Source organism: Desulfopila inferna (assembly GCF_016919005.1).
Taxonomy (GTDB): domain Bacteria; phylum Desulfobacterota; class Desulfobulbia; order Desulfobulbales; family Desulfocapsaceae; genus Desulfopila_A; species Desulfopila_A inferna.
In genome coordinates, this window is record NZ_JAFFQE010000011.1 from 1 (window position 1) to 57671 (window position 57671).

The window sequence follows — 57671 nt, forward strand, 5'->3', positions numbered from 1 at the left end:
TTCCAAACCAGCTGGAAGTCAAATACAAAAATGCAGCACGGGAACTGGTATGGCAGTGGTTTTTTCCGGCAAAACAACTCACAGTTGTTGAAAATAACAATGAACTAAGGCGCTACCATGTACACGAATCACTTTTGCAAAAAGCTCTAAGGACTGCCGTAAAGAAAGCCAGGATTCCCAAGCGGTTCACTTCACACACTTTTCGCCATTCCTTCGAAGGTCTCACTTTATTCGCTATCTGCCAGTCACCTTCTGCAGGCAAATTATGATATTCGAACCATTCAGGAGTTGATGGGCCACTCAGATGTAAGGACAACCATGATTTACACTCATACGGTGAAAAGTATGACGAAGAAGGAAGCAAGGAGCCCACTTGATTTTTAATATATTTACAGGCAATATTATTGTAAAAATAATTGCGCCATGCAAAGGCTCCTACTGTATCTAAAAAAATGTGTTTTTCCAATCCGCAGTCACCTTAGTGGTGACTTTTTTAAAAGACGGCTTAACGAGAATAGGTTGCCGGATATTTATATTGATGGATAAAGGAAAGAAACTCCCAGTAAATTCAGGACAGCCTTACGAAGCGATCACCTTAATTTCTTTTCTTTTTTTTCCCCGCTTTGCGGATATTCTTTTTTTTCTTTTTCATATCTGATATTTTCGACTGACGCCGCTCCGCCAGACCTATAAGCACATCATGTACGGTCTGTTCTTTATCGCTGGTGGGTTGTCGCTGGGTATAACGACCATCCGCATCCATCTCCCAGCCGCTTCTGGTGTTTTCAAGCTGGGCGTTAAGCATCTCGCGCAGCTGAGCCTGAAGATCGGCATCCTCGATGGGGGTGACGACCTCCACTCTCGCCTCCAGGTTGCGTTTCATCAGATCCGCGGAACCTATATAATATTCTTCCTTGCCGCCGTTTCTGAAGTAATACACTCTGGCATGCTCCAGAAACCGCCCCACTATCGAGATTACCGAGATATTTTCCGATAAACCGGCAATCCCCGGCCGCAGCCTGCACGAATCACGCAAAATCAGCTGGATGCGCACCCCGGCCTGAGAGGCGCGGTAAAGAGCGCTGGTGATCTCCTTGTCCTCCAGGGCATTGCACTTAAACTGGATGAGGCCGCCGCCGGAGGTTTGATGTAATTCCATCTCCCGGGTGATTTTTTGCAGGAGAGCGCGCTTCAGCATATTGGGACAGGGCAGAATTTTTTTATATTTCCGTACCGGTGCATATCCCGTGGTCAGGTAGTTGAACAATTCCGTGAGGTCTTTTCCCAGCACGGGATCGCAGCTAAGCAGTCCGATATCGCTGTATTGCCTGGCGGTTCCGGCATGATAATTCCCTGTACCGATGTGCATATACCTTTTCAAGCCGTTATAATCCCTGCGGACTACAAAGATTACCTTGCTGTGGGTTTTCAGACCGACCACGCCGAAGGTTACATGAATCCCGGCCTCTTCAAGCTCCTCCGCCCAACTGATATTGGCGGACTCGTCAAATCGTGCCATGAGTTCGACAACGACAGCCACCTGCTTGCCGTTATAGGCGGCATCGACAAGATACTGTATGATTCTCGATTGTGAACTGGTCCTGTAGAGCGTCATCTTGATCGCCAGGACCTTGGGGTCCCGGCTCGCCTCTCTTAAAAACCGCTCGATGGAGGTTTCAAAGGACTCGTAGGGATGCTGCAGCAGTATATTCTGTTTTTCCCTGATAATATGAAATATGCTCGATATCTCCATCTGCAGTGCGGGATGGTCACAGGGCTGGTGCGGAGGAAAATGCAGATCGGTTTTATTGATATTCCACATCTCGATAAGATCCTTTTTGGCCAGGAGTCCATTCACCTCGTAAACGTCATTCCCCTCGTCGATATCCAGCTCCGCGGCAAGCCTGCCCCGCAGGCGCCGGTCCATGGATTCCTCGACCTCCAGCCGTACTATCTGGGCGAACTTTCTATCCCGCAGCGCTGTTTCAATCACGACCAGGAGATCATTAGCCTGCTCAGCATGACGTTCAGTTATAGCGTTTCTGGTTACCCGGAAAAGCCATGAGCCCTTGATGAGCATGCCGGGAAAAAGAAGAGGCAGGTTATTCGCCACCAGATCTTCAAAAGTAATATAGATATGCTGATGCTCCCTGCCGCACTGAATGAAGCGGGGTACCCCTATTTCCGGCGGCACCTTGATACGATTCAGGTATTCATGATCATCTTCATCTTCGCTGGTGACCACAAGAAGGTTGAGCGAGAGATTCGAGATAAAAGGAAAAGGATGGGCCGGATCAATTCCCTGGGGGGTCAAAAGCGGGAAAATGTTTTCTGAAAAATAGCTATCCATCCTCGCTTTTTCAGAATCCTCGAGATCCCGATATTTTTTAAACTCGATCCCCTCATTGCGCAGAAGAGTAAATAGCTCCTTCTCAAGCATCTGCCGTTGCTTGAGTATGTGGCGCACACTGACGACGCAGGCTTCAATCTGCTCGTCGGGAAGCATGCCGTCGACGCTGGTTTTTTTGACACCGGCGCCAACCTGCTGTTTCAGGCCGCCGATACGCTTCATGAAAAATTCATCGAGATTGGAGCTGACCACGGAGAGGAAGAAGACACGCTCCAGCAGGGGATTGCGCTCATCCATCGCTTCATGCAATACGCGTTTGTTGAATTCCAGCCAGGTCAATTCCCGGTTGAGATACCAGCGGGGATCGTCGAGATCAAATTCCTGGCCTGCAGAAACGGCTGCTTTGCCTGCTTCATCTTCTTTCATTGACAACCCTGATAGACTGAAAATTTTTACTTCATCTTGATGATCTCTTAAAAAGTCATGGAAGTTGGCGAGAGCCACTCATCCATTGAACTACCTTAGTATATCCCAGGAAACGATGACTGTAAAATAGGTCTCAATTAGGTCAAAGCGAAGTGTGTCCGAATGCCTGCCGGTGCCTCCTTTTCAGTTGCCGGGTCCATGAATTTCATGGTAAGGAGGTGCCGCAACCTCTTTTTCGTGAGAATCTTTTATCGTAACTATTCAGCAGCACACCATCCGGAGTCTACGCTTACCTGTCCACGATCAGGGCGTCCAGCACACCCAATGTATAGCTAACCGCCCTGCTTATGGACATATGGCGCACTGCTAAATAGTTAAAAACAAGTGGTCGGCCAAATAATGCAGATCAACCTGAATAGTTACCTTTAATCATGCATTTTGTTACCATTCTGGGAATAGCGGTGGCCCTTGCCATGGATGCCTTCGCGGTGGCCGTGGCCACCGGTGTCAGCCTGAGAAATGTCAGCTTCAGGCAGACCTTCAGGCTGTCCTGGCACTTCGGGCTGTTCCAGGCTTTAATGCCGCTGCTCGGCTGGTATTGCGGCACTTCTGTTCAGGAGTATGTCAAGGCCTACGATCACTGGATCGCCTTTATCCTGCTCTTTCTGGTTGGGGGCAATATGCTCAGAGAAGCTTTCGGGCAGGAAAAAGAGGAACAGCCGGGCAGAAAGGATGCCACCAAGGGTTTAACCCTGGTGGTTCTCTCCGTGGCGACTTCGATAGACGCCCTGGCCGTGGGGTTAAGCATGTCCTTACTGCAGATATCCATAGTGTATCCCGCCATCATCATCGGCATCGTCGCCGGTCTCTTTACCATAGCAGGACTTCATCTGGGGAAGAAGGCCGCAAATCTCCAGAAATTAAGTCCTGTTGCCGAAGTTCTTGGCGGAGCCGTGCTCTGGCTGATTGGCCTTAATATTCTAAGGGAACACGGAGTCCTCAACTTCCTGAACTAGCGCCTGTCCATAGTCCTGGACGGAGACGAATTGATATCTGAAAAATGAGCAGCTAATCGACACTAGGAACGCTACAACGACTTCTGCCGTCCGGCCAGCTGTTGCTCAAATGCATAAAATGTGGTCATGATGCCGAAATCGGGATCATCGAGCAAAATATATTTCAATTCTGAAAAATACTCCTGCAATGACTGCCGCAGAAAAGGACGGTTTTCCTTCTCCGTTGCCTTGTGGTCCCAGACATCCCAGACAAGGACACCAAACCCGGCAATAGCTCCAAAGAATTTTCCCCCTATCTTGGCGGCGACCTTTCCTCCTGTTTTGGCTGCCATGGCCGAAGCCATTTTGCCCGACGAGGTGGTGGCCATTTTTGTGCCGATGCCGGAAATCATGGTTTTGATATGGCCGGCAAGCAAGGCCGTACCTCCAACCCCTGAAACCGTCAGAGCTTTGAGGGTCAGGGGAGTCTGTCTGCTGCCGTCCGAGGATGTGGCAGTCAGGGCCATATCCTCGAGATATTCCTGCCAGGCAACCCTGCCGATGTCGTAGGTTGCAGGAATTTCGTCGAGATCCCTGCGCAGGATCTCAACATAACGAGCCACTGTTTCGTTTATGATTCTTTCCATGAATTTCTGGGCGATCTGCGGACGCAGGACCCGCTGGGAAAACTCTGCCTGGATCTCCTCGGTCAGTTTTTCCGAAGCATCGGGCTGGTTTTCCAGGACATAGTTAACGCCGTATTGATAGAGCCCTTTTAAACCGAGGACCTGCTGGGTCCAGTAGCTGAAATACCACTCCAGAAAAGAATCGTCGACCCTCTCCATCATCCCCGCGATCCAGACATCCAACTCATCCTCCGCATACAACCGTACCTCCTGCCGTGCCTTCTGCAGGGTTGCGGCAACGGCGGCATCGACCTCGTGCCAGGCGATGACGGGGGGAGCGGGCTTAATCACTCGGGCGGGGGCATCATCCTTTCCCACCCTGCTTCCTGACATCTGCGCTTGCATCAAAAACCATCCCAGGGCGGCGAGTATGATAAGGATGATGGCTATCCAGATGGTGTTGACCAGAATTCGTCTGGTAAATTCCAGATTTTCAGCGGTCCTTCGCAGCCTTTCTTTTACCATCCTCTTTCCTTCATCAGAACGCCTCGATCTGCCTTTTAATTCTAAAGTGATTACTGAAGGCAGCCTGCAAAACAGCGACATAATTATATTGTGCCCTGGAAAGATTGGCAACGGCATCCAGCAGATCGGATTCTCGCTGCAGCCCTTCATTATATTTCAATCGTGTAATTCTGAGGTTTTCTTCCGCCTGCTCTATACTGCTCAGCGCCACCTCGATATTTCTCATGCTGACGGCGAAATCTACATGCAGATTACGTAATTCGGTGGTCAGTGAATCCCTAAGCTCCTGCAGGTCATACTGCAGCCCCAGAGTCTCAAGACGGGCTCTGGCCAAGGATGCCGCTTTGGCTCCTCCCCGATACAGGTTTAAGGACAAATTCAGCTGGGCCCGGAATTCATCATCGCCGATATCGCCTCTCTGGTTGATGATATCGTTATCATAATTGCGATAACTGCCGACCAGATCCACTTTTGGATAATAGTCGCTCCGCTCCACATTCTCCTGCTTTTGCGAAGCGGCGGCAAGTTTTTCAAGAGCAAGCAGCTCGCTTTTCTCCGCCAGCATGACAGCCATATTGCGCTCCAGCTCCTTTTGGGGAGGTTTCTCGGCAAATTCGGTAAAAGCTAATTGATCAAACGCGACCGGCCTTCCTATAATACGACTCAGCAGGTTAAGGCTTTTCACCACTCCGGCCCTCGCTGCTTCAACTGTTAAATCCGAATTATCAAGATCTACTTTGAATCTGAGCAGCTCATTCCTGTCGATCAGGCCGACATCAAGACGATTTTGGGCATCCTGATAAATTTTTTCAAGAGTCTCGAAATTTTTCTCTGCGACTTTAAGATTTGCCTGCCTTTCATAGACATTGAGATAACTGAGCGCCACATCGACTTGAATATCCTGCTTCAGCCCCTGGAGCTGCAGTTCTTCGAAATCGGTTAACAGCTCAGCCGACTCAATCTGGTACTTATCCCTGAATCCATTGAACAAATTCCAGGATATCGCGCCATAGGCAGTCGAATTTTCTCTGCTTTCCGTAAGCGATTCTTCATCAAGCATATTTACCTGATAGGAAAGATCAGCCGAAGGCAGATAGCCTGACCGGGCAATGCGCACATCTTTTTGGCTTTGCTCCTTATTGATCATATATCGTTTTACTATCTCCCTGTTGGAGAGGGCGATTTCCTGCATTTCATTCAAATCCAGTGCGAATGCAGGTACCGCTGCTAACAGCGAACAAAGCACCAAGCTAAACATTCTCATGCGTTCTACTCCTTTCAAATCTGATAACAAAGGCAAGTAATGCCGGGATAACAAAAAGTGTGAACAGTGTCGAAAGCGCGATCCCACCAAGAAGGATGGATCCCAATCCTCTATACAGCTCACTGCCGGAGCCGGTGGAGACAACCAGCGGGGTCATGGCGAGGAGACTGGTTATCGCGCTCATAAAAATCGGTCGAATTCGGGTCTTGACGGATTCGGAAATGGCTTCGATTCCGGCGATCCCATTATAACGTACATTATTTAGGGACTGATGAACAATAAGAATAGCATTATTTACGACGGTACCGATGAGAATGATAAAACCGAGCATGGCGAGCACGTCAAAACCCTGCGGCGCAATAATCCGGTTCACCAGCTCAAGACCGACAAAACCACCCGCTGCCGCCAGCGGCACGGTAAACAGAATAATAAAAGGATAGAAGAAATTCTCAAACAGGGCCGCCAGCAGCAGATAGGTGATAAGCAGGGCAAGCAGAAGATTCCACTGCAAGGCTTCGCCTGTAGCTTCCAGTTTATCGGCATTGCCGCCGATAGTGACCTCCAGTCCTTTGAGCTTGCCGGCGGCATAGAGGGGGCCGACAATTTCATTTTCGATGATTTCCATGGCCTGTTGCAGCGGCAAGTCCTTTGATGGGGTAATCTGCAAGGTGATATTACGCCTGCGCTCCAGATGACGTATCTGCGGCATGCTTTCACTATAGACCAGATCAGCTACATCGCCGACCTTGATAAGATCTCCGTGGCCATTTACGATAGTGGCCTTGAGAATATTCTCGGGGGTATCAAAACTCTCGGCGTCGCCCATGAGGACAAGATCGACCTGTTTGGTGCCTTCCGGCCGGAACTCGTCAATCTTTCTGCCGTCCATAAGAATATCGATATAGACGCCGAGATCCCGTTCAGTCAGGCCGCTCGATGCAAGTCTTTCCTTGTTGGGGATGACCTGAATCTCCGGATAACTTGTCTCCAGTGATGGAATCGGTCTGATCTGGGCATCCGGTATTTTTCCGCCAATGGCACCATACAGCATTCGCGCACCCGCAACTATCGTATCGATTTTATCTCCTGAAACATTCACCTCGACCGTCCGCCCTTCACCTATTCCGCTCTCAAAGATACCGGCCTGGATGCTGACCCCGTAAAAACCGGGGATGGAATTCATTATCCTGGTGAACAGGGGCATCATCTCGGCGGCGCGGGTTTCATGAGCACTAATGCCCCCGAAGATGGTGATGCGATCCGCTCCGACAAAGAACATCTGTTCAATCTTCGGTATACCGTCCTTGCCATCTTCCTTAAAGTAGGGTTCGCTCTCATCGTAGATGTATTTTCCTATTTCCTCCATCTTCTCGACGGAGTATCCCGGAGGTGGAATGAGAATATTAAGGATCAGGTTTCTATTGCCCTGGGGCAGATATTCGGCGCTTGGTCTGAGCCAGAGAACAAGAGCTGCAGAGAGTGAAGTGAATAGAATAACGGTAATGATTCTGGTGTATGTGTTTTTCAGGCAAAAGCCGGAAATCACCATGATACTCCGGGCCAGGATCGGCCCGACATAGCTTCTCTGCAGGAAATTTTTCTTTTTCCTGGTGGATTTCCGATAGAGAATATGAATAAGAGTCGGAATCACCGAAACGGAAACCAGGAGGCTGAGGATAATGGCAAAAGTGATAGCGATAGCGATATCTCGAAAGAGCTGTCCCGCCTCTTCCTGGATAAAGATAACGGGCAGGAACACCGCGACTGTGGTGGCGGTCGAGGCGAAAACCGCCCCCCATACCTCTTTTGCACCATCGAGGGCTGCCTGATAGGCACTTTTACCGAGCTTGAGATGGCGGTCGATATTCTCCAGGACGACAATGGAGTTGTCGACCAGCATCCCCACGGCAAAGGAGATGCCGGCAAGACTGACCACGTTCAGACTTCTTCCCGATATCCACAGAAAGATGAAGGTTCCTACGACCGATATCGGTATGGCGATGGCCGTCGTCAGGGTCGAGCGTACGCTGCGCAAAAAGGTGAGCAAGACGCCGACCGCCAGAAGGCCGCCCAGCAGAACATTGGTTTTCACCAGACCGATGGCCGTGTTGATGTAAGGGCGCTGGTCATAAACCATATCGATATAGAGATTTTCCTCGGCCAGAATACCGCGGTTGAGCTCCGCGACCGCGTCCTCCACCCTGTCGGTCATGTCCAGGACATTGGTGCCCGGCTCTTTGCGGACGGCTACCACGATTACCTCGGAACCATTATTCAGGACCGAGACATCCTTCTTGTCGAAGCCATTCTCAACCGTGACCACATCCTGGAGATAGACCCTTTTGATGCCGTCATCATAGACTACTACATCAAGAGCATCTGCAGGCTGCTGAAACTGGCCGATTGTGCGGATGCGGTAATTTTTCCGGCCCATTCCCAAAACACCCGCGGAGGTGGTTATGTTGGCGCTCCTGATGGCTTCGATTATCTGATTGATGGTGACGTTATTCTGGGCCATCAGGGCGGTATCAAGAGTTATATGCAGTTCATTCTCGGTCCCCCCGAAGACGAAAAGTGAACCGACTCCCGGCACCCTCTCCAGATGCTGCCTGATGTTGTTTTCGAAATAGGTTCTGAATTGGCTGATATGGTGCTGGTTTTGCTCATTGGTCTTGAGCATCATCCAGATAACGGGGGACGAGTTGGCTCCTGCTGATTCAATAACCGGCCTGTCGGCATTCTCCGGATAGTCGGACACCTCGTTAAGCTTGTTGGAAACCCTGAGCAGGGCATCGTCCAGATCCGTCTCCAGCTGAAACGATAAGGTAATTTCGCTGAAGCTGTTATAGGCAGAGCTCTCCATTTCGGTGAGGCCGCGCAATCCTTTAAGAGCCTCTTCCTGGCGCTCTATTATTTCCTTTTCTATCTCGAAGGGAGTTGCCCCGCCCCAGGTGGTCTGCACGGTTATCTGCGGAGTCTCCACATCCGGAGTCAGCTGGACGGGCAGACTGTTTAAACCGATCAGGCCGAAGGTGACCACCAGGATGACGGCAACCGCAACGGTAACCGGTTTATCGAGAGAATATCGTACGATATCCATGCTATTCTCCAGCAACGGTAACCGGCTGGTCCGGCCGCAAACGCTCATTGCCTTCAATAACCACTTCCATTCCCGCTACAATATAATCGTTGTCAACCCCCACTTCTTCTCCAAGATAGGCAACAACATTTACCGGCAGAATCGAAGCCTTGCCTTCCTTGACGGTATAGACAAAATCTTTGCCCTGATTCTTGACCAGGGCCGCCCGGCTCAGAATACTCAATTTATGTTGAGGACCGGAAGAGACATGGACGGTGGCCGACATATTCTCGGCCACCAGAGGCTGGTGCGGAATATTAATTTTGAGAAAAACGTTCTTGGTTTTGACATCGGCTACGGGGTCGATATTGACAAGCGTCCCCTGCACCTCTCTTTCAAAGGCGTTGATAACTACAGGGACGGCGCCGCCGATGCGCACGAACTGCAGCAGATTCTCTGCAACGGGAGCCCTGACATAAAGATCGGCACTGGAACCGATAGTGAGAAGCTGACTGCCCTGCGATACCCAGCCGCCGGTATCGGTATCCTTGGTCAGAACAACGCCGTCAAAGGGTGCTCGAATCACGGAGCGCTCTTTCTGAATGAGCAGCTTCTCAAGCGTATCCTCCCTGGCCTGCTTCTCCTTTATCGCATCCCTGTAAGTATACAAAGCATCATCATAGATTTTTTCACTTACACCTGCCTCTTCGAATATTTTTTCCAGCCGCCGGTAATCCTTTTCGGCATTTTCTATGCGAAGTTCGCTCTGTTCGATACGGGTGCGGGTCAATGATATCTCCCTCTCCAGGATTTCCGTATTGAGACGAACCAGAACATCTCCCTTTTTAACTCTTTCACCCTCTACAATATTAACCGATTCAACCAGCCCTCCGACCTCTGTGGAAATTTCGGATTTGCGTTCATAATACAGCACTCCTATAACGGACTGGGTACTGGATACCTCCCTGACCGTAACCTTGTCGACAACCACCTTTGCCGGCGGTGGGCCTTGGGCAAAAACGGTTGAACAACCAACTGTTATGAAAAATACAAGTAGAGACAGGTTTCGCACAAAACACCTCATTTATTCTTTTTCCCGATCAATCTCGTTCACCATTTTTATTACATTTTCATCTATTTTCTCAAGCACTCTTCTGAAGATGCCTTCCTCTTCGTTGTTTATCCCTTCCATTAGGCAATGGGAGTAAGATTCGAATTTGCTTGAGACCTCATCTATGACCCTCTTCCCTTCATCTGTCAGAACTACCAGAGAGGAGCGCCTGTCGGAAGGATTCGACTCTCGTGCAATCCATTTCTTTTTTTCCAACCGGTCAAGGATCCTGGAAATATTTGCTGGATTTTTGCCTAACTGGAGGCACAATTGATTTTGGCTGAGTCCTGCCGCCGAGGAAGCACTCTTTAACAGATGCAGCTGCTCGACTGTCAGATCATAGGGACTCAGCATTTTCTCCGCGAAATTACGCAGGCTAAGCGAAGTTTTATAGATCAGCCGGCCCATTGATTCATTGGCACATGACGTCATTACTTGTCTCCTCAATATTTGACTAGACAAATATCACATACGATCTGCACCCTGTCAAGTATCTATGATCATGAACTGGTAAAAAGCCAGCAGTTGCCGAGATCAATTCAGCGATAAGCGCAGATTTCGAGAAATCCTGATATACCAGGCGTAGTCTCTGGGGTTATGTCGATTTTTTTCAGATCCATTAAATATTATTTATCCAAGGAATCAGATGAGGTTCTCTGGGGTAGTTCCTTGCGGCCCGTCATACTTTCATGATAGGTTGTGAATGCTATAGCTGAAACAGATGGCTGATAATCTTCACAGATAACGCAGAATAATAAGAAGGAGCAGGTAATGCGCCGATTCACCCTTCTGATGATACTTTGGCCTCTTTTTCTCGGGGGATGCGGCTACAATACTCTGCAGATTAAGGAGGAACATGTCTTTCAGGCCTGGTACGCCATCGAGGAAGCCCTGCAGCGGCGCACCAGCCTCATTCCCAGTCTGGTCGAGACAGTCAGGGCCCATACCTCTCAGGAAAGAGAGACATTGCAGAACATAATAGAAAGGCGTTCCAGAACAACATCCATTGATATCGCTCCCGGAGATTTAAGCGATGCCCAAGCAATGAACAGGATGCAGACAGCGCAGGACGATCTTGCTTCAGCTCTTTCTCGACTGCTGCTGGTTGTCGAACGCTATCCCGGCCTCAAGGAAAATAAGAACTTTGCGGATCTGCAAAATCAGCTTAAAAATACTGAAAACAGGATCAGCATCACCAGGCAGAGATATAACCAGGCGGTGAAAGAGTTTAACGCAGCCATTCGAAAATTCCCCTACAATATGACCAACGCCCTTCTTCTCAATCTAGAGAGGAAAGAATATCTTAAAGCGACGGCAGAGGTTAGAGAAGCACGTCAAATGTGAAATGCAGAGCAAGAGGCCATCAAAAGCTTTTTGAGGCTATATGCCACCCGGCAGGTCAATGAAAAAAAGTGTGATCTTTATCCGCTGCCTGTCCCAGACCAGGCACCACACAGGCACTACCTGTGTGCGGTAAAAAAAGCTGCATACGATTCCGGGCCGGTGTTGATGGCAACCGAGGGACCGAATCTGGATATGTAGATTTTTTTGCAGTCAAATGTAGTTTCAAAAACATCTCGGAGATTCTGTACCAGATTGCTGTTGCCTGAGTAGATGATTGACAGGGTGATCGATCTGCCGCCGACATCTTCCTTGATTTTATCCATCATGGCCAGGATCATGTTCTTCTGGTCGCCGAACAGCTTCGATTTAATCACCATCTTGCCCTGGCTCATCTCAAGAACCGGCTTAACCCCCATGGCGGATCCGAAAAGAGCTTTCATTCCACCTATTTTCTTATTCTTTTTGAGATACTTCAAGGTCGGAATGGCCATATAAGAGCGCATCTGCGCGCGTGTCTTGTTGGCAATGGAGATTATGCGGCCGAAGCTCATATCCTGCTCCATTGCCTCGGCCGCGGCGAGAACGATCATTCCCAGGCCCATACTGCATTGCCCGGAATCAATGACCTCGACTCTGCAGGAGCCGTCACCTTTAAAATCCTGCATCACCTTTATTGCGGTGTCATAGGTTGCAGAAAGATGCCTGCTGCAGTGAATAATGATGATCTCGTCGTATTCCTGCACCATCTGCAGAAACTCCAGACCATAATCTTCGTACCTGACAGCCTCGGATCTCATCTCTTTATACCGGTCAAAGGAATTATAGAAGCTTTCCCGGCTGATATCCTTGCCGTCACTGTATGATTTACCCTCAAGTATAAGGTTCACCGGCAACACCTTTATTCCGTATTGTGAGACGAGATCTTCAGGAATATCAGCAGTACTATCGGTTACGATTAATCTCTTCATGTCCTTTCCCCTGAAATAAATACTTAACCTCCAACACCGGTACCTTACTTATTCAATAGAAATACAGAGCATTAACGTAAAAGTCAATTTTAATTTCATCGCATACAATCTATCATTTATTTTTATCTCTCGGCTGGTAGCTGGCCTGAATCTCATAATACCTCAACGACTCGGAAAGAGTCGGCAGAGAGAAATTTTTCCAGGCATTTGAGCATCACACCTGCTCTAATCCAACCTTTTCTTTTCTCAGCTGAGAATTGTCTCCCAAAAGACTTTCTTTGGAAAAAAAGTTTGATTCCAATAGCTTTTGCACATATAATTACTCTGTCTTGTAAGTGTATGATAATTAAGGCCCTAGCTGGTGTCTGTCGGAGGAGCCCCATTAGGTTCTGGTTGGCGTAAGTCTTGAGGTGATATGGTGTGGCGATCAGCACCTGTACGGGCATAAACTCCGACTTAGAAAAAGCCCGTCTCCCGTTGCAGGTTTACCAAGATTCTTATCCAGGCCACAGAGTGTCGAGATACTTGACGAGACTGTTGCCGGCAGAAACAGGAGGAAAAATTACACGATATTCCGAGGCCGCAGGCTGCGGAGTCCGGCTATCCGGCAAGAGCCCACCATAATGAGAGGTTCTTTGCCCTTCTTTTTCCAACCATCGATTTTTTATAGGGAAAAGACCTGATAATCATTATCCTAAAGGATCTTTTCAGTTAACATGAAACGAATTGTGCTTACCAAGGGACTCGACGTCCCGATATCAGGGGAACCTCAGCAAATCATCGAAACATCCGGTCCGGTGACCAATGTTGCACTGACAGGTGATGACTATATCGGCATGAAGCCGACCATGGAAGTAGCGGAAGGAGACCGGGTCAAGACCGGACAGCTGCTTTTCATGGACAAGAAGAACGAAGGCGTGAAATATACTTCTCCCGCAACCGGCAAGGTCATCGGGGTTAATCGCGGAGCCAAAAGAAAATTTGAAACAGTGGTTATCGAGAGAGAGGAAGATGACTATGTCAGCTTTCTTGATCCCCGGGAAAAATCGGCAGAAGAGTGCACTGACCGGGAGATACGTTCAATTCTGCAGGAATCGGGGATGTGGTGTGCATTCCGGACCCGGCCTTTCGGCAAAGTTCCACGGTTAGACTCCTCTCCCGCCTCACTCTTCATTACGGCGATGGATACCAGACCGCTTGCCGCGAATCCGGCGGTTGTCATCGGCGCCGACCGGGAAAATTTTGCCCTTGGACTGAAAATTGTTGCGGGACTGGCGGATGTTCCCACATACCTCTGCCTGAAGGACAGCAGTGCCATCGATGTGACACCGCCGGAAACCATCGAAACAGTCGAGTTTTCAGGTCCCCATCCCGCGGGCCTGCCCTCCACCCATATACATATGCTTGATCATGCCATGGAGTCCCGAATTATCTGGCATATCGATTACCAGGATATCATCGGCATCGGTCATCTTTTCAGCACAGGCTTTATACCCACGGAAAAGATCGTGTCTCTTGCCGGGCCGGCGGTAAAAAAACCGCGACTTATCAGAATTCCTATCGGCGCCGATATGCACGAGGTCTGCGCCGGAGAAATTGTCTCCACGCCGACCAGAATCATTTCCGGGTCGATTCTCGATGGTCGGGAGATCAATGAGTTTCATCATTTTGTCGGCCGCTACCATAATCAGATCTCCGCCCTTCATGAGGGCAGCGCCAGGAGCTTCTTCGGTTGGGCACGTTTGGGCTCTGATCGATATTCCACCAAACCCGCCTTCATTTCAGCCATGGACAGAACCAGGAAGTTTGCCATGAAAACTGCACTTTGGGGTGGAAGGAGGGCAATTTTCCCCCAGGGCAACTACGACAAGGTGATGCCACTGGATATCATCCCCATCGCTCTGCTCAAAGCCATAGCAGTAGGCGACACCGAAAAATCCCGAAACCTCGGAGCCCTTGAGCTTATTGAAGATGACCTGGCACTCTGCTCCTTTGTCTGTCCGGGAAAAAATGATTTTGAGCCGATGCTGCGCCGGGTTCTCAGCGAAATAGAGCTGGAAGGCTGATTTTCATACAATTTCAAAAATGCAAAACAATAAGATGGCGGACGCATGAAAAACCTTGATGAATTTTTCCAGAAACTGGAGCCTCATTTTCTCGAAGGCGGAAAATTCCAGAAACTGTATCCACTTTACGAGGCCACGGATACCATCCTCTTTGGCTCCAGCAGCACGACCACAACTGCCCCGCATGTTCGTGACGCCATTGATTATAAACGCATAATGACCATGGTCATTGTCGCCTTGATCCCCTGCACCCTGATGGCCATGTGGAACACCGGATATCAGGCGAACCTGGTTATTCAATCCATGGGCATCGAGGTGCCGCCGGGTTGGCGTGGAGAGATAATGTCCGTTATCGGTTTTTCGCCGGACAGCTTTTTCTCCAATTTTCTCCACGGGGCTCTCTATTTCCTGCCCGTCTATCTGGTCACAGTGGTTGTTGGTGGATTCTGGGAAGTGGTTTTCAACATTATCCGCCGCCATGAAATATCCGAGGCATTCCTGGTAACAAGCTTGCTCTTTCCTTTGACTCTTCCAGCCACAATCCCGCTGTGGCAGGTGGCTATCGGGATCAGTTTCGGCGTGATCCTGGCAAAAGAGGCCTTTGGCGGCGTGGGCAGAAACTTCATGAATCCGGCTCTGGCCTCCCGGGCATTTCTCTATTTTGCCTATCCGGCCCAGTCGACCGGCAACAACGTCTGGGTTCCGGTGGATGGGGTCAGTGTTGCCACGCCGATGGCTCAGGCTACCGATGCCACAGCCGTTGGAAGTCAGGTCATGCAGAGCCTCGATATAACCTGGAGCCAGGCCTTTCTGGGAACCATCCCCGGCTCCATGGGCGAAACCTCTGCGCTGGCCTGCCTCCTGGGCGCCGCTCTGCTGCTGATTACCGGCATTGCTTCCTGGCGCATCATGCTTTCAACGCTTATCGGCGGAGTTGTCGCCAGCCTGTATTTCTATGTTGCGGCCAATCCGGCCTATCCGATGGCGGCCGTTCCACCTCACTGGCATATTGTCCTGGGCGGTTTCGCCTTCGGCCTGGTCTTCATGGCCACCGACCCGGTCTCGGCTGCCCATACTCCGGCGGGACAATGGATGTTCGGCATATTGGTGGGAGCCCTCAGCATACTCATCAGAGTGGCCAATCCGGCATATACCGAAGGCGTTATGCTCGCCATCTTGCTCGGCAATGTTTTTGCTCCGCTGTTTGACTACTACGTCATCCAGGCAAATGTCAAAAGAAGGATGTTACGCCATGGCTGAAGAATCTCCCTATAAACCTTTTTATTCCGTCCTGGTTCTCGCCTTTTTCTGCTCTTTGCTTGTCGCAGGTGCAGCCGTGGGCCTGCGCCCGCTGCAACTGGAAAATCAGTTGGAGGACCGTAGAAAGAATATTCTTCTTGCAGCAGGTCTTTATGACAGCAGCAAATCGATCGATGAGATGTTCGCCAATATTGAAATCAGGATTATAGAACTCAGTACCGGAGAATTTGTTCCCCCCGAAGTCATATCCCCTGAAGATTACGACCAGCGTAAGGCTCCGATGACTGCCGACATGGGGGAATCCATCCCAGACCCTAACGATGAAGCGGGTCTGGGTATGCTGGAGAAATATTCACTGGTGTACCTTGTTCAGGAAGAAGGTGAAATCAGCCAGATCGTTTTGCCGATCAGGGGCAAGGGTCTCTGGTCCACCCTCTATGGATATATTGCCATCGGCAATGATCTCACTACCATTAATGGTATTTCATTTTATGAACACGGTGAAACTCCCGGTCTGGGCGGCGAAATAGAAAATCCGCGATGGCAGGCCGATTGGCAAGGGAAAAAAATCTACGATCAGGAATATCAAGAGACCCTCACCATCGGAAAAGCTCCGGGTGGCAAAGAAGAGATTCATCAAATCGACGGCCTCTCCGGGGCAACCCTTACCACAAACGGGGTAGATGATATCATCAACTTCTGGTTCGGCGGCGATTATGGTTTCAAACCATTTCTTACACAAATGAAAGAAGAGGGAGGAGAATTAAATGGCTGAAACCAACCTGGAATTAGTCAAAAGAGCGATATTTCAACGCAATCCCATCACCCTTTTGGTTCTGGGAATTTGCTCGGCCCTGGCGGTTACCGGACAGATGGCAACGGCATTTGTGATGTGCGTCTGCGTTACCCTGGTGACCGGCTTTTCCAATCTCACAATCAGCATCGTCCGCTTTCAGATACCGAACACCGTGCGCATCGGCATCCAGATTACCGTTATCGCTACCCTGGTAATCCTGGTCGATCAGATCCTCAAGGCTTTTTTCTTCGAGCTTTCCAAGCAGCTCTCCATCTTTGTCGGCCTGATAATCACCAATTGCATAGTCATGGGCCGGGCTGAAGGTTTTGCCATGAGCAATCCCCCTCTGGCCAGCTTCCTGGATGGTATCGGCAACGGCCTGGGCTACAGTTTTATTTTAATGACTGTAGCTTTCGTGCGCGAGCTTTTCGGCTCGGGATCGCTTTTCGGCTATGAAATATTCCCGCTTGTCACCAACGGCGGCTGGTATCTGCGCAACGGCATGCTGGTCCTGCCTGCCAGTGCCTTCTTTCTCATCGCCGCCATCATCTGGATACTGCGAACATTAGATCCTGAACAACAGGAGAAAGATTGATGTCCCACTATATCGATATAATTCTCCGGTCTATCTTTCTGGAAAACCTGCCCCTCAGTTTTTTTCTGGGGATGTGTACGTTTTTGGCCATCTCCAAGCAGGTTAAAACAGCAATCGGCCTGGGAAGCGCAGTACTTTTCCTGCAGATTATCACTGTTCCTCTCAACAATCTCGTGCTCAACCACCTCCTTAAACCCGGTGCCCTGGCCTGGGCCGGTTATCCGGATGTCGACCTGACCTTCCTGGGGCTGCTCACCTATATCGCCATTATTGCGGCAACCGTACAGATCCTGGAGATGGTTCTTGACCGCTATATTCCCGCGCTCTACAACACCCTGGGCATCTTTCTACCTCTGCTCACGGTCAACTGTGCCATCCTGGGCGCCTCTTTATTCATGGTGGAGCGTGATTATACGTTTACAGAGAGTGTGGCTTACGGGTTTGGGGCCGGAGCAGGTTTTTTTCTGGCAGTGGTCGCCCTTGGAGGCATCAGGGAAAGACTGGAATACGCCAATCCTCCCGCCGGATTACGAGGACTGGGCCTCACCTTCATAACAGCCGGCCTCATGGCCATGGCCTTTATGGGACTGGCAGGAATGTAAAATGACTTCATATGCTTTATCTTGATGGAGATGCAGGATGATTGAAATAATTATTGCCATAGTAAGCTTCCTGATCATACAGCTTATCCTGGTTACACTGATTACTATTGCCAAAAAGACCATGCTGCCCGGTGGAGAAATCTCCATTACCATTAATGAAGAGAAAAAAATTACCACCTCGATCGGCGGCAAGCTCTTGACCACACTTGCCGACAATAGCATCTACCTGCCATCGGCCTGCGGCGGTGGCGGCAGTTGTGCACAATGTATTGTCATGGTCAAGTCCGGCGGCGGTTCGATCCTGCCCACAGAGAAATCGAAGATCAGCAACCGTGCGGCCCGAAGCGGTATACGCCTGGCCTGCCAGGTACCGGTAAAGCGCGATCTCGATATTATGGTAGAGCCGGAAGTTCTGGAAACCAGGAAATGGAATTGCAAAGTCATTTCCAATAAAAACGTAGCCACCTTCATCAAGGAACTGGTTCTGGAGGTGCCGGAAGGCGATCCGGTTAATTTTAAATCGGGAGGCTATATACAAATTGAAGTGCCGCCCCACGAAGTCCACTATGCCAGCTTCGATATCGATGAGCGCTACCTCAGTGACTGGACGAAGTTTAAGATGTTCCAGTATAAATCTCACGTCTACACCCCGGTGACACGAGCGTATTCCATGGCCAATTATCCGGGTGAGGAAGGAATCATCAAGCTCAATGTCCGCATCGCTTCTCCCCCTCCGGGCACTGACCCCAAGGATGAGATCCCGCCCGGCCAGGTCTCTTCCTGGATTTTCAACCTTAAGGAAGGTGATGAAGTCACCATCTCGGGACCCTACGGCGAATTCTATCTCGAAGAGAGTGATGCGGAGATGGTCTTCATTGGAGGAGGTGCGGGCATGGCGCCGCTGCGCAGTCATATTTTCGAGCTTTTCAAAGGCCGAAAAACGCGACGCAAGGTGTCCTTCTGGTATGGCGGCAGAAGCAAGAAAGAACTCTTTTATACCGAAGAATTTGAAAAGCTGGACAAGGAAAATGAAAATTTTTCCTTTCATGTTGCCCTTTCCGACCCACTGCCCGAAGACAACTGGAGCGGCGACACCGGCTTTATTCACCAGGTATTATTCGACAAATATCTGCAATACCATCCAGCACCTGAAGATATTCAATATTATCTGTGCGGACCGCCGATGATGACCCTATCGATCACGGAAATGCTCGATAATCTCGGGGTTGAAAAAGAAAACATTCGTTTCGACGATTTTGGAGGCTGATATTTTCAGCATATTATGACTACTTTTATAACCACCATGCTCTTGAGCTTTATGATAGTAACTGGAGCGGCACTGTGTATTAATTTCTGTAAATCAAGACAGCGTTCGGAGAGGCATCAGCTGACCGGCATGTGCCATTGCAGTGGCGGACCTGCCGCCTGTGGATCCAGGCAGAAGAAAAAAGAGTAGAGCGTATTTCGCTCGTTAACCGGCCAAGAGGAGAGGTGCTTTCTCGAATCGCGCTCTGACAAAGAAGATATTAGTACCCTACAGATTGTTTTCTTGTTTTTTTGCAAGAAAATGATCTCTAAAGGTTCCGTACTGTAAAGAGTCCAGCTCAGCTGGGTTGGCATCTGTAACGGTATTGTTTTCTTTGGATACCGGAAAAGGTTGAAAGAGAGATTTTTGGCAAAGCAGCAAGCACATCATCCATCAAGGCCTTTACCAGGAGGAACGTCCAGATGATCATTGGAATACTGAAGGAAATCAAGGTTGCCGAACATCGTGTATGCATGACTCCGGCCGGTGTCGAGGTGATACGGCAAAATGGCCACCAGGTTCTTGTGGAGGATAATGCCGGCAAGGGCAGCGGCTTCTCCAATGAAGAGTATGTAAGCGCCGGTGCCGAAATAATCTCGACTCCTGCCGAAGTGTATGAAAAGGCAGACATGGTGATGCATGTCAAGGAACCACAGCCCTCGGAATATTCACTTATCCGGCAGGATCAAATAGTATTCACCTACCTTCACCTGGCAGCAGAACTGGAACTGACCAAGGCACTGGTTAAGGCAGGCTCCGTCAATATCGCTTATGAAACCATCCAGAAAGCCGATGGCTCCCTGCCGCTGTTGACACCGATGAGCGAAGTCGCCGGCAGAATGGCTGCCCAGGAAGGGGCAAAATACCTTGAGCTGCATCAGGGCGGCAGCGGCGTTCTGCTCGGCGGAGTTCCCGGAGTGCCGCCCGGCAATGTTGTCGTCATCGGCGGCGGTATCGTTGGCATCAACGCGGCGAGAATGGCTTGCGGACTGGGCGCGAAGGTTTATCTCCTGGACACCAATCTCGACAGACTCCGTTATCTCAGTGAAGTCATGCCCAGCAACTGCTTCCCGCTCATGAGCAGCCCGCCCATCATTCGCGACCTGCTCACTAGAGCTGATCTGGTGATCGGCGCCGTCCTGATCCCCGGAGCAAAGGCACCAAAACTTGTTACCCGCGAAATGCTCTCCGGCATGAAACCCGGCTCGGTCATGGTGGATGTGGCGATCGACCAGGGTGGCTGTTTTGAAACATCAAAGGCCACAACCCATACCGAACCCACCTATGTCGTTGACGGTATAGTACATTACTGCGTTGCCAATATGCCTGGCGCAGTAGCCAAAACATCGACAATGGCGCTCACCAATGCGACCTTGCCCTATGCCCTGCAGATTGCCAATAAGGGATGGCAGAAAGCCTGCCGGGACAACAAAGAAATTAAACCCGGTATCAATGTTGTCATGGGCAAGGTTACCTACCGGGCCGTGGCCGAAGCCTTCGATATGGAATATGTAGATATCGATACCATCTTATAAAACTCGTCTTATACTTAATAAGTACTACAAGCAAGCCCATCCGCCAATTGTGCGGATGGGCTTGCTTGCTCTTGGAATATTATGCTAAGTATCCAGACCGGAAAGACCTTTAACCGCATATTAACATGAAAGATAATAGCAAAAAACCGACAGAAGATTATCAAGGTTTTGAACAGGGCCCCATTCGTCCACCAAGCGAGGCAGCGAGCCTTCTTATTCGGGTAACCCGCAACTGCCCCTGGAATCGCTGCACTTTTTGTCCGGTTTACAAGGGTGAGAAATTTTCCCTTCGCCCCGTGGAGCATGTGATCCGGGACATCGATACAGTTCATCGTTTCGTTACCCTTCTGCAGGATTCCTTCGGCAGCGGTTTTACCACGGCAGACCTCTCTCCCTTAGCGAAAGATCTCGATATGGGCGAGAGAATGGCTCTGAGCAGTGCCGTCAACTGGATCCGCGGAGGGAAAAAATCGATTTTCCTACAGGATGCCAACAGCCTTATCATCAAACCGGATAACCTGATCCGTATTCTCAGTTATCTACAGAAACTTTTCCCCCAGGTGGAGCGGATAACCTCCTATGCCAGATCTCATACCATCCGCAGGATAGAGGATGAAAAACTTGCCGAAATGCGTGCGGCCGGTCTTAACCGCATCCATATAGGCATGGAATCAGGCTCCGACAAGGTCTTAAAACTGGTAAAAAAAGGCTCTACCAAGGAGGATCATATCACAGCCGGTCTTAAGGTAAAGAAGGCAGGCATGGAACTCTCCGAATATGTGATGCCGGGATTGGGCGGCAGAGAACTCTCACGGGATCATGCCCTGGAAACCGCGGATGCACTTAATACAATCAATGCCGATTTCATCCGACTGCGCAGTCTGGCAATCCCCGACCATGTTGAGCTCTTTCAACTTTACAGCGCCGGAAAATTCAGCAAACAAACGGACAAAGAGATTGCCGCAGAAATTCTGCTTTTCCTGCAGCAGCTTGAGGGGGTTACCTCCACCCTCAAAAGTGACCACATTCTCAATTTGTTTGAAGAAGTTCAGGGTGTTTTTCCTGAAGACAAGGAGCGCATGACCACTATTGTGGAAACCTTTCTCCGGCTGCCGCCCCACGAGCAGATGCTTTTTCAGGTCGGCCGCAGAACCGGTGTCCTCTCTCGCCTCGCTGATCTGAAAGACCCTGGAAAAAGAGCAATGGCGGAAGCAGGCTGCGCCCGTTTTCAGATAAGCCCTGAAAATGTTGACTCGGCGGTGGATGAATTGATGAAGCGCTTTATCTGATCTTTTTAAGAGGATATAACATGAAGTCAGCTTCATCAAAAACCACCATTCTCGCCTTTGCTTTTCTACTCTCTTCCCTGCTCTTCCCCCTCGCTCCGGCCGCTGCCCAATCGGGGTGCTTTCAGGAGGCCATAGCCTGGGTCGATAGGCTGAACAGCACCAGAGAAACAATACTCAGAGATCATGCTCAGTCAAAATGCGAATTTGCGGCAAAATGGGTGAAAGAGATCGACGATGTAGCAGAGAAAACCAAAAGAGAAAGGACCTGCAACGATCTTGTCCTGGTCTGGACGCATAAAGAATGTATCTATTTCAGGGATTATGTTGAAACTTCCGCCTACGCTCCCTGTAAAAGCTGGACACGCATGATGTACCGTAACTGCATGTCCAACGATTTTGAATGGTTTTCAGGTAAGTGACGGCCTCTCTCACCTCATCGCTCCGATGTTGGTAATTCTGTTAATAACGTGTTGAAAACAGTTCTTCCTCTTGTTATTCCTGCTTTAGAAAAGTTACCTGTTGATAACTCTGTTCATATCTTTGTTGATAACTTTTTTGATTGGGCCTCGTTGAAAACACGACCTCCCGCATTGCAGGTTTTAAAAGTCTTCCACATACTGTAATCGAAGCAATACTGGTACCTGCCCAGGAATGAGTAATTTCCGAGTCTAGGCTTACCCTTTCTACACCTAGGCACTTAACCTCAAGCATCTTCATGATTTCACGAGAAATAAATTTTTGTTTTCTTTGGTTCGAGGTAAAACTACTTTAGAGAGTGTATTGTCAATAATATTGGTAGACTAACCTGATTATCGTCAGCAGAACAACTGTCAAAAAAATTGGACGAATGAAACATGCGCCGTTACTGATGGCAAGATCGGATCCAATACGGGCACCGATTATCTGTCCTAAAGCCATTATAATACCAACCTTATAGAGGACATTATTTCCGACAATAAACAAACAAAGAGCCACAACATTGCTCGTAAAATTCATGATCCTTGTGAATCCAGCTGCTTTTGCCATATTAAAACCCAAAAAAATACAATAGGCAGCCGTCCAAAACGATCCGGTACCCGGACCGAAAAAACCATCATAAAATCCTAATCCCAATCCAAAAATTAAGTAAAATACGTTTTGGCTTAATTTAGGCTTGAGATCCTGATACCCTAATTTAGGCGAAAAAATAGTATATAGAAGAACAAAGAATAATAGAAATGGAATCAGGAGTTGAATAAAGCCAGGAGCTATTACCTGCACCGCCCATGAACCGGCGACAGCACCCAGGAAGGTGTAAAGTATACCGGACAAGCAGGAAGCCAGTCTAACTTCACCCTTCCTGATATAATTGTACGATGAAGACAAGGTGCCAAAGGTTCCTTGGAGTTTATTGGTTCCAAGTGCAACTTGAGGAGACAGTCCGACAGCCAGTAATACAGGAAGAGTAACCAATCCACCTCCGCCTGCAATAGAATCAACGAAGCCCGCAACCAGTCCGGCAAAAAAAAGAATAAAAATAATTGAAGGTGTCAGTTGAAATATTGTATCCATAAGTGACCTTCTGTAAAATGCTGAATGACTGTAGCGAGGAGAGCATACACGAGAAGTCTAAATATCACCATTTCTTTTAAGATTGTAAGTGCATAAGCGGCTCTTAAGCCGAGGTGCAGGTAAATACACCTAAAAGATCTCTCTTGCCCTCATGGTTGCGCTAGAGTGGCAGGTTAATTCCGTGCTAGTCTAAACACAGCCCCGGTCCTGACGAATATAAGGAAGAAACAAAAAATGACCCCTGCTATTGAAACAGCCAAAAGCGCAAAAATTGTTTTTCATATCCATGAATACATCCATGATCCTCAATCCGGCTCCTATGGAGAAGAAGCTGCCGAAAAACTGGGAATTGAAAAAGAGAGGGTATTTAAGACACTTGTAGTATCAAGCGAGAAAGGAGAGCTTTGCGTAGCTGTATTGCCTGTTTCGCATCAATTGAATTTAAAACTGCTTGCCAAGGCAACAGGTTCGAAAAAAGCTGCCATGGCGGATAAAAAATCAGTAGAAAAAATTACCGGATATGTTTTGGGAGGAGTGAGCCCCGTTGGCCAAAAGAAAAAACTGCCGACTATTATCCATGAAACCGCAAAAGAGTTCTCCACTATTTTCGTAAGCGGCGGACGGCGCGGGTTGGATATAGAGCTTTCGCCTGTTGATTTGCTTGAATTGACTCAAGGCAAATTTGCTCATATATGTGCATAACTACATCATTTATAAACATTATTTCACGGGAAGCCACAAGCACTCAGCCGGGGCGGCTCCAGGGGAAATAACGATTGCTGATTTAGGTATATGCAAATGCATGTCCGGTATCACCCGTTAACACCAAAATCCAGTCAGGCAGAAGGCATTGACGGACCAACATTCATAACCATCGTATATGTATATCAAACAACCGTGGATAAGCCCGAGAAGAAAATAAAGAGGAGCTGTTGGATATGCGCAAGGAAATGTGGATGACGACTTCGGCCGGTTTGCGAATTCCCCGCATTCTCTACGGCACGGCCTGGAAAAAAGAACAAACCGCCGATTTGGTTGAACAGGCTGTTATTACAGGATTCCGCGGCATCGATACCGCCGCGCAACCGAAACACTACGATGAACCTCGAGTGGGTCAGGCCTTGCGACGCCTGCAGGAGCAGGGAATACAACGGGAAGAACTCTTTCTGCAGACCAAGTTCACACCTCTCCAGGGACAGGATCCGGCCCAAGTGCCGTATGACAGGAATGCGCCTGTGGAGGATCAGGTCCTGCAGTCATTTGCAGCCTCGCAGGACAATCTGCAGACGGATCATATCGATTCCTACATCCTGCATTCTCCGTTGGCCCCGCATTCCCTGCTGATGAATGTGTGGCGATCCATGGAGAGAATTTACAAGGATGGCGGCGCCTCGCAGCTGGGTATCAGCAACTGCTATACGCCGGACCTGCTGGCAGCGCTATATGATGATGCCGAAATCAAGCCCGCCGTCGTACAGAACCGCTTCTATCAGCAGACGGGCTATGACCGCAGCCTGCGCGCCTGGTGTGCGGAAAAAGGCATCATCTACCAAGGCTTCTGGACCCTGACGGCCAATCCCCATATCATGGCCAGTAACGTCGTGCGACAGATCGCCGGGCGGCTTGGGAAAACGGAGGCACAGGTCTTTTTCCGCTACCTCAGCCTCTCGGGTATCATCCCCTTAACCGGCACCACGTCGCAAGAGCATATGCGCCAGGATATCGACATCTTCGATTTCGCCCTCAGCGACACGGATAGGCATGCCATCGACCTGCTGCTGTCGTAAGCATCTGGAACAACTTCCGGCCTCAACGCTGACAACGCTGACCCTCAATGGAGGGCGGACCACAATAATAACCTCTCTTCCAGATGTCATCGCGCATTTATTCGAACGACTTACTCGCCTGCCGGCATGAAAAGCCACCATGGAGCTTTCCAGGGTTTGAATTGTGCATTATAGTTTTTATTAATCCTGCTGCTGTAAACTGCCCAAGGTGCAGCAGGTAATTGGGCTTTTTTTTGCGTAATTCCCCTTGCTTGCCAGTGGCTCTTACTATGAGAAAAAACAAAAATCGAATGTTATGTATCGCTGGATTAATTCTCGGACAATTGATCTTTCTCATGGTTTTTGCCACTAGCGCGTATTCCCGTGATGTCACATTTGCCTGGGTTGAAAATCCGGAAGATATTGACGGCTACAGGTTGTATTATAAATCAGGAAGCAGCGGACCGCCCTATGACGGGAGAGGAGCAAAAGAGGGACCTTCTCCGGTGGAAACCGGCAATGTCACCTCCTTCACTCTGACCGGCCTTTCAAATATCGAGACATACTATTTCGCGCTCACGGCATACAGGGGCACTTTGGAAAGTGACTATACCAGCGAAATTGCTCTTCCCCCTCAGGAAAACACAGCACCGATGGCATTTGATAGTGCCATAATTGTTATCGAAAATATCCAATACAGCGGCAGTCTGAGTGCAACAGATGCAGACAATGACCCATTAACCTACCTGCTGGTTTCAAATCCAGAAAAAGGTACTGTTGCCATTATAGACAATGAAGCCGGATCTTTTACCTACACGCCTCTTCCCGATACCACCGGCAGCGATATCTTCACATTCAAGGTCAGTGACGGCACGGCAGATTCAGCAGTGGCAACTGTGGATGTTTCAATCCTCGAGATAAATGGATCACCGACTGCGAATCCAGCGTCGATTACTGTGGCTGAAGATTCGATCTTCGAAGGTCAACTCTCCGGTTCCGATCGTGATGGTGATCCTCTGAGCTTCAGCATTGCCGGTAACGGCACCAAAGTCACAGCTTCCATCACAAACAGAAACACAGGCGCCTTTTCATATGAGCCGGAGGAAAATGCCACCGGCAGAGTACCATCAAGGCCAATGACGGCAGACTTGATTCGTCCGCGGCTACTGTAGATGTAGATATAATTCCTGTAACTGATCCCCGTGGCTGATGATTTCTCCTTTGCCAAGGAAGACTCTATATACTTTTGTTCTTGGTAGACAATTCCGGCAATGCGGGGATAGACGGAAGTGAAAGGGAGCACGAATCATACTTCCGGCTGTCTTGGCCGGTGGAGGAATATCTTGTCTGATGCGATCGGAAATTTCCGGCGCAATCGGACCGGGCCGAAGTGAAGCGGGATCACTGGGCAGGAAAAGCCATTGTGCTGCTGCTTCAAGAGCAATTATTCGCCTTGGTCACGCTGCAACAGCAGCAGGCGAATACCCTCAGTGGGATGCGAGCCCCCCTGCTGGTCGTTGTCTAATATGACCACCGTGATGTCGTCCACTTCGACACCGTCGTAGGCGCGGTCGCTGCTTGTCACCCTGATGCTAATGGTTCCCATGTGTTGTCCCTCCACCCAGGAATCATCGACGGCTGTCACTTGTACCCTTTGTGGGATGTTCCAGGTGGCCGGCGTAAAATTCAGCGACAGCGCCCCGCCCGCGCCGTTCGAGATATCCGTTTGTATATCCGGATCGAGGTCGATGATAACCTCGCCTGAAGGCTGGGACCGTAGAACAAACTGGTAGTCAGCCCCTTCTCCTCCCTCCGTCACCGTCGTCTGGCCACCGCTTGCATGTATATCGACTCCAGCGGGTGTCCATCCTTCCAGAGCCGCCCAAAGATACCAGGCGGCGTAGGCCTTGCGGTTGGCGTTTAGCGGCTGGCTGTGAGCGGATTCGCAGTTATACCAGTCATCTCCTTCAACATGGCTATCCTGCCATTCGATGGCCCAGTTGCCTATCCGCGAAAACCAGGGGTTGGCATGGTAATCGCAGCTGTCATCGGGAAACTCATAATATGTGCCGTCTGGGTCGTAGCTTTCTATGTCATTGAAGTCGTATAGTATTTTTTCATTGGCTCGACAGTAGTTCCTTATGATCTCGTTGCCGGCCTTGGTGTCGGCGTCTTCATCGATATGGGCGTGACCGGTCATGTAGACGAATTTTACCTGCGGATAATCCTGCTCCAGCCGAGTCATGGGCAGGAGGTACTCGCTTTCCAGGGTCCCGGCCCTGTATTTATCGCTCACCTGACCGCACCAGGACCAGATGACGACATTGACATCGCTGTTTTCAGGGTTGTCAAGATATTCTCGGGTCCTATCCACCCACTGCGGATAGCCGCCGGCGTCTCCGATCATGAACGAGTCATGCAGATCCAGGGCTCCGTCTGTTCCGCCGTTGTTCCAGGCGAAAATATTTGCCGGCAGGGACAGACCGAGCCCCCCGCCGTTGGCGAACTCAACCAGACCAGCCATTCCCGTAGTCAGCTGGCTGCCGTGAGATGTGTGCCCATAGGCAATGTGGAGTCGTTCCTTGGCCTGTTCGATGGCCTCCCTGGTCAGGACGGTAATGTCGGTGTGTCTGTGATCGATTATCAGCGGCGCAGCCGAAACGGAAAAGGCGAGAAAAATCGAATAAACTACGGAAATCAATAGCAAACCAGAAGATATCTTCGCACTTTTCATACTCCTTCATCCTCCATATTGGTATGGTGTATTCCTCCACGACGATGGCTTTGGAGAAGAAATGAGCCCGCGAAACCCAACAATCATCGCCCGCATGTTCGATTCTTCCATTCCTTGCAATAAATGGACCACACTTTTTCGTCATGCACCCTGGTCGCGGAACATCCGATTTTCCAATGTCAGGTTCCGCTGAATTGTAAAGTAACTTCTTGAAAAGCCAAAATTGCTTGATATTGATGGCTGAAGGAAAGGAATCTGCAGAAAAGTCAGGAAGGGCTTACTAATAGTGATTTACCACCTATCATATAATTGGTATGCTGAAATCAGCAATTTCTATCTAGAAATTGCTGCAAAGCTGATTCTCTTCTTGTTGACCGGTCTTGCCTGCTGATAATAGAGGCTTCCACAACTCTTTCGCTGCAGTCGGTGAGTGGGCAGCGCTCGCAGGTTTCTCCCACATCTTCCTCTACAATTGCTGGATCATCCAAAAATTTGATGTGTTTTCGGGAATTTTTGTCAATTTTAAAGCCAATCACAATTGCCGAGCCTCGCTCCCTGGCAAGCGAGAGCGGTCGTGCCAGACTGAGGAGGAGGAATTTGGTGCCGCTGTTTACAAAGTGGATCTTTTGTACGCCTGTTGTGATGGAAAGACCGTCTTGGCGCACTTTTTTGAGGAGCCTTAGCGGCAGCCAGCGCCGACAGTAGTGCTCGCTGATGCCCAAACCATATGGAACCAGGGTATCCGTCATATTGAGTTCCTTGGTCAATTTTACCGAAAACCGGTCTTTGGAATTTGTAAAGCGCAGGTAAAAAATAGCATCCAGGCCAAAGACTCCCGGCAGCAGCTGACTCATGCGATAGAGGAGCATTTCCGGAGTGGCCTTGTAGCAATCAAGTAAAGCCGTTATGGCCTTATCATCCCATGTGCTTTTGCTCAGTAATTTTTTGACATCTCTTGTGAAACTTTCCTTTTCAATAAGCAATGCTCCGGCAAAATAGGATGCCTTGAAATTATTAACCAGCTGATCGAAACTCTTCACCTCAATCCATGACGAGGTCTGCGGTCGATCGGTTATACCAAGTTCAAGGAAGCCGAGTTCCCGGGCAATAATAAAGGCCTTTTGTGCAGGGAGCAGCCTACTGTTGATAGAAAGATGCCTTTCGCCTCTGAGAATCGAGCGAAATCCTTTGAGCGCCGGATGATCCGAAAAACCATTTTCCTCCACATGGTACTTATGTTTCTCTTCGAGGATCTTTTTGATTTGAGCGAAACTTGACGTATTGCTGCTTAATTCATTTTGCTTTGAAAAATCACCTGCCAGCTTTTCCAGGTCCGGGAAATAATTATTATGCAATCGCTGAAAGGTCCGCAGGGCGGCAAAAAGAAATGTTTCAACCGACATGTCATAGGCCCTGCTGATTTGCAGAAAGGTCTGGAGAAAGGAATGGGCGTTCTCCGGATCATTTTTAAAAAGGCCCAGGATGTCCCGGGCCGAAATGCCAAAGAGATGAAAAGGGAACTGTTTTATCAGTTCGGAATCGATAAGTGCCGTAAAGGGATCAAGGGATTTGTCGACCTTGAGTGATACCAGCTCATCGTAGTCCACGCCCAGGGCCTGTGCCAGGTCTATCAGCTTTTCCGGTTTGGGATACTTCTTGCCGGATTCAATTTCGCTGAGATAGGAGAGAGCGATACCTGATTTCCTGGAGAGTGTCTGTAAAGATAATCCCTGTTCGGTTCTAAAGGTTTTTATCTTAATCCCGAAAATAATTTTCAGGTTTTCTGAGCTTGTTGTTTTTGCCATGATGTCATCATGTACTTCATGTATTCGGCAATTTCAAGAAAAAATGAAATATCTTATTTAGCGAATATTCGCTTGACAACCTCTTCCGTCAATTCCTATTGTACTCATTACTAACACAAAAAGGAGTTGCCATGAATACCTCAGCCACTACACGACTGCAGTACCCGAAAGAGCTCTTGCAGAAGTATCCCGATGTTCTTGAGCCTAATGCCCTGAAGACTCTTGAGAAACTGGCGTCGCTTAACGGTGAGCGCATCGCCTTGATGGAAAGGCGCAGTAAGAGAAGAAGGCGGAGATTTGCAGAAAAAGAGCGAATAACCTTTCTGGATGCCGATTCGACTATTGCCGGCACCAGCATAACGGTTGCCGATGCGAGGGCGGGGAGATTTGAAGGTCCGAGGATCCCCGCTGATTTGCAGAGGCAGTGGATCCAGGGCACCGGACCGGCGGCAAAGCCGGGGGCACCGCTCGAGAGCAGCATCCGAAATGTGGCATATGCCCTGCTTTCCGGGGCTGACGGCTGGATGTTCGATGGAGAGGATGCTCTTGGTCAGATCCAAACCATGTCTCTTGATAATTTGAGAAACCTCAAGCTGGCTTTTCGCAATGATCCTGAATTTTTAACTGCTGCCGAAAAAGTTGCTGCTGAAATGAACAGCTGGGCTGAATCCTTTTTAGGTAAAACGATCATCGAGGACTGGCAGAAACAGCTGCAATTCACTACCAGAATATTCAGACCGCGCGGGCTGCACCTTGATGACCGGCATTTCCGGGATGAGCTGGGACGCGGGCTTGCCGCTTCAATAGTGGATACCGCTCTCTACATCTCCAATAATTATAAGGAAATGCAGAACACCGGTTCTTCTCTGGTGCTGTATATTCCAAAAGTACAGACTGCGGAAGAAGCCGCATTCTGGGGGAAGCTTCTTGATGCTCTGGAGTCCCATCTAGGTCTTCAGCAAGGTACTATTCTGGCCTATGTTCTTTTGGAACAGGTGGAGGCAACCTTTCAGATCATGGAAATCCGTGCCGCACTGGGGAGACATTTTATTGGTTTTAATACTGGTCGCTGGGATTATATAAACAGTGTTGCCGATGCCATGGCATGGGACACTCGTTTCATTAACCCCAATATTGAAGCTATTACCATGACCTATGGCTATATGCGTCACTATGAGGACAGAGTTCGCCGCTGTGTCAACACCCCTGATATAAACGGTAATTTTGCCTTGTTCCAGGGAGGAATGGAGCCGAACATTCCGGTCGGTTCCGCAAAAGGGGTAAAAACCAGCATGAAAAATGCACTTGCCGGAGCGGAACGTGAGCAGCAGGCCGGGGCAAGCGGCAAATGGGTTGCTCACTGGAAAATGGTGCACATTATTCGTCCCGCCTGGCAAAAAATTGGGGAGAAGAATCAGTTGGGCAGGGCCTTCCCGCCTCTTGGTTATGAGCAGCATGATGCTGATGATCTTTTCCTTTTAGAAGATGCTCCGAGGACCATTCGCGGAGCACGGAATCTACTCAGCGTTGCCCTGCAGTACGGTAACGCTTTTTCCCAGGGATTTCAGGCAGCCGCTTTGAAGCCTGCCGATTTTTTCGGCAACGATGACATTCTTTATCTCATGGAAGATATGGCGACCGGTGAAATCCGCTTAAGCATTCTCTGGGAGTGGGTTCACAAAGGAGCCGTGATCACTGAAGATGACCCGGAAACCGGGGTTGAAAAGGGGCAGGTCTTTGACAAAGATCTCTTTGAACGATTGTTGCACGAAGAATATGAAAAGCTTCTTAAGGCAGATAACCGGGATGTCCATGAAAGATCAAAGTCGACAACTCTACCGATTGTCCATGAAATGGTGAAGTGCCATATCGCCGAGAAAGTGAAAATACCATGGTATATCGATCTGTTGAATATAAATCTCAATAATGAAGATTTGGCTGAAGGTAAAAGACGTATCGAGGCGTATATCAAAAAATTCAGGGAAACCGGTCAGAGAATAACGGAGAATCTGGATTATACCACATAATCTGAAGGAGAAAATTATGCTGAAAGAACAGATCGATGAACTGAAGAAATATTTCTCCAGCCCACGTTTTGAGGGCATACGAAGGCTTTATTCTGAACGTCAGGTCGCAGAGCAGCAAGGGACAATTGCAAACGACTATACCGTGGCCAGGGAAGCGGCGGCGGGATTTTATGCGCTGCTTCGGGAAAATTATGCCAATAAGACTGCCGTAACCACCTTCGGACCATACTCACCCGGACAGGCTGTCGCCATAAAAAGAAAAGGCATACCGGCAATATACCTGGGCGGCTGGGCAACATCTGCCAAGGGCTCGAAGAATGAAGATCCTGGGGCAGATCTGGCATCCTATCCGCTTAGTCAGGTTCCGGACGAGGCGGCACCAGTTGTACGGGCACTCCTGACCGCTGATCGAAATCAGAATTTCTTTCGCTCCCGCATGACGGAAGAGGAGAGAAAAAAAACCCCGGAATTTGATTTTCGTCCGTTCATCATCGCTGATGCCGATACCGGACACGGCGGCGATGCCCATGTTCGCAATCTGATCCGACGCTTCGTCGAGGTCGGTGTTCCCGGCTACCATATCGAGGACCAGCGACCGGGCACAAAAAAATGCGGACATCAGGGCGGCAAGGTTCTGGTTTCCGTGGATGAGCAAATAAAGAGACTGAATACCGCCCGTTTTCAGCTGGACATCATGCAGGTTCCTGGAATTATCGTTGCCAGAACGGATGCAGAAGCGGCAACCCTGCTCGACAGCAATAACGACAGCAGGGACCAGGCGTTCATTCTTGGAGCAACCAACCTTGATGTGCCGCTCTACAAGTTCTGCACCTTGGCACTGCATCGACTGTTCTACGAATCCGGACATACAAACGTGCGGGGACATCTCTTGTTTGACCTGGATGAGGATGAATATCAGCTCGCTATCAAATGGTTTAAGTCAGCCGGCATTTATGAAGAACTTAAGAGTATCATTGCCAAAAAGGTTTCAGAAGATGAGTTTGAGCTTGGAGGCATAATTGATGAAGCCACAAACCTGATGGTCTCGGCCTGGGAGACGGAAGCAGGAGTCAGCACCTTTCCAGAAGCTGTGGCCGATCGCCTGCAACTCCTCATTGATGAAGGTCGTGAGATAAAAATGACCGTGGAGCAGTGGCTGAAGTATGCCGAAGGAGTCTCACACTGGAAGGCGAGGCAGAAGGCCAAAGAGATTGGTGCCAATGTCAGCTGGGACTGGAACCGGCCAAGGACCACCGAAGGTTTTTTTCAGATTCGGGGAGGAATTGAATTTGCCATAGCCAAGTCCCTGGCCGTTGCCCCTTATGCGGATATAATCTGGATGGAAACCAAAACCGCCGACCTGGAAGATGCGGCTGTGTTCGCCAAGGCCATCCACGCAGCCTACCCGGAAAAGATGCTCGCCTATAATCTTTCTCCTTCATTTAACTGGGATACCACGGGAATGAGCGATGAGGAAATGAGGCAGTTTCCCGCGGAAATAGGTAAGCTGGGATATGTTTTTAATTTCATCACCTATGGCGGTCATCAGGCGGATGGTATAGCCGGAGAAGAGCTGGCCAGTGCTCTCCAGCAGGATGGTATGCTCGCTCTTGCTCGCCTGCAGCGTAAACTGCGGCTGTTGGAATCACCCTATACCACCCCCCAATCGCTGGTCGGGGGTCCCCGGCTCGATAGTGCACTTAGCGCCTCAACAGGGAGAACAGCCACCACCAAGGCCATGGGTAAAGGGTCCACCCAATTTCAGCATCTTATTCAGATCGAACCGCCGATTTCCATACTTCAGGAGTGGTTGGCCAAGTGGTCGAAAAAGTATAATCTTAATGCAGAGCTCAAGGTCGTGCTGAGACCGCAGAGTTCAGGCGCGGATATTTTGGAGCTCGATGTTCTCGACGCGATGGAAACCAAAATAGCTGAGGTGATATTTACCGTTCTGCGTGATCGTGAAGATAAGGTGTTTCTGTTTATCCGTAATCAGGAGGTCCATGATACCAGTCTCCGCAGAAAAAGGTTCATGACCCTGCTTCAACTCTATTTAATTTACCGCTATAAAGCTGACATCATGCAGTATATGACCCCAAGCGATGACAATCGCCATCAAACCAATGGCATGAAAAGGTTTGGTATATTCAAAGACGCCAAGGAAGAAATTGGTGATATTATCGTGGCTTATGTGGATAAAGATGTTGTTGGTCAACTGGTCAATCCCAAAAAACAGGGAATCGACCGACTTCTATCCAAAGAAGAGGCAGTTGTCTAAGATCAGCGGACTTACATACGGCTGTACAGGTTGTTTAATTCTGCCTGTGCAGCTTATTCTTTCTTTACTCCGCATCCCCGATCGAACTCCACCCTGAAAAGAGCGCCGGCATCTCTCGAAACGCTACAGGGTAAAGGTGTGGGTGAATCATTCCGCCGACCTAACCATCTGTCCGACACAACAGGATAATCCGACTTTACGGGAGAAGTTGCTATTTCCACTGTTGCATATAATCCCACCGGGTCGATGACGCAATCCCCACAGATTCGATAAGCAATGCTTTCGACAGGCATTACATTGATAATTCGGCAAAATAATTCTGAGCATATAGCCGAGGACGGATAAAAGGGCCGTGCAGGGGTTTTCCGAGGGGAACACATTAGGAATACATCTTGCATCTAGAAAATATCAGAAGGGTCTTTCCAGAGAAAAGGAGAATGACAGAGCTTGACTGCAATTTTCACATTTTCGAAAGTGAATGTATAAAAGAGGAGAACATGAATGAAACTAACGCGCCCAGTTAGTCGAGGAAATCTTGAAAAAGCCCTCATGGGCGGTGCTGTGATACTCAGCGCCTATATCATGAAAATGGGAATCGATGCAGCCTATGAGAAAGTCATCGGCAGCACTGCTCCGCGAAATCCGAAAGAAGAGAACGTCACCTGGCGCAGAGCGCTGCTCTGGTCAGCCGCCACCGGAGCACTCCTCGGTGCAGCGAAAGTTGCCCTCCGCCCAAAAATCGACAGTGGAGTAAGAAAACTGCTTTCCGACTGACTTCGCATCCGACATATTGCTGCAAAGCTTATTTATAGTGGTTCAGAACCATGAGGTGAAAACATGTCGACATCGCCCCAAGAACAAGCACAGGAAAAATTGGTATGGATGGCGCGTCTCGGCTACTGTACCCGAGGTGTCGTTTATATTGTCGTTGGGGCACTCGCGCTTCTAGCCGCACTTGGAAAAGGAGGAAAGACCTCCGGCACCAAAGGTGCTCTGCAATCCGTCATGTCCACTCCCTTGGGAGATATAATGATCGGAATCATAGCTTTCGGTCTCTTCAGTTATGCCCTTTGGCGCTTTGTCCAGGCCATCAAGGATGTCGATGGTCATGGTACGGACCCAAAAGGACTTGCCATCCGCGGTGGTTTGTTGGTCAGTGCCGTTACCCACACTTTGCTGGGTGTATACGCCCTAAACATGCTGTTTGGTTCCGGTGGCGGCAACGGTGGCGGCAACGGTGGCGGCGGGTCCAAGGGAATGGCGGCAATGCTCATGCAGCAACCATGGGGGCGGTGGCTGGTGGGGATAGTGGCGTTGTGCATTCTCGGTGCGGGCATCGCTCATGCGCTGAAGGCATTAAAAGAGAAATACAAGAAATATTTCGCCATGGATAGCAGCCTCATGGAAAAGGTAAGCCCCATAATAAAATTCGGCCTGATCGCCCGAGCCGTTGTCTTTGCCATCATAGCCTTTTTCCTTGCCTATGCAGCCTGGACCTACGACCCGCAAAAGGCCAAAGGTCTTGATGCCGCCCTTGAATTCATTCAGCAACAAGCCTATGGGAGCATATTACTTGGTGTGGTCGCCCTTGGCCTCTTCGCCTTCGGGACCTACAGCTTTCTGGAAGGAATCTATAGACGAATACATCCGTGATATGGAGTATGTAAATTTTTTGGCAAGGTATTGAAAAATCAGTATCCGTTAACTCTCGAACATCTCATTGCGAATCCACTCCATAGCTCTATTGTCTCCTTCGCTGAAAGAATCCATATGCATGCGAATTGCAAAAAAACTTAAATTTTACCTGAACAAAAAGATAGTTAAGCAACAATCATGAAACAAGGGTCTAAAATAGAATCTCTGAAATGCAACCGGGTATTCTACCTTAAAGCTCCTGCTGAACTTTCATCACCTACAGCTATTGACTCACGCCAGAATGATTGTCTTTTGAGCTTATCATTCATTAATTCAAGATCAACCCACTCTCCATGCATCTGGCGGAAATGCTTCTGGTCCTGTATGCAAAAAAGGTCCAATAAGGGCTTGCCGATTAACAATACCGTCTGGGACGGTGTCTGGAGGTTATAAAAAAAACGCGTGAGATTAAGCCAAACGCATCCCCTACTCCAACTCCCATTATTTTGGTAGAGCAGTTCAAGATTTAGCACAATACGTGCCGCGAACACTAATATGGGGATTGTCCACGACAGTGATCCGAGCCGGGCATTTCTCAGGGGTGGCGACTGTATCGTCGCTTTCCAGCAGACGCGGCATCATTGCTCATCCAGGCCGAACCCCATTTTTCTCTACATTCCGTTCCCACGGTGCCCCTGCCCTGGACCTCTCCAGGCTAAGAACCAGATTGCATCAAGAAGACTCCATAATTATCATATTGCTAGTCGATAGATAAACATGTTCAGCAAGCTGTGCCCATTGGACCATCACGATCAACCCAAGGAAAAATTCCGAAGAGTATTATCATGTTTTTAACAGCAGACAACACATTATGGGAAAAGATACCCGCCAAAATAAGGAAGCGTGTGTTGTGGGGAATATGGTTTGTCACCTGGATTGGTTTGCTTGCCGGTTTATGGGAACGTGGATTATGGCAATATGTGGTTTTCCTTTCGGCGGCACATGCTTTGCTGGTTCTCTTGCTGCATGGCCTGCATGTTTCTGCATTTCCCGTTCAGGTTCGCCTGGCGTATTTTGTCTGGGTGGCAATTGGAACCTATGTTCCATTCATGGAAATATTGATGTATATTACCATAGCCGGGTTAGCCGCCAATCTGTTTTTAGGCTACTGTCCTTTAGCACGGATGCTGTATCTTCTGCCGTGGAATAAAAAAGAGCCATTTTCTCTGGATCTTCTCAAACGCGTATTCCTGTCGCCACCTGTGGCCGGAAAATTCACACCCCCGCCTACCGGAAAATAAAGGTTACTAAAAGTTGCCTTGCTCTGGCCGTTGCCGTATCACGCAATTTTTAGTATTTCTGCTTTTCAGGTAACCGGTCCTGAGCGTGATAATAGACTCAGTGCGGTCACTGTGATTAAGATCAGCACCATGCCGAAAATTTGCGGACCGACCAGGCTTTCATGTAAAACCACGACGCCGAACAGCGACGCGGTAACCGGTTCGACCATTGCCACGATTGAGGCTACGGCCGGCGCGGTATGATTCAGCCCCATGACATAAAGAATGAACGACACTCCCGCGCCAAGCACACCTAGTCCGGTGAACAGCTGCCAATCCGGTGTACTCAGGGCTGCAACGGTCTGGCTGGCATCGCCCGGCCAGATAAGGATGGCGGCAACTAGCGCAAACGAAATTGAGAGAATCGCCTGCGGGCTCCCGTGCGGCGCAGCATATTTGAAACCAAAAATGAATACCGCGTAGGACAGCCCGGCAAGCAGTCCGGCAGCCACACCGAGAAGCGTTACACCGCTCGCACTGGTGTCGTAAATCTGTGTGAGCAAAGCGATGCCAACCATCACCACTGTAATCGCAAACCACTTCAGCGCGCTGGGCCTTTCAAGCTTTAGTGCGAATGACACCAGATACACGAACACTGGCGCGCAGTACATCAATGTAGCTGCGACCGCGACACTGCCCTCCGCAATGCTCACGAAATAGAACGCGAAGTTGCCGGCTACGCCGAGGCCGGCAATCGTCGACCAGAACCATAATCGACGACTTGCCAACCCGCTGCAGCGCGGGCGAAGCATCAGCCAGACGAGAACGAACAACAGCCCGATCACACCCCGGTAGAACGACACCACGAAAGCATCCCAGCCGTTGCCGATGAGAATTCCGCCGATTCCGCCTGATACCCCCCATAAAAGAGCCGCCAGCGCCACGAAAGCTGTACTCACGCCCTGCATTCGACCTCCTTTTTTCAGTATCCAATCAAAATGCTTATGGCTGCGATAAATGGCCTTACTCTCGTTGAAACGGGTACAATTGCGGCCACCTCCGACCCCAGTTGACTCATATGGAGCCATTCAGAATCGGTAATTTTGGTCTTTGGTTTTGCCCCATTTATTCAGAAAGTATATACTGTTTTCTTTGTAGACAATCCGGCAATGCGAGGATAGAACAGAATGAAGGGGGAGGACGAATCATGTTTTTACCTTTTTTTCGGGAAATAATTCTCCACGCCAGGGAAATCCGTCCTTATTTGTTGACGGTTCTTGCCTTTTTCGCGGCCGGTGCGAGTGTTGGATTTTTTCGGCCCATGCTTTTTCCCAACTCTTTCAGCTATCTGGCCGAAGTGGCCGATTTTTTAAAAAACAGCACTATTCCCACCATAGTGATCTTCCTGTTTATGAAAAACGCTCTGGCTTCCTTCCTGGTCCTGTGGACGGGAATCCTGCTGGGGGTCTTCCCCCTTTATGCCGCCGCTCAGAACGGATACTTGCTGGGGGCCGTCTTATCATTGCAGGAGAACCCCCTCATCAGCGTCCTCAACATCCTCCCTCACGGAATATTCGAACTCCCCGCTTTTTTCCTGGCATGCGGTATTGGTCTGTGGCGAGGCTTTTGGTTATTCAGGAAAAACAAAGAGGAGACCTACGGGGAGAGGGCTAAAAAAGGCTATTTCATCTTTTTCCATCTGGTCCTGCCCCTTTTGGTGATAGCCGCCATCATCGAAGGAGTACGTATCGGCCTGGCATGAGGTTTCGCTCACGATTTGGGCCCACAACCGCAGTTAAAAGAGGCATAAAAGATCCGAAAGGGAAATCCCATACTCGACGTCAACGGCTTCAGAGCATTGCTTGACTATCTCGACCGACCCTGGCAGGGCTACAGGAAAGTGCGCAAAGGGGTGATGAAGCGGTTGCGCCGCCATATGGAAGAGATTGGCTGTGCCACCATTGACTGCTATATCGACTTCCTGGAACGAGATCCCGGTGCCATGCAGATCTGCCAGGCCCATCTGCGGGTCACCATCAGCAGATTCTTCCGTGACCGTCAGGTATGGCAGCACCTCGAACATCGCCTGCTCAAGGAACTTGCACTCCGTTTTCCCGCAGGGCTGTCGGCCTGGTCAGCTGGCTGCGCCTGCGGTGAGGAAACCTACAGCCTCGCTATCCTCCGGCACAGGCTGGGATTGACGGGATCCCTGCAAATACTCGCAAGCGATGCCGAGCCGGTCTGCCTCGAGCGTGCCCGCCACGGTATCTATCAGAAAAGCGGCCTCAAGGAGCTCTCGACGGAAGATATTGAGTCTTCCTTCAGCAGGATAGGGAAAGACTCCTTTGCCATCCGCATTCATTACAAGGAAAACATCGTCTGGCGGAAGCACGATCTGATCGAGGAGCCTCCAGCAAAGAGGTTCCATATCATCCTGCTGCGCAATAATCTCCTCACCTATTACCGCGAGCCCCTGCTCGATCCTGCCATTGGTCGCATCGTCCAGACCCTGGCGCCGGGTGGCCTTTTCATCGTCGGTGCCCATGAATGGCTGCCGGCATCGGCTGTCAGCCTCGTCCGTGACAAACAGTGCCCCTTCATCTACCACCTCCCGTCTTGGTAAAATGGACCAGTTCATCTTAGAATCAGCCACATTTTTTTGAGGCGCATGATACAATAGAATACCGTTTGGAGGTGTCTGGATTTCGTTGTAATGCCATAAGCTGAAGGATTTCGAACCACACCCGCTCTCACCATAGTGAGATCTATATATACAAGACATTTTGCCAAATGTTGATCAGCCTGAACTGCTGTTGGATGATATCTATCTTCCCAGAATGCACCCTTTCTGTTCTTGCGAATGTTGTACTCTTGAGCAGTCCTGCCAGCTATCAATTGAAGTCTTTTGGGGATAACGTCCTCTCCGGTGTCAACGACGAGCATATGAATGTGATTGGAAGTAGCAATGTAATTAAGATTATTCAACCGTTTATACCATTGGTATTTCTTCAGACTTATCATACGCTTGACTCATTACAGACAGGTCTTTCGGACATTCGGTATCAGGTTTAACGTTGGCAAGGGAGAATTCAACTTGAGCGCCAGACACAATATCCGCTTTCTGACAGGTCCATCTGATTACAGAGAGTTTTTACAGGATAATGGAGCCGAAGTTCCTCGATTATGGCATATTCCATATCGACTCCTTCGCAAAATATGCCGCGGCTTTTTTTTAAGATATCTCGCTCCATTTTCACCTGGGCCAGCTCTCGCTTTAATCGAGCTAATTCTAGCTCAGTATCACTCAATTCTCGCCTGTTTTTACCGATTGTCCCCAACTTCCCTGCCTTTTTTGCTTTCAGCCAATTACTGATAGTGGATTTAGGGATATCGAGACGTCGGGATGCCTCTGGAATGCTCAGCTCTTGGTCAATGACAAGTTTTACAGCTTCTTCACGAAATTCTTTCGAGTAACTTCCCTGTGGAATTCTCTTCATTATGGCACCTCCGCTTTCTGTTTATAAAAATAGCGTTTTGGTGTCCACTTTTTTCAACCTACATCAAAACTGCAGAGTAAAGAAGTCCAAGAGCCTGCCGGAGCAGCGGGATGTGCTATCGGCTGCCGGCAACAATATGAATGGCTTTTCGCCTGAATGGAGTTCTGGATTCCGGATCGGGGTCCGGAATGACGGTACTAATGGGTTTTTGTAAAATTTTCAAGTCAGACGGCTTGAAACTGGCTGAGTTTTTTATTGATAATCAGAGTTTTTTTTGGAGTGGCCGTGCCGGAAAAATCGTAATAAGACAGCCGCTCTGTATCTTATGCTGCCACACCGTAGCACAAGACTTTATGATCCAATAGCTTGAATTAGATAGAAATTCTCTTATACTTTTAACATGTAGTCGCAGTAACTTTTCAATCTTCATTCGATCCAGCAATAGCATATGTAGAAGTTACGATAAGCATTTTAAAGGAGGATACAGTTATGAATCTGCGCAGCAAGGCCTGGTCTCCATATCTGGCAGGAATCATAGTGGGGCTTTTACAGATCCCCGCACTTCTTATTATATCTTCTCCCATCGGCGCCTCCTCGTCCTATACAGCGGTGTCAGGATATCTTGCGGGCTTATTTGACTCCGATATCATGACAATGGATTACTTCAACAAGTACATGACCTCCACGAAATATCTCTGGCAGGGCAGCATGGTGTTTGCTATTGCTCTTGGTGCCTATCTCTCGAGAAAGCTCTCCGGGGCGGCGCGCCAGTCATTTTCTCCGGTCTGGACAAAGGCCTGCGGCATTACCGGTTTATGGCCGCGTATGCTCATGGGCTTTGCCGGAGGCTTTATCATGCTCTTCGGGGCGCGATGGGCGGGTGGCTGCACCAGCGGACATGGCCTCTCGGGAGTGGGGCAGCTCGCCGTCAGCTCAATCGTGGTTACTCTCTCCTTCTTTATAGCCGGCATCGTCGTATCCCGGTTCTACAAAAAAATTTAGGGAGAAAAGTATTATGCTTTATATAATTGTAGGTCTGGCAATGGGTATCGTTTTCGGAATCGCTCTTGAGAAGGGACGCGTCTTCGAGCCGGGTATCATAATCGGCCAGTTTCAGTTGCGCAGTTGGCTGTTGATCAAAATGTTCATGAGTGCCATTGCCACCACTATGGTGGTTGTTGCAGTCCTCTACGGCAGCGGCTTGATTTCTCTGCATGCCAAGCCGGCGATATTTCCCGCAACGATTTTAGGTGGATTGCTCTTCGGAGTGGGCATGGCCCTGACTGGTGCCTGCCCCGGAACTGTGCTCGCCCAGGTTGGCGCCGGCTATAAAGACGCCTGGGCCATCCTTGCCGGTGGGATTCTGGGTGCCATGGCCTACGGCTATCTGGAGTCGACCCTGGCACCGTTAAATTCCGGTCCCGGAGAGATAACCCTGGCGGATGTCATCGGCCTTCCTTTCTGGCTGCTGGCTCTCATTATGGCGGTGCTGATTGCGGTGATTCTGTTTTTCCTGGAGAAATGGCGGCCCTGGCGGGAAGACTTGGGGCTTGATTATGACGGAGTGCCTTCCGGAAGCGGGAGAAAAGCGGCAGGTGATGTCTGAAGAGGAGTTGCGCTAACGCTGTACACTGGCTTTGTAGCAGTGCGCGGCCTTTTTCTCATAATCAGAAGCCGTTTTTCAACAGATAGAACCAGTTGAATAGACTTTGCGAATTAGCAAGAAGCGAGATCATGAGTGGTCTCGCTAAAGAGACTATTATCACTGAACTTTCTCAAGAATATGGTTAATTACCTGTGAGTGTTCATGCTCAGGACTGAAAAGAATCACTTCCGTGTCTTCATCGGCTTTCACAGTATGCCCCGGAGGCCAGTAGAACAGATCACCGGCTACCACTGTTTCATTATGTCCGTCTGCAAAGCCGACCGTTAATTTGCCCTCAATTATATAGCCCCAATGCGGTGACTGGCATAAGTCATCTTGCAAACCTTTTAGTAGCGGCGCAAGATCAGTACCAACGGCCAGTGAAAAATATTCCCCTCCAATCTTTCCGTAACCAGTGGCATCGCCAAAATCTTTCACTTGCCGAGCCGTTGCTCCCGGGACATCAATTCTCACAGGTATGTCATTTTTTGCTATTCGCATGGATGTTCTCCTCGATTTATTAACATATCAGGATATCATACAACCTCATTTCAGTAAAAAGCTGCATGATTTAGTCTCACCAAATCACCAGCTGAGTAGTGAAAGAATACTACGGTGTGGTGTGGCATTTTGGCAATTTCAACCGCGAATATCCTTGAAACAGCTTGTAACTATGAAGTCTACTGTGAGTCTTCAATTCATGGCAATTCGCTGATATAAAAAAATATCGCAATTGGAGCTAAACTTAACCGGCCTGCAGCGCCAGGCAATGTTGATAACTTTGTTAATAACTCTGTTAACAGCCTGTGCAAAGGATGTTGGAAAATGTTCATTTCCCCGATGGTTCCGGATCTCCCCTTTTTCTCCTCTCGAGAAAGACAAACGGCTTCCGGATCATTTCGGCAGGATTTTTAAGGGAATCACAGCTTATTGCCGGATTTCAGTTTAATTCGCTTCCACATTGTTCCTGTAGGCATAGCCGCTGCCGATGGCCGAAAAAGGCAGATCCAGTTCGAGTTCGGGCACTTCTTTTCCGATCCAGGCAGTGAAAGTGTTGCTGTTTGGCCCGGGAAACACCTTGTAGGTTGTTTTCCAGGGATATGCAGCCGCTGCCTGTTCTACGGCGGCAATGAGGTCATCTACACCTTCTCCGACATGCTCCTTGAGAATACGGGGCTTCTCCCCATACCAATACCGGTCGGGTATATCCTGCCTGATCCTCATCACCGGCGAGCCATTTCTGCCGCGCCAGCCGACCACGTCGTAAACTGTATATGCGGTTTCACCGCTCGGCTTCGCGGCTACCCATGTGTGGATTGCGAATAAACCGCGCCAGCTCCAGGCGCTGGCCCCATAAACCTGCAGGACCGCTTCTCTGGTAGTTGCCGGATCCGGCGCAAATCCGGCCGATTGACGACTTGCAGTTCGCCAGTCGCCGTCCGTGCATCCCGAGATCCCCATCAATCCGGCAAAGATAAAAGAATATATTCCTGCAAGAATTTTCCTGCTCTGAAACTTCACCATAAATCTCCTGTACAATAATGTACATACCTGCACCCGTTAAGAACGGGATGGAACATTAACCTGAAAATAGACGTATACCTGCGGTCTTGATAAAATCAGGTAAACAGTAATCATATCTTCTGCTCTGCGCTGCAAATATCTCTGGCAGGGCAGTATGGCTTTGCTGTTGCTCTTGAGAGCCTCTTCGGCAATCTCAATGGCTTTTTTATGAGAGTATCAATGTTGATAACTCTGTGGATAACTCTGTTAACAACCTGTGCAAAGAATGTTGGAAGGTGTTTATTCCAGCGTTATCCTGAGCAGAAAATCACAAACCGGATCCTCCATCACCTCTTTTACAGAGGAACGCCTCTCTCCAGAAGAAGTGAAACGAAATCGTTTTCATTGAGAATGGCAACGTGGTGTGTCCGGGCCTGATCCAGCTTCGAGCCCGACCCCGGTCCTGTCACCACATAATCGGTCTCACCCGAAACAGCGGAGGTAGCACGCCCCCCATAACGCTCGACCAGTTCTTTGGCCTGATCACGCGTCCAGCGTTCCAGCGAACCGGTGAAGACAAATTTAAGACCCTGCAGAGGTCGCTCCCCGCCTCCACCGGAGTAGAGAGGATTTTCAAGCCGGAGACCCGCCTCATACATGGCCTGAAGGGCTCTCTGATTTTTTTCCTCGGAAAAAAAAGAGACCACGCTGCGGGCTACCTCGGGCCCCACTTCGTTTATCTGCTGCAGTTCTTCCGTGCCGGCATTTTTCAAAGCATCCAGATCCTTGAAATGGAACGCCAGCACCTGGGTCATATGCGATCCCAGCAGGGGAATGCCCAGAGCGTAGATAAATCTCTCCAGGGTGATGCTTTTGGCCTCCTTAATCTCCGCGAGTAGATTTGTCGCGGATTTATCCGCATATCCGGGCAGCTGTAAAAGATCATCTTTGGAGAGCATGTAAAGATCAGGAAGACTCTTCACAAAACCCATATCCACCAGTTGCCTAGCCCTTTTCCCGCCAAGCCCTTCGATATCCAGAGCTTGTCGTGAAGCAAAATGCTGCAAACGCTCCTTTAACTGGGCCGGACAGTCGACATTGGTGCAGCGCACATTTTTCCTGTCCCTGGAGATGAACACCTCTCCGCCACAGGCCGGGCAGTGCTCCGGCATGGTAAAACGCTTCTGCGAATTGTCCCGCTGCTCTTTCAGGGATCTAACCACATAGGGGATAACATCGCCTGCTCGCTCCACCTCCACAGTATCGCCGATGCGGATATCTTTTTCCTCTACCTGACTCAAGTTATGCAATGAAGCCCGGGAAACCTCGACGCCGCCGATATTTACGGGATCGAGCAGGGCCACCGGGGTCAGCGCTCCGGTTCGTCCCACATTGACAATTATATCCCTGACCCTGGTGGTATCGCGGCGGGGTTCGAATTTGTAGGCTATTGCCCAGCGTGGATCGCGGGAGCGCGCGCCAAGCTTGCTGCGGTCTTCAAGATCATTGACTTTGACTACCATACCGTCGATCTCGAAATTCATGTCGTCCCGTGCCCTGACCAGCTGGTCATAATGTTCCAGAGCCTCATCGACGCCGGCAACCAGATACTGCATTTGCCGATTGACCGGCAAACCCCATTCCAACATGATCTGCAGGGTCTCCCAATGTGTCTTCAGGCTTCTTCCCTCGTACTCCGGCAGCTCATAGAGAAACAGATGCAGGGGCCGTTGCTTGGTGATTCTGGGATCGAGCTGTCGTACCGATCCGGCCGCGGCATTGCGGGGATTGGCAAAGGGTCGGCTGCCCTCCTGCTCGCGGCGGCGATTGAGTGTGTTGAATTCATCGATGCGCATGTAGATTTCACCACGGATCACCAGACGGGACGGCATCTTTTCGTCCTGCCTTTTCAGCAGAGACAGCGGCACCTCGCCGATGGTCCTGACATTTGCGGTAACATCCTCGCCTCTCTCGCCGTCACCCCTGGTGGCTGCAAGTACCAGCCTGCCGTCCTCGTAGACCAGCTCGATGGACAGGCCGTCATATTTGGGTTCGACAACATATTCCACCTTGTCCAGACCAAGCTGCCTGCGGCAGGTCCGGGCAAAATCGCGCACTCCGGCCTCATTATATACGGCCTTCAGACTCATCATCGGCGTAGTGTGACGCACGGTGCCGAGTTCTTGCATGGGCTCCCCGGCCACCTTCTGTGTAGGGGAATCCGGTACAACCAGGTCCCATTGCTGCTCCAGATCGTTGAGAACCTGAAAGAGCTCATCATATTTCCTGTCCGAGATTACCGGTTCATTAAGCACATAGTAGCGGTAATCATGGAAGCGTATCGCTTCACGCAGCTTCTCCACCGCCTCGCCGGCTTCCTCTTTGCTTGCGATTTTTTCCGGCCGTACCTTGGGGGTGTGGTTCTGTTTATCGCTCATGGCTTACCTTTTTAAAAGCTTACGCAATCCGGTAAGGCTCCTGGTATTGATCACATCGGCGGAAGAGAGCCAGCCGCGCCGGGCCTGGCCCACACCAAAACGAATCCAGTCCAGGTTTTTCGACCAGTGGGCATCGGTGGAGATCGATATGAGCACCCCGATCTCCCGGGCTCTTTTGAGGTGCACATCACGAAGGTCCATCCTATCAGGCTGGGAGTTAAGTTCCAGAAAGCAGCCCCGTTCCTTAGCACCTTCCATGATCCGCTCCATGTCGAGATCATAGGCTTCGCGGCTCTGAATAAGACGGCCGCTGGGGTGACCCAGTACGTTGAAAAGGGGGTTGTCCATGGCTTTGAGGATGCGTTCGGTCTGTTCCTTCGCCGAGAGTTTGAAATATGAGTGCACGGAGCAGACACGAATATCAAGCCGCTTCAATACGCGGTCGGGCAGATCCAGGGAACCGTCCTTGAGAATGTCCACTTCGATGCCTTTCAGCAGGGTCAGGCCTTTGAGGCTGTCGTTGAGCCTGTCGATGGCATCGATCTGTTTGAGCAGCCGGTCTTCATCCAGACCCTTGGCGACACTGACCTGCTGGGAATGATCGGTTACAGCCAGATAGGAGTAGCCGCGCTCCTGCGCAGCCTGCGCCATTTCTTCCAGAGTATCACGGCCATCCGTCTCGTCGGTGTGGGTATGCAGATCACCCTGCAAATCCTCGATCCGGATCAATTCGGGCAATGTACCCTGCTGCGCTTCCCTGATCTCACCCCGATCCTCGCGCAGCTCCGGCTCGATATAGGGCAGGCCGACGGTCTCATAGACCTCCTCCTCCGTGCGGCCCGCGATGCGCTTGTCATTCTTGAAAACCCCATATTCATTGATCTTGTAACCTTTGTTCAGGCCTATTTTGCGAATTGCGATGTTGTGCGGTTTCGATCCGGTAAAATAGTGCAGAGCCGCGCCGTAGCTGACCTCGGGCACCACGCGCAAATCCACCTGCAGGCCGGAGCGCAGAATCACCGTCGAACGGGTCTTTCCCTGGGAGACAACCTTACGCACGTCATCGTAGCCGGTAAAATCGTTCATGACGTTAGAACCTTTTTTGCAGGTCACCAGAATGTCCAGATCACCCACGGTCTCCTGACGACGGCGGTAGCTTCCCGCCGGAACGACCTTCTTGACACCCTTGGATTTCAACAGATACCTGCACAATGGCTCGGCATATTCCTCGGCCTTTATCAGCAAGGAGCGGCCTTCGCCTTCCTTCCTGCCCCGGTTGACTTCCTCGAGAATATTCGCCTCGACCTTGGCCCCAAAATTTCGAAGTTCACGTATTCTGCCGGATTCGGCAGCTTTCTTCAAACCCTCCAGATTCTTGATGCCCAGCTCCTTGTAAAGAGCTGCGGCCTTTTTAGGACCAACCCCGGAAAGCCGCATTATATCCTTCAATCCGGGAGGCAGACGGGATTCCAGCTCCTTCAGCATAGGCAGGCTTCCGGTCTCCACGATGATCTCGATTTTATGAGCAAGATCACGACCGATACCGGGAATCTCGGTAAGGTCATGGCCCTGGGCAATCCTGTCGACCACGCTGCCGGAAAGACTTGAAATTGTCCGGGCGGCGCCACGATAGGCCCGAATCCTGAACGGATTGGCTCCATCAATCTCCAGGAAGGCAGCCACATCATAAAAGATATTTGCGATTTCACTGTTGTGGATCGGCATGAATACATTCCTTCGCATTAATGACGACAACTTGAATTTTCTTATCTCTTACATTATGCATCATGCAACAGGATGCCAGGCGCTACATCCAGGCACTCAGGCATGAATTCTTTCCAGGAAGAAAGGGCACTGATTGGTCAAAAGACCGGAAATGAAAATTTGGGTTCATCAGACTCGAGCGCACTTTTTGCTAAAGTACCCAATCATCAGGACGGCTGTGAGCAAAAACGTTGGCGTTCCTTGCGTCAGCACCAACCTAATGGATGCCGCAATCAAATTTTGAAAGGGCAGGTTGGCGGTGAGCCTGGCGAACCCCAACAATAAAGCTTCTTGGTAACGTCATCGATAAATTGCTATTTTAGACATTTTTCTTGAATAGTAGAGCAAAAGTAGGCTAAATCCGCAAGAACCGAAATTTGCCCCCGGCGTGGATACCAGGGACAAATTATAGTTGTAATAGAGGGGATTACCGTGCCCAAAGAAGAAAGGCCTTGATAAACTCGTCGAGACCGCCGTTCAGCACGGCATCAACGTTGCCGCTCTCATACTGGGTGCGATGGTCTTTGATCAGTTGATATGGCTGCAAGACGTAGGAGCGGATCTGGCTGCCCCAGCCGATCTCCATCTTATCGCCATGGATTCCATCCTGCTCCGCCCGCTGACGCAGTTTCTCCTGCTCATACAATCTGGCCGCCAGCATTTTCATGGCCATGTCCTTGTTGCGGTGCTGGGAGCGCTCGTTCTGGCACTGTACCACGATACCGGAGGGCAGATGGGTAATGCGAATAGCGGAGTCGGTTTTGTTGACATGCTGCCCCCCTGCTCCACTGGCGCGATAGGTATCGATGCGCAGATCCTTATCTGAGATATCAACCTTGACGGTCTCGTCGAGTTCGGGCATCACCATGACAGAGGCAAAGGAGGTATGCCTGCGTCCGCTGGCATCAAAGGGGGAGATGCGCACCAGGCGATGAATCCCGACCTCGGAACGCAGATAGCCGTAGGCGTGGCGCCCTTTTACCATGATGGTCACGCTCTTGGTGCCCGCTTCATCACCCGGCAGCAGATCAAGTATATCGGTTTTAAAACCTTTATTTTCCGCCCAGCGCAGATACATGCGCATCAGGATGCCTACCCAGTCCTGAGCCTCTGTGCCGCCGGCACCTGCATGAATGGCAATTATGGCATTATTGACATCATGCTCTCCGCTGAACATGCACTCGAGTTCGGCAACAGCGATAGTATCTTCCAGAAACACCAGGTTTTCCGCAACTTCATTTTCGGTATCCCGGTCATCTTCCTCGACCGCCATTTCCAACAGGATATCGGTCTCCTCGAGTTCCGACCATTTCTTTTCCCAGGTCCGGATAATATCCTGCAGCATCCCGTGTTCTTTCTGAACCCTTTTCGCAACATCCGCATCGTTCCAAAAATCCGGGGCAAGAGTCTGCTGCTCAAGCCGTTCCAGTTCTTCTTTTCTGTTTTCTAAGTCAAAGATGCTCCTTCAGGGCAAGCATTCTTCCTTTCAACTCGTTAATTCGCTGTTTCGAGACGGCGGCTCCGGTATCTGTCGACATAGTAGTATCCTTTTTCATGCTTCTATCTTAGCTGTCAGCCTTTTTGAAAAATGCCTGACCGTTACTTTTTTGGATGTTGGCCTATTTACCACACAGGCCGGCATTTAAGTATAATTTTTTGGTTTTCATTAGCCGAAAAAACGATTTTCAATGTGTTATTTGCAACCCTCCATACTGTAAGGATGCAATGGTAATCCTGCACAAATTATTTCTCTGGCTCCAGTGGAGCTGAAACCATGCCTATATTCGGACAAAACCTAGCCCAACTGAGGACTTCTGCGCTTCCGCAATAACAACAGAACCACGAGAGCTGCGGTGAAGATTGCGCAAAAAGGGGCAAAAAGATATCCATAGCGGTTGAAAAAGGAGAGTTTCTCCAGCAGGACAACCTCACTGTTTTGAGCCCAGGGAATAAAGATATCGGAAGAACTCCGCACACGACCAATGGGGTCGACAAATCCGGAAATTCCGGTATTAGCGGCACGGACCAGACTGCGCCGCGTCTCCACGGCCCGCAGCACGCTCATGGCCATACTCTGCGAGGGTGCGCTGGACCTGCCATACCAGGCATCGTTGGTCAGATTCACCAGTACATTGGCACCGGCATTGGCCCACTGCCGGGCAATATCAGGGAAAATCGACTCAAAACAGATCAAGACACCGGCCTCGATGGTGCCCGAGGAGAGCGGCCGTGTCACCTGACCGGCACTGAAATCGCCGACCGCCTCGACCAGGGGCGCCAGAAAGGGCAGAAGCCTGCGCATGGGCACATATTCGCCGAAGGGCACCAGATGTGACTTGAAATACCGGTCCTTCAATTCTCCGGCGGGTGTCAGCAGAAAAGCACTGTTATAGAAATCTATGTCCCTTTCCTCGACATCGACCACCTCGAACCAGGGAGAGCCGACCAGCAGTGTCGTCCCTTCCTCCGCGGTGAAAAGCCGGAGCTCCTCTATCAATGGGCTGCGCATCGGGAAAAACGGCAGTGCCGTCTCCGGCCAGACCACCAGCTGAGGCCGCGGGGTCTGCCGCAGCAGTTTTTCGGTGTGGTGCAGATAGGTGGCTATGGTGCGCTGCTGTTCTTCGGGAGCCCATTTCCTGCTCTGATCGATGTTGCCCTGCACCACGCCGATTACAGCACTGTCGCCTCCGGCAATCTTCTGCTCGAGCTGGCCGATACGAAAATGGCCATAGAGAACGACCGCCGTGCACAACAGAAACACTGCGGCCATATGAAGCGGCCATCCCCTGCTCTTGCCTTGCCGCAGGAGGAAAAAGAGCAAACCGCTGCACAGCACCAGGGTAAAGGTGAGGAAATGATGACCAAATAGATCGGCCGTCTGAGCCAGCAGAGGAACCTGCCACATGCCATAGCCCAGGTCCATCCAGGGAAAACCGCTGAACAGTATGGAGCGCAGCCAGTCCAGACCGACCCAGACGAAAGGCAGCAGCCACAGAGCCGTTCCGCCGCCCCAGCGCTGCAGCAAACTGCCGGCAATGGCAACAAAAGCGGCAACATACAATGCCATATACACGGCAAGAAGGATAAGAGCCGGATAGGAAAAGAACCAGGGAAGATGGCCGTAGCGTTCAAGAACGATGACGATCCAGTAGAGCTGGAAAATGAAATGAAGAAACCCTGCCAGCAGACCGAAGGAAAAGCGTTTCCAGGGTGAGCGCTCCAGCGTCAGCAAAAACAGCGGCACCAGCGCTATCGGCAACACCGGCCAGAATTCTCCGCCGCCGGGCAGCCCAAGCCAGAGGAGAATGGCAAAACAGCATGAGACCAAAATAACCAGCGGGGCCGGAAGGTTTCTCATTCCTGCTGCTCTCCCTTCATCCGGCTGACTTCCACGATTTTCACATTACGGCGGCTTGCACTTTTGATGGTGAACTTGAGATCGCCGAGCACAACGAAGTCCCCTGTACGTCCTATCCGCCCGAGGCTATGAATAACCAGACCGCCTACCGACTCATACGGCCCCTCGGGCAGCTCCGTCTGAAACTGCTCTTCGACCTCTTCGATATCGATCTTTGCCTGGACGCGGATCGTGTCGTCATCGATTACCTCAAGTTCGAACTCTTCGATATCATATTCATCGTCGATCTCTCCGACTATCTCTTCCAAAACGTCTTCAAGGGTTATGAGACCGCGGACCGCGCCAAACTCATCGGTGACCAGAGCCATGTGGGTCTTGCGCTTCTGAAACTCCTTGAGGAGGTCGACAATATGTTTTTTCTCTCCGACAAACTCAGCCGGTTTAAGGTATTCCGTAATGTTGAAGTCATCTTTCCGCGGATTCGTGCAGATTCTGAGGAGATCCTTGGCATGGAGTATACCGATGATTCTATCGGTATTATCCTGATAGATCGGTATCCGGGTAAAACCTTCTTCGATAACGGTTGCGGCCATGTCGGCAATCGAGGTGGAAACCTCCAGACTGACCATCTCGGCTGCGGGAGTCATGATTTCCACGGCCAGGGTATCGCGAAAATCAAAAATGGAGGAAATCATTTTCTCTTCCAGGCTGGTGATCAAGCCCTGTTCTTCTCCGTCTTCGAGAAGCTCCTGGATTTCGAGTTCAAGCGCCTCCTTGGTATCCGGCGATCTGCCATAGGGAATAAGCTCGATGATCCGCTTTATAATACTTTTTTTCGATGGGGGTTCGGATGATTCGGAAGGAGGGTCTGTTTCTTTTTCAGTCATCGTGTAACTGCGCTCACCTTTGCAGTAGGAAACTGCTTTGTTAAGTCTTGTATTGTTTGCTTCTGATCCGGCAAAGCCGGGGCTTCTTGTGCAATACCTTCAAGCTCTATGATTGAGCTGAGGAATTGTCTAATAACATCATTTCTTTCAAAAAGATTGCACTGCATACTAATATAGTCTGATATAGCTCTCTACTTTAAGATCATTTTCGATATTTTGCAAGGATAGGAGGAATCCTGCGGTAAAATTCGGCCTTGCCTCCATTATTTTTTCCTGACAGATATCCCCCGAGTTGGAGCAGAAAGAACGCTTTTCCCTCCCCTAACTGTTCACGATTATCACCTATTTCCAGAAGCATAAGGCTACAGCAATATTTTTCCTTTAATAATTGCCGCTGTATGACTATAGTAGTGGAGTTTTCATCATCACTGTTTTTCAGCATCACTGTTATTGGGCGGTAACAGCCTACTGCAACCCATGCATGCGCCTGCAATCCAAAATATTAGAAAACATAGAAGAGACGAGGAAGGATTTGGAAGATAAGGTTCTTATAGCTAATCGGGGTGAAATTGCCATCAGGATAATGAATGCCTGTAAGGATCTCGGCCTTGATTATGCTGTTATATATACGGATGCAGACAAGGATTCGGAACATGTCTGCCGGAACATTACCAGCGGTGCCGGACAAAATGCCTGGCGGGTGACGAGCTACACCGAACCCAATGATATTTTTGCCGTGGCTGATTATACGGGCTGTACGGCTATACATCCCGGCTACGGCTTTTTTTCCGAGGATTTTCATTTTGCCCGCCGGGCGACGATCCGCGACCGTGCCCTTACCTTCATCGGGCCCAGCTGGAATGTCATCCGCGATCTTGGCGATAAGATCAACACCAAACGCGTTGCCAATCAGCTCAACATCCCGACAATCCCCGGCACCGACGCGCCGATCTACAACGAAATGGAGGCTGAAGAAATTGCTCAGCACCTCCTTGAGGATCAGGCAGCGCAGGGTATTGCCAACCCTTCCATCCTCATCAAGGCCGCAGCAGGCGGCGGCGGCATGGGCATCGAAGAGGTTTCGGAGATTGAGCAGTTCCGCAGAGTCTACAGGCAACTACAGAATTATGCCAAGAGGCAGTTCGGCGACGGCGGCGTGCTGATCGAACAGTGTCTGCGCGACTACAATCACCTCGAGGTACAGCTTCTCTGTTCCCGACACGGGGAAAGAATCCATTTCAGCTCAAGAAACTGTACGATTCAATCCACCGGCCGGCAGAAACGTGTCGAGGCTGCTCCCGGCTTTCATTCCTCCTGTTTCGATTACGATTTTGATGAGGCAACGGTGCTCCGGCAGATTGAAGAATACTCTCTCAAACTGGCGGAATATGTCAACTACGACAATGTCGGCACCTGGGAGTGGATTGTCTCCAGATCGGGGAAGCCCTATCTTCTTGAAGTAAACACCCGGATCCAGGTGGAAAACGACATATCGGCACGTATCAGTTATCTGAACGGCTCTCATCCCAACCTGATACGGGAACAGATACGCCTGGCCCTAGGCGAAAAAATGGGCTACACCCAGGAAGATGTCGCCTTCAGCGGAGCGGCAATCGAGCTTCGTATCGTCGCCGAAGATACCAGACGCGGATTCGCTCCCTGGATCGGTACAATCTCCAGATTCAAAATTCCGCAATATGAGTGGTCGGCGGTCTACACCCATGTACCCTTCGACAGGCCCTACACCATTCCAAGTGACTATGATCCCAACCTGGCTTTGGCCCTGGTATGGGGAGACAGTGTCGATGAGGCCAAAAAAAGAGCGGCTAAACTGCTCAAAGAGACCGATATTCGCGGCAAGGATTCCAGCGGAGGAAAGATTGTCACTAACCTTGCCTACCTCAAAGACAACCTGGATCGACTGTTAACTTTCTGAAAAGCTTCCAAACATCGAGATATAGCTATAATGAATGAACAACAAAAAAGGCTCCTCAAAATCGAGGAGCGCATCAATTACCTGATCCAGATCAAGGATTTTTCCAACTGGGGTAATCTAGATGGCTTCAAAAAATGCTGTAATCAACTGAAAAACAGCGTATACGAGCTCAGCGAAGAACAGCTGAACCGCGAAATCCGCAAACTGGATGAATCCATCATTTTTCTTGAAGAACGGGCCGAAGAACAATTGACCCCCATGGAGAGGGTGCGCATCGTTAGAACCCCTCAGAGATTCAGCCTCAAGGATATTTTAGAAAATGTCTACGAGGATTATACCGAACTTGGCGGAGAAGACGATGCCAACATAGATCCCGCGATGATGTGTGCCAAAGCCACCATCGTCAGACGCATCAAGAACAAGCCTTATACCGCTTCGGTTATGGTTATCGGCCAGGAAACCGGACACGGCGACGAATTCCGCAACGGCGGCTCCTGTAAGCCGGAAGGCAACGCCAAGGCCCTCAGATATATGAAAGTGGCGGAAACGGAGGGCGTTCCCATACATTTTTATGTTTTCACCCCAGGGTCCTACCCGGTAGAGGAATATCCCGGCGCCGCTCAGCAGATTGCCCGGAATATCTATGCCATGGCCAAACTGCGGGTTCCCATGATCTCCTTCATTTCCGAGGGCGGTTCAGGCGGTGCCGAGGCTATCGGTCTCTCGGATTATCGGATGATGGCCAGTCACGGCTATTATTCGGTTATCTCTCCCGAAGGTGCTGCCGCCATCGAGGGCCGGGTCAGGGAAGGCGAGAAGGTACCCAAAGAGCTTATCGAGGTCTGCGCCGACCGGCTGCGCCTGACGGCGGAAGACAATTTGAAGCTGAAAACCATTGATAAGATTATCTACGAGCCACCTCTTGGCGCCAGACAGGATGATTTCGCCTTCTTTTCCAAACTGCGCACCGAAATGATCAGCGCAACCGACAAGGTGGTTCTGGCAACCAAAAGCTTTCGAGCCTTCCGCACCAACGAGATAATGCGGAAGAAATCGGAAACCGAGGAACTCCAGGTAGAGGTGCCCTGGGATCTGAACAGGGAAGAGGTGAAAAAACTTCTGCGCCTTCGCTCCCTGAAATACCGTCGCATGGCGATGACGGGATTCAGTGGCCAACTGAGCGAGTCCGAATACTACTATAACCGCTTCAAGGTTAAGTCCGAAAAGGTGTATTACAACATCCGCTACGATATCTTCAAGAATCACAAGAAGCAGATGCGGCGGGTACTCAAGGAGGTTTCCGGGGAAAGCTCGGTAATGCTGAAACGCATCGTCGAACCTCTCAATGCGGTCCTTGATTTCTGGGACAAAAAAACCGAGAAGCGCACCCCAAGGCTGTTAACCCAGGGGGATCCCGTGCAATCGGCAAGCTCCAGGGTCGACCCCCTGGAACTGACCGACACCTATACCAGTCCTTTGGCCAACGAAGACAGAACCGTCACTTGCCCCAATCATGAGAAATACGGTTGCAAAGACCTCTGGATACCGGATCTTTACGGCGAATTCTGCGGGGTCTGCGAGAGTTGCGGACATCATTTTCCCCTGGAACACCAATGGTATCTGGAAAATGTTTTCGATCCGAATTCGATCCGCTTTTTCAATTCGGAAATAACCTCGCATAACCCTCTGCGTTACACCGGTTATACGGAACGACTAGAGCTTGCCCAAAAGAAGACCCGCCGGAATTCCGGCAACATGACTTTTACCGCCGAGGTCAATGGCATTCAAATTGTCACCTCAATGCTCTATTCCGACTTTCGCAACGGCACCGTCGGTTCAGCTGAGGGAGAAAAATTTGTGCAGGCCTGCAAGCTCGCCAAAAGGAAGAAAAGGCCACTGCTCGCCTACATCCATTCCACCGGCGGCATCCGCATTCAGGAGGGCACGCTGGGAGTCATCCAGATGCCGAAATGTACCATGGCGGTCCGGGAATATATTGATGCAGGCGGCCTTTATATTGTCGTCTACGACAACAATTCCTATGCCGGCCCGGTGGCCTCCTTCCTGGGCTGCTCGCCCTACCAGTTTGCCATACGCTCCAGCCGTGTCGGCTTCGCCGGCCCCAGGGTTATCCGGGAAACAACGGGAATCGACATCCCTCCCGATTACCACTCGGCGCGCAACGCCCTGAAACGCGGACATATCCAGGGTATCTGGAACCGCAGGGATTTCCGCAGAAATCTGCATAAGGCCCTGCAGACCATGGGCAGTCCGAGCCTCTATTATCGCTAACCCAGCTGAACTGGCTATGAGCCTCTGGTCCAATAGGTGCTACTTTAAATCACCATTCTCTTTTCCGCCCGGAACATTTGTCCGGGCGAGAAAAGAACGGGCCAGGAATCCTTAAAAACCGTCTCCGGCTTTGACGAATTGATTTGATATCGGGGTATATGCCTTGAATTCTCCAGGATCGACTGACCGGTCAACAGCGCAATAATCCTAATCCCGGAATACTTATCAAAACCAGCAAAAAAATACAGTTGCATACATTCATGAATGTATATATATATCTGCGCCTGCTAAAGTAGAACATCAATCTGCACGCTTTTTTAAAATACAATATATAACTCTAAAAAATTGGGGAATATTTTGAAACTACACTTTAGGGTATTCATTATTCTGATGATACTTACGGCATTTCTCCTTGGAGCATGTCAGGAAAAAGCTCCCGAAAAGGCAGCGGCACCGATGCCAGTCGAAGTCGATATCATAACCCTCGAGGAAGAGCCGGTTAAACTCGAGGTGGAACTGCCGGGACGAACGACAGCGTATCGGGTCGCCGAAGTTCGGCCACAGGTTAATGGGATTGTCAAAAAACGGCTCTTTGCCGAAGGCAGTGAAGTCACAGCCGGAGAACTCCTCTACCAGATTGATCCAGCCTCCTACCAGGCCAGGCTTGACAGTGCAGAGGCGGCTCTTGCCAAGGCAAAGGCCATAGAGTACTCAGCCAGGCTGAAAGCCGAAAGGTACAAGACGCTTGATCGCACCAACGCGGTGAGCGAAATGGATCTGGTTGAAATCGACGCCGGCTGGAAGCAATCGATTGCCGACGTGGCCTCTGCCGAAGCCGCCTTGCATGGCGCCCGCATCAACCTTGACTACACCGAGGTGAGAGCCCCTATCGCCGGACGGATCGGCAAATCGATGATCACCGAAGGAGCCCTGGTCACGGCTCAGCAGAGTGCGCCCCTTGCCGTTATCCAACAGCTTAATCCTCTTTATGTGGATGTCACTCAATCAAGTACCGAACTGCTGCGCTTGAAAAAGGATTTGTCGGTAGGTTTGCTGGATAACGGTGAAAAGACCCAATCTGATGTCACTATTTTACTTGAAGACGGCTCCGAATATGAGCAGAAGGGTTCTCTTGAAT

General features: G+C 50.0%; 47 protein-coding genes and 2 pseudogenes (1 of these 49 running past the window's edge). 28 read left to right on the plus strand and 21 right to left on the minus strand.

Going from position 1 to position 57671, the window contains the following annotated elements:
- Positions 1-384: pseudogene (locus JWG88_RS21735) on the plus strand (tyrosine-type recombinase/integrase); the annotation flags it as partial.
- 211 nt (positions 385-595) lie between these two features.
- Here the strand turns inward: JWG88_RS21735 and ppk1 are convergent.
- Entirely contained in the window at positions 596-2776 is a 2181-nt protein-coding gene (gene ppk1, locus JWG88_RS20195; protein WP_205235616.1) for a polyphosphate kinase 1, read from the minus strand.
- Between the two features lie 431 nt (positions 2777-3207).
- On the opposite strand from ppk1, the gene JWG88_RS20200 reads away from it, so the two are divergent.
- Entirely contained in the window at positions 3208-3792 is a 585-nt protein-coding gene (locus JWG88_RS20200) for a manganese efflux pump MntP (protein ID WP_205235617.1), read from the plus strand.
- A 71-nt stretch (positions 3793-3863) separates the two neighbouring features.
- Here JWG88_RS20200 and JWG88_RS20205 read toward each other — a convergent pair whose 3' ends face one another.
- Genes JWG88_RS20205 through JWG88_RS20225 form a run of 5 tightly spaced genes read right to left on the minus strand, consistent with a single transcriptional unit; the run spans position 3864 to position 10808 of the window.
- Positions 3864-4922: a hypothetical protein gene (locus JWG88_RS20205; RefSeq protein WP_205235618.1), complete on the minus strand. Its 1059-nt coding sequence runs from the start codon at positions 4920-4922 to the stop codon at positions 3864-3866.
- A 13-nt stretch (positions 4923-4935) separates the two neighbouring features.
- Complete coding sequence (locus JWG88_RS20210) at positions 4936-6186, minus strand: TolC family protein (protein WP_205235619.1); 1251 nt, start codon at positions 6184-6186, stop codon at positions 4936-4938.
- Positions 6173-9286 (minus strand): efflux RND transporter permease subunit, encoded by a 3114-nt coding sequence (locus tag JWG88_RS20215; protein ID WP_205235620.1) that lies wholly within the window; start codon positions 9284-9286, stop codon positions 6173-6175. Before JWG88_RS20215 ends, JWG88_RS20210 begins: the two co-directional genes overlap by 14 nt.
- Position 9287: 1 nt before the next feature.
- A complete protein-coding gene (locus tag JWG88_RS20220) occupies positions 9288-10349 on the minus strand; it encodes an efflux RND transporter periplasmic adaptor subunit (RefSeq protein ID WP_205235621.1) in 1062 nt (353 codons plus the stop codon).
- Entirely contained in the window at positions 10350-10808 is a 459-nt protein-coding gene (locus JWG88_RS20225) for a MarR family winged helix-turn-helix transcriptional regulator (protein ID WP_205235622.1), read from the minus strand.
- 339 nt (positions 10809-11147) lie between these two features.
- Between JWG88_RS20225 and JWG88_RS20230 the strand changes: the two genes are divergently transcribed.
- Positions 11148-11720: a LemA family protein gene (locus JWG88_RS20230; RefSeq protein ID WP_205235623.1), complete on the plus strand. Its 573-nt coding sequence runs from the start codon at positions 11148-11150 to the stop codon at positions 11718-11720.
- A 116-nt stretch (positions 11721-11836) separates the two neighbouring features.
- Here the strand turns inward: JWG88_RS20230 and JWG88_RS20235 are convergent, their stop codons facing one another.
- Positions 11837-12688 (minus strand): DegV family protein, encoded by an 852-nt coding sequence (locus JWG88_RS20235; RefSeq protein ID WP_205235624.1) that lies wholly within the window; start codon positions 12686-12688, stop codon positions 11837-11839.
- Between the two features lie 716 nt (positions 12689-13404).
- Here JWG88_RS20235 and JWG88_RS20240 point away from each other — a divergent pair.
- The 9 genes from JWG88_RS20240 (at position 13405) to JWG88_RS20280 (ending at position 22556) form a co-directional block, all read left to right on the plus strand.
- Complete coding sequence (locus JWG88_RS20240) at positions 13405-14754, plus strand: Na(+)-translocating NADH-quinone reductase subunit A (RefSeq protein WP_205235625.1); 1350 nt, start codon at positions 13405-13407, stop codon at positions 14752-14754.
- A gap of 45 nt (positions 14755-14799) precedes the next feature.
- Positions 14800-16014: an NADH:ubiquinone reductase (Na(+)-transporting) subunit B gene (locus JWG88_RS20245; RefSeq protein WP_205235626.1), complete on the plus strand. Its 1215-nt coding sequence runs from the start codon at positions 14800-14802 to the stop codon at positions 16012-16014.
- A complete protein-coding gene (locus JWG88_RS20250) occupies positions 16007-16789 on the plus strand; it encodes a Na(+)-translocating NADH-quinone reductase subunit C (RefSeq protein ID WP_205235627.1) in 783 nt (260 codons plus the stop codon). Before JWG88_RS20245 ends, JWG88_RS20250 begins: the two co-directional genes overlap by 8 nt.
- Entirely contained in the window at positions 16782-17405 is a 624-nt protein-coding gene (locus tag JWG88_RS20255; RefSeq protein WP_205235628.1) for an NADH:ubiquinone reductase (Na(+)-transporting) subunit D, read from the plus strand. Before JWG88_RS20250 ends, JWG88_RS20255 begins: the two co-directional genes overlap by 8 nt.
- Positions 17405-18007, plus strand: coding sequence for an NADH:ubiquinone reductase (Na(+)-transporting) subunit E (gene nqrE / locus JWG88_RS20260; RefSeq protein WP_205235629.1), 603 nt, complete (start codon positions 17405-17407; stop codon positions 18005-18007). Before JWG88_RS20255 ends, nqrE begins: the two co-directional genes overlap by 1 nt.
- Before the next feature lie 37 nt (positions 18008-18044).
- Complete coding sequence (nqrF, locus tag JWG88_RS20265; protein ID WP_205235630.1) at positions 18045-19274, plus strand: NADH:ubiquinone reductase (Na(+)-transporting) subunit F; 1230 nt, start codon at positions 18045-18047, stop codon at positions 19272-19274.
- Positions 19275-19735: 461 nt separating this feature from the next.
- Positions 19736-20848, plus strand: a complete 1113-nt coding sequence (ald, locus tag JWG88_RS20270) for an alanine dehydrogenase (RefSeq protein WP_205235631.1) — start codon at positions 19736-19738, stop codon at positions 20846-20848.
- 125 nt (positions 20849-20973) lie between these two features.
- A complete protein-coding gene (locus JWG88_RS20275) occupies positions 20974-22137 on the plus strand; it encodes a radical SAM protein (RefSeq protein WP_205235632.1) in 1164 nt (387 codons plus the stop codon).
- 20 nt (positions 22138-22157) lie between these two features.
- Positions 22158-22556: a hypothetical protein gene (locus tag JWG88_RS20280; RefSeq protein WP_205235633.1), complete on the plus strand. Its 399-nt coding sequence runs from the start codon at positions 22158-22160 to the stop codon at positions 22554-22556.
- 364 nt (positions 22557-22920) lie between these two features.
- Here the strand turns inward: JWG88_RS20280 and JWG88_RS20285 are convergent, their stop codons facing one another.
- Positions 22921-23688 (minus strand): TSUP family transporter, encoded by a 768-nt coding sequence (locus JWG88_RS20285; RefSeq protein WP_205235634.1) that lies wholly within the window; start codon positions 23686-23688, stop codon positions 22921-22923.
- 234 nt (positions 23689-23922) lie between these two features.
- Here JWG88_RS20285 and ybaK point away from each other — a divergent pair, with 234 nt between their 5' ends.
- The 3 genes from ybaK to JWG88_RS20300 all read left to right on the plus strand — a co-directional run bounded on the left by ybaK (position 23923) and on the right by JWG88_RS20300 (position 26626).
- Entirely contained in the window at positions 23923-24390 is a 468-nt protein-coding gene (ybaK, locus tag JWG88_RS20290) for a Cys-tRNA(Pro) deacylase (RefSeq protein ID WP_205235635.1), read from the plus strand.
- Between the two features lie 254 nt (positions 24391-24644).
- A complete protein-coding gene (locus JWG88_RS20295) occupies positions 24645-25475 on the plus strand; it encodes an aldo/keto reductase family protein (RefSeq protein WP_205235636.1) in 831 nt (276 codons plus the stop codon).
- A 290-nt stretch (positions 25476-25765) separates the two neighbouring features.
- The gene (locus JWG88_RS20300) at positions 25766-26626 is read left to right on the plus strand and encodes an Ig-like domain-containing protein (RefSeq protein ID WP_205235637.1); all 861 of its coding nucleotides are present in this window, start codon (positions 25766-25768) and stop codon (positions 26624-26626) included.
- 272 nt (positions 26627-26898) lie between these two features.
- Here the strand turns inward: JWG88_RS20300 and JWG88_RS20305 are convergent, their stop codons facing one another.
- Together JWG88_RS20305 and JWG88_RS20310 are read right to left on the minus strand one after the other, a co-directional pair.
- Positions 26899-28188: a hypothetical protein gene (locus tag JWG88_RS20305; RefSeq protein ID WP_205235638.1), complete on the minus strand. Its 1290-nt coding sequence runs from the start codon at positions 28186-28188 to the stop codon at positions 26899-26901.
- Between the two features lie 323 nt (positions 28189-28511).
- Positions 28512-29993 (minus strand): helix-turn-helix transcriptional regulator, encoded by a 1482-nt coding sequence (locus JWG88_RS20310; protein ID WP_205235639.1) that lies wholly within the window; start codon positions 29991-29993, stop codon positions 28512-28514.
- A gap of 131 nt (positions 29994-30124) precedes the next feature.
- On the opposite strand from JWG88_RS20310, the gene JWG88_RS20315 reads away from it, so the two are divergent.
- The 4 genes from JWG88_RS20315 (at position 30125) to JWG88_RS20330 (ending at position 35951) form a co-directional block, all read left to right on the plus strand.
- A complete protein-coding gene (locus tag JWG88_RS20315) occupies positions 30125-32020 on the plus strand; it encodes an aldolase/citrate lyase/malate synthase family protein (RefSeq protein WP_205235640.1) in 1896 nt (631 codons plus the stop codon).
- Positions 32001-34298 (plus strand): isocitrate lyase/phosphoenolpyruvate mutase family protein, encoded by a 2298-nt coding sequence (locus tag JWG88_RS20320; RefSeq protein WP_443112645.1) that lies wholly within the window; start codon positions 32001-32003, stop codon positions 34296-34298. Before JWG88_RS20315 ends, JWG88_RS20320 begins: the two co-directional genes overlap by 20 nt.
- Positions 34299-34799: 501 nt before the next feature.
- Positions 34800-35072, plus strand: coding sequence for a DUF4235 domain-containing protein (locus tag JWG88_RS20325; protein ID WP_205235642.1), 273 nt, complete (start codon positions 34800-34802; stop codon positions 35070-35072).
- Between the two features lie 63 nt (positions 35073-35135).
- A complete protein-coding gene (locus JWG88_RS20330) occupies positions 35136-35951 on the plus strand; it encodes a DUF1206 domain-containing protein (protein WP_205235643.1) in 816 nt (271 codons plus the stop codon).
- A 501-nt stretch (positions 35952-36452) separates the two neighbouring features.
- Here the strand turns inward: JWG88_RS20330 and JWG88_RS22030 are convergent.
- Entirely contained in the window at positions 36453-36575 is a 123-nt protein-coding gene (locus JWG88_RS22030; protein ID WP_306793146.1) for a hypothetical protein, read from the minus strand.
- A 203-nt stretch (positions 36576-36778) separates the two neighbouring features.
- Here JWG88_RS22030 and JWG88_RS20335 point away from each other — a divergent pair, with 203 nt between their 5' ends.
- Entirely contained in the window at positions 36779-37234 is a 456-nt protein-coding gene (locus JWG88_RS20335) for a hypothetical protein (protein WP_205235644.1), read from the plus strand.
- Between the two features lie 65 nt (positions 37235-37299).
- Here the strand turns inward: JWG88_RS20335 and JWG88_RS20340 are convergent, their stop codons facing one another.
- On the minus strand, positions 37300-38181 hold the full coding sequence (locus tag JWG88_RS20340) for a DMT family transporter (protein ID WP_205235645.1): 882 nt from the start codon (positions 38179-38181) through the stop codon (positions 37300-37302).
- Positions 38182-38420: 239 nt separating this feature from the next.
- On the opposite strand from JWG88_RS20340, the gene JWG88_RS20345 reads away from it, so the two are divergent.
- Complete coding sequence (locus JWG88_RS20345; RefSeq protein WP_205235646.1) at positions 38421-38975, plus strand: stage II sporulation protein M; 555 nt, start codon at positions 38421-38423, stop codon at positions 38973-38975.
- A gap of 96 nt (positions 38976-39071) precedes the next feature.
- Positions 39072-39836 (plus strand): CheR family methyltransferase, encoded by a 765-nt coding sequence (locus tag JWG88_RS20350; protein WP_205235647.1) that lies wholly within the window; start codon positions 39072-39074, stop codon positions 39834-39836.
- A 66-nt stretch (positions 39837-39902) separates the two neighbouring features.
- Here the strand turns inward: JWG88_RS20350 and JWG88_RS20355 are convergent.
- Both JWG88_RS20355 and JWG88_RS20360 read right to left on the minus strand, forming a co-directional pair.
- Positions 39903-40234: pseudogene (locus JWG88_RS20355) on the minus strand (transposase); the annotation flags it as partial.
- Positions 40235-40302: 68 nt separating this feature from the next.
- Positions 40303-40710: a transposase gene (locus JWG88_RS20360; RefSeq protein WP_205235648.1), complete on the minus strand. Its 408-nt coding sequence runs from the start codon at positions 40708-40710 to the stop codon at positions 40303-40305.
- 489 nt (positions 40711-41199) lie between these two features.
- On the opposite strand from JWG88_RS20360, the gene JWG88_RS20365 reads away from it, so the two are divergent.
- Positions 41200-41712: a YeeE/YedE thiosulfate transporter family protein gene (locus JWG88_RS20365; RefSeq protein ID WP_205235649.1), complete on the plus strand. Its 513-nt coding sequence runs from the start codon at positions 41200-41202 to the stop codon at positions 41710-41712.
- Positions 41713-41725: 13 nt separating this feature from the next.
- On the plus strand, positions 41726-42316 hold the full coding sequence (locus JWG88_RS20370) for a YeeE/YedE thiosulfate transporter family protein (protein WP_205235650.1): 591 nt from the start codon (positions 41726-41728) through the stop codon (positions 42314-42316).
- A 156-nt stretch (positions 42317-42472) separates the two neighbouring features.
- On the opposite strand, the gene JWG88_RS20375 is transcribed toward JWG88_RS20370, so the two are convergent.
- The 4 genes from JWG88_RS20375 to polX all read right to left on the minus strand — a co-directional run bounded on the left by JWG88_RS20375 (position 42473) and on the right by polX (position 48021).
- Positions 42473-42856, minus strand: a complete 384-nt coding sequence (locus tag JWG88_RS20375; RefSeq protein WP_205235651.1) for a cupin domain-containing protein — start codon at positions 42854-42856, stop codon at positions 42473-42475.
- A 444-nt stretch (positions 42857-43300) separates the two neighbouring features.
- On the minus strand, positions 43301-43816 hold the full coding sequence (locus JWG88_RS20380; protein ID WP_371927121.1) for a DUF3750 domain-containing protein: 516 nt from the start codon (positions 43814-43816) through the stop codon (positions 43301-43303).
- Positions 43817-44214: 398 nt separating this feature from the next.
- A complete protein-coding gene (gene ligA / locus JWG88_RS20385) occupies positions 44215-46296 on the minus strand; it encodes an NAD-dependent DNA ligase LigA (RefSeq protein WP_205235653.1) in 2082 nt (693 codons plus the stop codon).
- A 3-nt stretch (positions 46297-46299) separates the two neighbouring features.
- Entirely contained in the window at positions 46300-48021 is a 1722-nt protein-coding gene (gene polX / locus JWG88_RS20390; protein WP_205235654.1) for a DNA polymerase/3'-5' exonuclease PolX, read from the minus strand.
- Between the two features lie 102 nt (positions 48022-48123).
- Here polX and JWG88_RS20395 point away from each other — a divergent pair, with 102 nt between their 5' ends.
- On the plus strand, positions 48124-48345 hold the full coding sequence (locus JWG88_RS20395; protein WP_205235655.1) for a hypothetical protein: 222 nt from the start codon (positions 48124-48126) through the stop codon (positions 48343-48345).
- 142 nt (positions 48346-48487) lie between these two features.
- Here JWG88_RS20395 and prfB read toward each other — a convergent pair.
- From prfB to JWG88_RS20410, 3 genes are all read right to left on the minus strand, one after another.
- Positions 48488-49598 (minus strand): peptide chain release factor 2 gene (gene prfB, locus JWG88_RS20400; protein WP_205235682.1). Its coding sequence is split into 2 segments (ribosomal slippage): positions 48488-49513 and positions 49515-49598, totalling 1110 coding nucleotides; the frame shifts between segments, so codons are not numbered across the junction.
- A gap of 257 nt (positions 49599-49855) precedes the next feature.
- Positions 49856-51418, minus strand: coding sequence for an apolipoprotein N-acyltransferase (gene lnt, locus JWG88_RS20405; protein ID WP_205235656.1), 1563 nt, complete (start codon positions 51416-51418; stop codon positions 49856-49858).
- Positions 51415-52305, minus strand: coding sequence for a hemolysin family protein (locus tag JWG88_RS20410; protein ID WP_205235657.1), 891 nt, complete (start codon positions 52303-52305; stop codon positions 51415-51417). Before JWG88_RS20410 ends, lnt begins: the two co-directional genes overlap by 4 nt.
- Before the next feature lie 532 nt (positions 52306-52837).
- Between JWG88_RS20410 and JWG88_RS20415 the strand changes: the two genes are divergently transcribed.
- The 3 genes from JWG88_RS20415 to JWG88_RS20425 all read left to right on the plus strand — a co-directional run.
- On the plus strand, positions 52838-54241 hold the full coding sequence (locus JWG88_RS20415) for an ATP-binding protein (RefSeq protein WP_205235658.1): 1404 nt from the start codon (positions 52838-52840) through the stop codon (positions 54239-54241).
- A 30-nt stretch (positions 54242-54271) separates the two neighbouring features.
- Positions 54272-56533, plus strand: a complete 2262-nt coding sequence (locus JWG88_RS20420; protein ID WP_205235659.1) for a carboxyl transferase domain-containing protein — start codon at positions 54272-54274, stop codon at positions 56531-56533.
- A 390-nt stretch (positions 56534-56923) separates the two neighbouring features.
- On the plus strand, positions 56924-57671 hold the 5' portion of the coding sequence (locus JWG88_RS20425) for an efflux RND transporter periplasmic adaptor subunit (protein ID WP_205235683.1). 419 nt of this gene lie beyond the right edge of the window; only the first 748 of its 1167 coding nucleotides appear in the window; the start codon lies at positions 56924-56926; the stop codon falls past the right edge of the window.

Excerpts from the sequence above, each read along its gene's own strand:
- lnt (WP_205235656.1), bottom strand. The coding sequence starts at position 51,418 with ATGAGAAACCTTCCGGCCCCGCTGGTTATTTTGGTCTCATGCTGTTTT.
- JWG88_RS20310 (WP_205235639.1), bottom strand. The coding sequence starts at position 29,993 with ATGGCAAAAACAACAAGCTCAGAAAACCTGAAAATTATTTTCGGGATT.
- JWG88_RS20345 (WP_205235646.1), top strand. The coding sequence starts at position 38,421 with ATGTTTTTACCTTTTTTTCGGGAAATAATTCTCCACGCCAGGGAAATC.
- JWG88_RS20305 (WP_205235638.1), bottom strand. The coding sequence starts at position 28,188 with ATGAAAAGTGCGAAGATATCTTCTGGTTTGCTATTGATTTCCGTAGTT.
- ppk1 (WP_205235616.1), bottom strand. The coding sequence starts at position 2,776 with ATGAAAGAAGATGAAGCAGGCAAAGCAGCCGTTTCTGCAGGCCAGGAA.
- JWG88_RS20205 (WP_205235618.1), bottom strand. The coding sequence starts at position 4,922 with ATGGTAAAAGAAAGGCTGCGAAGGACCGCTGAAAATCTGGAATTTACC.
- JWG88_RS20420 (WP_205235659.1), top strand. The coding sequence starts at position 54,272 with ATGAATGAACAACAAAAAAGGCTCCTCAAAATCGAGGAGCGCATCAAT.
- JWG88_RS20375 (WP_205235651.1), bottom strand. The coding sequence starts at position 42,856 with ATGCGAATAGCAAAAAATGACATACCTGTGAGAATTGATGTCCCGGGA.
- JWG88_RS20315 (WP_205235640.1), top strand. The coding sequence starts at position 30,125 with ATGAATACCTCAGCCACTACACGACTGCAGTACCCGAAAGAGCTCTTG.
- JWG88_RS20380 (WP_371927121.1), bottom strand. The coding sequence starts at position 43,816 with ATGGGGATCTCGGGATGCACGGACGGCGACTGGCGAACTGCAAGTCGT.
- JWG88_RS20225 (WP_205235622.1), bottom strand. The coding sequence starts at position 10,808 with ATGACGTCATGTGCCAATGAATCAATGGGCCGGCTGATCTATAAAACT.
- JWG88_RS20240 (WP_205235625.1), top strand. The coding sequence starts at position 13,405 with ATGAAACGAATTGTGCTTACCAAGGGACTCGACGTCCCGATATCAGGG.
- JWG88_RS20410 (WP_205235657.1), bottom strand. The coding sequence starts at position 52,305 with ATGACTGAAAAAGAAACAGACCCTCCTTCCGAATCATCCGAACCCCCA.
- nqrE (WP_205235629.1), top strand. The coding sequence starts at position 17,405 with ATGTCCCACTATATCGATATAATTCTCCGGTCTATCTTTCTGGAAAAC.
- JWG88_RS20365 (WP_205235649.1), top strand. The coding sequence starts at position 41,200 with ATGAATCTGCGCAGCAAGGCCTGGTCTCCATATCTGGCAGGAATCATA.
- JWG88_RS20245 (WP_205235626.1), top strand. The coding sequence starts at position 14,800 with ATGAAAAACCTTGATGAATTTTTCCAGAAACTGGAGCCTCATTTTCTC.
- nqrF (WP_205235630.1), top strand. The coding sequence starts at position 18,045 with ATGATTGAAATAATTATTGCCATAGTAAGCTTCCTGATCATACAGCTT.
- ybaK (WP_205235635.1), top strand. The coding sequence starts at position 23,923 with ATGACCCCTGCTATTGAAACAGCCAAAAGCGCAAAAATTGTTTTTCAT.
- JWG88_RS20255 (WP_205235628.1), top strand. The coding sequence starts at position 16,782 with ATGGCTGAAACCAACCTGGAATTAGTCAAAAGAGCGATATTTCAACGC.
- JWG88_RS20325 (WP_205235642.1), top strand. The coding sequence starts at position 34,800 with ATGAAACTAACGCGCCCAGTTAGTCGAGGAAATCTTGAAAAAGCCCTC.
- JWG88_RS20215 (WP_205235620.1), bottom strand. The coding sequence starts at position 9,286 with ATGGATATCGTACGATATTCTCTCGATAAACCGGTTACCGTTGCGGTT.
- JWG88_RS20395 (WP_205235655.1), top strand. The coding sequence starts at position 48,124 with ATGAATTCTTTCCAGGAAGAAAGGGCACTGATTGGTCAAAAGACCGGA.
- JWG88_RS20220 (WP_205235621.1), bottom strand. The coding sequence starts at position 10,349 with ATGAGGTGTTTTGTGCGAAACCTGTCTCTACTTGTATTTTTCATAACA.
- polX (WP_205235654.1), bottom strand. The coding sequence starts at position 48,021 with ATGCCGATCCACAACAGTGAAATCGCAAATATCTTTTATGATGTGGCT.
- JWG88_RS20295 (WP_205235636.1), top strand. The coding sequence starts at position 24,645 with ATGACGACTTCGGCCGGTTTGCGAATTCCCCGCATTCTCTACGGCACG.
- JWG88_RS20300 (WP_205235637.1), top strand. The coding sequence starts at position 25,766 with ATGTTATGTATCGCTGGATTAATTCTCGGACAATTGATCTTTCTCATG.
- ald (WP_205235631.1), top strand. The coding sequence starts at position 19,736 with ATGATCATTGGAATACTGAAGGAAATCAAGGTTGCCGAACATCGTGTA.
- JWG88_RS20250 (WP_205235627.1), top strand. The coding sequence starts at position 16,007 with ATGGCTGAAGAATCTCCCTATAAACCTTTTTATTCCGTCCTGGTTCTC.
- ligA (WP_205235653.1), bottom strand. The coding sequence starts at position 46,296 with ATGAGCGATAAACAGAACCACACCCCCAAGGTACGGCCGGAAAAAATC.
- JWG88_RS20275 (WP_205235632.1), top strand. The coding sequence starts at position 20,974 with ATGAAAGATAATAGCAAAAAACCGACAGAAGATTATCAAGGTTTTGAA.
- JWG88_RS20280 (WP_205235633.1), top strand. The coding sequence starts at position 22,158 with ATGAAGTCAGCTTCATCAAAAACCACCATTCTCGCCTTTGCTTTTCTA.
- JWG88_RS20340 (WP_205235645.1), bottom strand. The coding sequence starts at position 38,181 with ATGCAGGGCGTGAGTACAGCTTTCGTGGCGCTGGCGGCTCTTTTATGG.
- JWG88_RS22030 (WP_306793146.1), bottom strand. The coding sequence starts at position 36,575 with ATGATGCCGCGTCTGCTGGAAAGCGACGATACAGTCGCCACCCCTGAG.
- JWG88_RS20235 (WP_205235624.1), bottom strand. The coding sequence starts at position 12,688 with ATGAAGAGATTAATCGTAACCGATAGTACTGCTGATATTCCTGAAGAT.
- JWG88_RS20230 (WP_205235623.1), top strand. The coding sequence starts at position 11,148 with ATGCGCCGATTCACCCTTCTGATGATACTTTGGCCTCTTTTTCTCGGG.
- JWG88_RS20360 (WP_205235648.1), bottom strand. The coding sequence starts at position 40,710 with ATGAAGAGAATTCCACAGGGAAGTTACTCGAAAGAATTTCGTGAAGAA.
- JWG88_RS20330 (WP_205235643.1), top strand. The coding sequence starts at position 35,136 with ATGTCGACATCGCCCCAAGAACAAGCACAGGAAAAATTGGTATGGATG.
- JWG88_RS20370 (WP_205235650.1), top strand. The coding sequence starts at position 41,726 with ATGCTTTATATAATTGTAGGTCTGGCAATGGGTATCGTTTTCGGAATC.
- JWG88_RS20210 (WP_205235619.1), bottom strand. The coding sequence starts at position 6,186 with ATGAGAATGTTTAGCTTGGTGCTTTGTTCGCTGTTAGCAGCGGTACCT.
- JWG88_RS20335 (WP_205235644.1), top strand. The coding sequence starts at position 36,779 with ATGTTTTTAACAGCAGACAACACATTATGGGAAAAGATACCCGCCAAA.
- JWG88_RS20285 (WP_205235634.1), bottom strand. The coding sequence starts at position 23,688 with ATGGATACAATATTTCAACTGACACCTTCAATTATTTTTATTCTTTTT.
- JWG88_RS20200 (WP_205235617.1), top strand. The coding sequence starts at position 3,208 with ATGCATTTTGTTACCATTCTGGGAATAGCGGTGGCCCTTGCCATGGAT.